We start from the raw sequence: 56280 nt of genomic DNA on the forward strand, positions 1-56280 counted from the left end.
ACGAAGTGTTTAGGGGGTGGGGGGTCTACGTCTCTGAGCAAAGGGTTCTTGGGCTCTTTCCCTGGGCTGGGGGGTCGGGTGTGGTCGCTTCTGATCCCCCCCCCCCCCCCCCCCCCGACGCTCAAGCCGGGGGTCGGAGCGAGGTGAGACGCAGCCTTCCGCAGAGTGGCAGTCGCCGATGGCAGCTCGGCCGCCGCGCGAATCCGACTTTGCCGGGACCTCGGCGTCCGAGATACCGAGTGACTCAGGCCGTTTCCGGACCGACCACAACCCGAGCCCACCGCCCCGCAGTATAGGTCGTTATACGAATTACCCAGGACTTGTCCGAAACCGGACTGGATCGGCCGCCGGGGTTGCCCCGCCGGCTTCCGGCGTCCCAGAATCGCCGCGGATGACAAGGTTGTCAGCGAGTGGAGGCCGGACCATGGGTGAGCTGAACCGGCGGCGGGCGCTGCTGGGCGCGGGCGGGATCGCCGCCGCACTGGCCTCCGGGCTGCTGCCGGGCGTGGCCGGGGCGGCAGCGAACGGCGCAGCGACCGCTCCCCCGGGCCCGCCCGATCCCGTCGCCGCCACCTACCTGCGGGTCCTCCTCCGCCACACCCGCTGGGCCGAGCAGCAGTTCGACCCGGTCGCCGGGATCTACCCGGCCCGGGACTTCACCTTCGCGGTGGTCCTCGGCAACGCCCTCCTCCTCACCCGCGACGGCTACGACGCCGCCGTGGCCGGGATCGAAAAGGACCAGCTCAAGGAGCACACCCTCGCCACCATCCGGCACTTCGCCGCGTCGAACCTGCTGACCGGCGGCGCCGAGTGGGGGCGGAAGCTGTTCTTCGACACCACTTTCCAGTCGTACTTCCTGCTCGCCGCCCGTCTCTTGTGGACGGAGCTGGACACCACGACCCGAGCGAACGTCGAACGCATCACCACCGAACAAGCCGCCTACACGACCGCCCTCGGCACCCAGGACGACCCCACCTCGGGCGACTGGACGCCGAACGGCCTTAAAGGCGGCTACGTCGGGGACACGAAGCTCGAGGAGATGGGCGTCTACGCCCAGTCGCTCGCCCCCGCCCTCGCCTGGGCGCCGAACGATCCCCGCGCGAAAGCCTGGCGTGACGCCTTCGGCACGTGGAGCCGCAACGAAGGCGGGCTGCCCGCCGCGGACCTGGCCAACCCGCGGCTAATCGACGGCGTTCCGGTCAGCGCCAACACCGCCACCAACCTCTACGACACCTTCCTCGTCGAGAACCACGGCTCGTTCGGCCCGCACTACCAGGAAGAGCTCTGGCGCACGTCCGGCCGCAACTCGATGCACTTCCTCGCCGCCGGCGCCCCGCTGCCCGAAGTGCTCACCGCGCAGCCGAACGGCGAGCTGCTCTGGCGCACCATGCTGCTGATGACCAGCGACGCCGGTGAACCGCTGATGCCGATGGTCGCCGACCGCGAGCACCTCTACGGCCGGGACGTCATCCCGCTGGCCTTCCGCGCCCAGGTGCTCGGCGACCGGTACGCCGCCCGCGCCGAAGCCGACCTCGCCGCGCGGCTCGAGCCGTACCAGGCCTACGCGCCCGTCGACCGGATCACGAAGTTCTCCGGTGAGCCGAAGTACGAGCCGGAGGCCCGCGCCGAAGTCGCCATCAGCTACCTGCTGCACGAGTGGCGCGCGAAGCACGGCGGCCCGGTGACCCCCGCGACCGGCGCCGAGTTCGACAGCCACGCCGCCGGGGTCGCCGACTTCGGCGCCGGGCCGGGCCTGCTCGCCCACCGCTCCCCCGCCGCCTGGGCCGCGACGGTGAGCAAGGCCGGGTTCGTGAAGTTCGCCTGGCAGCCGCACCACGACGACTGGCTCTTCGTGCTCGGCGGCGCGAACCCGATGCTGCTGCCCGCCACGAACGCCGTGGTGAAGGACCGCCGCACCACCACCTACCGGAAGGTGCGCGACGGTTTCGACGCCACGTTCGGCGTCCTGCGCTTCGACTCCGGGTACGCCGCGCTCGCCACCCTCCCGACCGGCGCCGCAGTGTATGCCAGCACCGGCGTCGCCGAGAGCGAAGGTGTCCTCAACGTCTACAACCTCGTCATGCCGGGCGTGCCGGGGCTCGACGGAGACCGCGCCTACACCGCCGCCGAAGGCACGGTGACGGTCAAGGCGCAGGCCGGGCCGACCGGCGCCCGGACCGACGACCTCAGCTTCACCCCGGTCACCGCGCGGCACGTGCGCATGCTCGGTGTCCAGCCGGACCCGCAGTACGGCTACTCGCTCTGGGCGTTCGAGGTCCGCGACGGCGACGGCCCGGACCTCGCGCGTACCGGGACGGCGACCGCGTCCAGCGCGACCGCGGGCAAGGAGGCCAAGTACGCCGTCGACGGCGACCCGGCCACCCGCTGGGCAGTGTCCACATCGGACCGGCCGCGGGCGGACAGCTGGCTCGCGGTCGACCTCGGCGCGCCGCGGCCGATCGACCGCGTGAAGCTGAGCTGGGAGGCCGCCGCCGGGCGGAAGTACCGGATCGAGACCTCGCCCGACGGCGTGACCTGGACGACGGCGGTGAGCTACCCGGTGCCCGCGTTGCGCAGCACGAAGGGCTGGCTGGACGTCGACGGGCGGGCCGGGATCGTCGTCGAGAGCACGAACCCCGTCACGGTCACCGGTGACCGCGTCACGCTCTCGGACGGCCCGGCCGCGCCCCTGCTGGCCGAGCTGTACCCGGACTCCGCGAACCTCGCGAAGCTGGCCGGACGCGCTCGCGCCACCACCTCGGCGCCGGCCGTCCGCGTGACCGTCACCGACGGCTTTCTGGTGCTGGTCAACCTTTCCGGCGTCCCGGTCAGCGGGACGGCGTCGCTGCCGCAGGACCGCGCCGCGCTCGAGCTGTACCGCGGCGAGCAGGTCACCACGGCGACCGGCACCGAGTACACCGTCGGCCTGGCCGCCGCGGAAGGCCGGATCGAACCGGCACGGTTCACCGTCCGGGGCGCGCCGCCGGGACTCAAGGCCGTCGTGCGGGACGCGAGCCGCGTCGACCTGACGGCGCCGCCCGGGTTCCTCCCCGCCTTCGTCACGGTGACCCCGGACGGCGGCCGCCCGCGGCTCGTCGTGCTCCCACCACGCCGGAGCGTGCCCGTCGTGTTCGGGGAACTACGGCCGTATCCGCTGGCCGACGCCGCGCTCGGCCGGACCACCTTCCCCGCCGAACCCCTGCCGCCGGGGATGTCGAGCCCGTCGGCGGCCGTCGACGACAACCCCGCGACCGCGTGGCGACCCGGCCCGGGCGGGCGGATGGTCGTCGATCTCGGGGCGGTGACGGCGGTTTCCGCGGTGGACCTGGCCTGGACACCCGGACGCCGTCCCCGGGCGAGCGTCGAGACCAGCCTCGACGGGGTCACGTACAAGACGGCGCAGACCGGGCCGGCGCGCTATGTCGCCGTCCGCACGGACTGGCGGACCGGCGACGCGAGCCTCACGCGGTTGTCCGTGCGGACTTGATCGATCTCGCACCCCTCGCGCCGGGCCCGGGGGCGAGTACCTTGGCACCACAGGTCACCCCTGCCCGGGAGGTCGGATGCGCGTCACGATCGCCGAGGTCGCCCGCCGCGCGCGGGTGAGCAAGACGACCGTGTCGAGAGTGCTCAACAACAAGGCCGACGTCGACGCGGCGACCGCGATCCGGGTGCGCGAGGTGATCGCGGCGACCGGGTACATCCCCAGCGCCGGCGCGGTCGGGCTGGCCCGGGGCGTGACCCGCACGGTCGGGATGCTGGTGCCGGGGCTGACCTGGCCGTGGATGGGCGAAGTGCTGCAGGGCGTCGCCGACGTCGTGGAGTCGAAGGGCTACGGCCTGCTGCTCTCCACCGCCAACCGCGGCGCCGACTCCCTCGAAGAGTTCTCCCGGCAGGTGTCGGCCAAGGCGTTCGACGGGCTGCTGCTCGTCGAACCGCCGGACGCGGTGCGGCACCTGCGGATCCTCCACGACTCCGGGCTGCCGGTGGTGGTGATCGACGACCGCGGCCGCCGTCCCGCGTTCCCGTCGGTGGGCACGGACAACCGGCAGGGCGGCGCGGCCGCGGCCCGCCACCTCGTCGAGGGCGGCCGCACCCGGCTCGCCACCGTGACCGGCCCGCACGACTTCGGCTGCACGGCCGACCGGCTCAACGGCTTCAACGGCGTCGTCCGCGACGCCGGGCTGACCCTCGACCCGCGGCTGATCATCGAAGGCGACTTCACCAGCGAAAGCGGTGAAGCGGCGATCCTCCAGCTGCTGGACACGGGCCCGGAGTTCGACGGCGTCTTCGCGCACAACGATCTCACCGCGGCGGGTGTGCTGTCCGGGCTGCGCAAGGCCGGGCGGGCCGTGCCCGGTGACGTCGCCGTGGTCGGCTTCGACGACATCCCGCTCGCCGCGCACACCCAGCCGCCGCTGACCACGATCCGCCAGCCGCTGCGCGAAATGGGCGAGACGGCGGCCCGGCAGCTGCTCGAGCAGCTGGCCGGGGCGCCGCCTCCGGACGAGCCCCTGATCGTCCCGACGACCCTGGTCGTGCGGGAGTCGACTCAGGAAACGGTCAGCGCCGCCGACAGGGGGACGTTGCGCGAGGAGTCGCCGACGTAGACGCGGTACTGGCCCGCGTTGGTCGTCCACGATCCCGTCCAGTGCGCGAGGTCCCGCGGGGTGACCGGGAACGACACCTGCTGGCTCTGCCCGGGGTTGAGCTGCACCTTCTTGAACCCCTTCAGTTGTTTCGGTGGCTCACCGTTGCCGGACGGCTGCCCGAGGTAGAGCTGGACGACGTCGGCGCCCGCCCGGCTGCCGGTGTTGGTCACCGTCGCCGTCACGGTCGCCGTGCCGTTGGTGCCCTGCGGCGTGACGACCAGGTTCGAGAACCCGAACGTCGTGTAGGACAGGCCGAACCCGAACGGGAACAGCGGTTCGATGTTCCGCGCGTCGTACCAGCGGTACCCGACGTTGAGGCCTTCGGAATACTCGATCCGGTCGTTGGCGCCCGGGAACTGCTGGACGTTCGCCGTCGGCAGGTCGGCGATCTGCTTCGGGAAGCTGACCGGCAGCTTGCCCGACGGGTTGACGTCGCCGTAGAGCAGCGACGCGATCGCGTTGCCGTTCTCCTGCCCCGGGTACCAGCCCTCGATCACCGCGGCCGCCTTGGCCAGCCACGGCATGGTGACCGCGGACCCGGTGTTGAGGACGACGATCGTGCGCGGGTTCGCCGAGGCGACCGCGTCGATCAGGTCGTTCTGCTGGTTCTGCAGATCGATCGTGTCGAGGTCCTGGGTTTCGGACTCGCCGTAGCTGGCGAACACGACCGCGACGTCGGCCGCCCGGGCCGCCGCCACCGCACCCGGGATGTTCGGCGTCTGCACGTGCTCACCCGCGCCGTCCACATAGGACACCGTGACGCCGGAGCCGGCCCGCGCCTTGATCCCGTTGATCGGGTTCACCGACGCCGGCGACGGGTTGACCTTGGCGCTGCCGCCGCCGATGTTCTGCGGGTCGATCCCGTCGCCGCCGGACAGCGCGATCGACTTCGTCGAAGTGGTCAACGGCAGGACGCCGTTGTTCTTCAGCAGAACCGACCCGGCCGCCGCGACGTCCCGGGCGGTCGTCACGTTCGCCGCGTTGGTCACGACCGATTGCGGAGTGCCCCGCCGGGCCCGGTCGAACACGCCGAACTTGAACATCTGGGTGAGCACCCGCCGGACCATGTCGTCGACCCGGGCCTGCGTGACCTCGCCGCGCGAGACGGCGTCGATCAGGCCCTGGTCGAAGAACGCGCCGCCGGGCATTTCCATGTCCATGCCGCCGTTGGCCAGCTGCCGCGCACCGCCGGTCGCCGAGCCCCAGTCGGAGCCGACGAACCCGCCCCAGTTGGCGTCCTGCTTGAACGCGGTCGTGAGCACCCCGCTGCTCTGGCACGCCGGGACACCGTTGATCTGGTTGTAGGCGCACATCATCGACGCGACCTGGCCCTGGCTCGCGACCTGCTGGAACGCCGGCAGGTACAGCTCGTGCAGGGTCCGGTCGTCGATGATGACGTTGTCCGACGGCGTCCCGCGCGAAGCCCCGGCCTCGACGTTGTAGGCCGCCGCGTGCTTGGCCTGCGCCATCACGCCCTGGCTCTGGATGCCCTGGATCGTCGCGGTCCCGGCCGCCCCGGCGAGGTACGGGTCCTCGGCGTAGGTCTCGAAGTTGCGGCCCCACCGCGGGTCCCGGACCAGGTTGATCGTCGGGCCGAGGGCGATGTCGACACCCTTCCCGGCGAACTCCGCGCCCATCGCGCTGCCGTACCGGTTCATCAGGCCGGTGTCCCAGGTCGCGGCGGCCGTCACCGGCGCCGGGAACTGGGTGACGCCGTCGAGGCCGTCGCCGACCCCGGCCGGGCCGTCCTGCAGCCCGAGCGCCGGGATGCACAGCTCCGGCACCGCGTCGGTGTTGCCGATGTACGGCCCGGTCGCGCCGTTGCCGTGCAGCACCTTCACCTTCTGCTGGGCGGTCATGACCGCCATGAGCTGGTTGACGCGGTCGGCGACCGGCGCCGTCGAGCCGACCCACGGGCAGCCACCGGGGTTGGTCGGCGTGGTCGTCGGCGGTGCGCTGTCGCTCGTGTGCACCGCGAACTCCCACAGCGAGTCGCCCCACTGCGTGGCTCGTGCGGTCGCGTTCATCCGGACATAACGAGCAGTGCCGGACACGGCCGGGTGCTCGGTGCCACCCGCGCCGGTCACCGTCGCCGCGGTCGTCCACGACGAGCCGTTGGTCGACAGCTGGATCGTGTACGCGCTCGCGTACGCCGCCTCCCACGTCAGGTCGACCCCGCAGACCGGGCGTGAGCTGCCGAGGTCGACCTGGATCCACTGCGGGTCGGCGGCCAGGCTCGACCAGCGGGTGCCGCCGTCACCGTCGAACGCCGCCGAAGCCGGGAACGCGTCGGACTGCACGCTGGACGCCGTCGCCGGTTGCCGCAGTGCCGCGTTCGCACTGCCGCAGGCCTGGGCCGAGCCGTCGCCGAACACCTGGAACTCCCACAGCGAGACACCCCACTGGGTCGCGCGCTGGGTCGTCGTCAGGCGGACGTACCGGCCGGAGCCGGACACCGGCAGCGTCTGCGTGCCGCCGGTGCCCGTCGTCGTCGAGTACACAGTGGACCACTGGTTGCCGTCGGCGGACGCCTGGATGGTGAACGCCTTCGCGTAGGCGGCCTCCCACTGGAGCACGACCTGGTTGAGCGTGTGTGACGCGCCGAGGTCGACCTGCAGGGTCTGCGGGTCCGCGGCCAGGCTCGACCAGCGGGTGCCCGGGTCGCCGTCGACCGCGGCCGAAGCCGGGAAGGCGGCGTTCTCCGTGGAGGACGCGGTCACCGCGTGCCCCTGCGAGAGCAGGGACGGCGCGGCTTGTGCGGTGAACAGGGGCGCGGTCAGCAGTCCGGCGGCCACCACCGCGCCCGTGACGAGCGCGAGCCGCCGCCTCACTGGTAGACCCGCACGTAGTCGATCACCATGTCCTGCGGGAGCACGGTCCCGGCTCCCGGCGGACCCGGGAAGTCCCCGCCGATCGCGTTGTTGAGGATCAGGAAGAACGGGTGGTCGTAGACCCACGGCCCGCGCGTGCTCTCGACGGTGGCGCGGTTGATGGTCTCGAACGCGTTGCCGTCGACGTAGAAGGTCATGTGGTTGGCGTCCCAGTCGAGACCGAACTTGTGGAAGCCCGCGGCGACGTCCTGGCCGAGGTCCAGCGGCGCGCCGATGCCGCCGGCGCCGTTGTACGCGGGCGCGTGGATGGTCGAGTAGGCCAGGTTCGGCGACTTCCCGACGTGCTCCATGATGTCGATCTCACCGCAGTTCGGCCACGGCGTGCCGCTGAAGAAGTTGGCGCCCAACAGCCAGAACGCCGGCCAGAGCCCCTGCGTGCCGGACACCTTGATGTTCGCCTCGACGTGGCCGTAGGTGAAGCTGAACTTGCCCGCGGTGTTGATCCGGCCCGAGGTGTACTGGCAGGTGCCGCTGCCGCTGATCGGGTCGACCGGGCAGGCACTCCCCGGCGTCGCCTCGCGGCGGAGCTGGATGACGAGGTTGCCGCGGCCGTCCTGCTTCGCGTTGTTGTTGTTCGTGTAGTACTCGAGCTCGTTGTTGACGCCGGGGCCGGTCTCGGCGGTCCACTTGCTCGCGTCCGGGCCCGCGCCCGACGCGCCGTTGAACTCGTCGCTCCAGACCAGCGTGCCCGGGAAGTGCGGGGCCGGCGGCGCGGGCGGCGGGGTGGTCGGGTTGCCGCCGGTGCCGTAGACGTCGAAGCCCCACAGCGAGTAGCCGTAGCCGTTCGAGCGGGCCGTGCCGTACATCCGGACGTACCGGCCGGAACCGTTGACGGTCAGCGTCTCCTTGAAGCCCTTGCCGGTGGTCGTCGAGTAGAGCGACGTCCAGTTCGCGTTGTCGTTCGACACCTGGATCTGGTACGCGACCGCGTACGCCGGGTCCCACTGCAGGACGACCTGGTGCACGGCCGCGGTCGCGCCGAGGTCGACGGTGATCCAGCCGGGGTCGACCCAGCCGGTGGTGGCGCTGGTCGCCCAGCGCGTGGCCGGGTCGTGGTCGAACGCCTTCGCCGGGAGGCAGCCCGGGCAGGCGCCGTCGTCCTGGTAGGACGATGCCGTGCCGGACTTGCCGTAGGACAGCAGCACGTCACCGGGCTGGGTCGTGCCGCCCCCGCCGTAGACCTGGAACTCCCACAGCGAGTAGCCGTACTGCGTGGCGCGCTGGGTGCCGGTGAGCCGGACGTACCGGCCGGTGCCGGTGACGTTCAGCGTCTGGTTGCCGCCGGTCGCGGTGGTGGTCGAGTAGAGGGTGCTCCAGGTGGCGCCGTCGGTGGACGCCTGGAGCGTGAAGGCCTTGGCGTAGGCGGCTTCCCAGTTCAGCACGACCTGGGACAGCTGCTGGCTGGAGCCGAGGTCGACCTGCAGCGTCTGCGGGTCGCCGAACGCGCTGGACCAGCGGGTGCCCGGGTCGCCGTCGACCGCGGCCGACGCGGGGAAGGCGGCGGACTCGGTCGAGGACGCCGTCACGGGGCGGCCTTGGGAGAGCAGGACAGGGGCGGCCTGGGCCGCCGGCGCGGCGAAGAGGGCGGCCAGGGTCAGGACGAGGACGGCGAGAACCGGGGTTCTCGGCATGCGGCGTTGCATGGGCACCTCCACGGCGAACCGGCGCCGGGGCGGCCTTGCCCCGGCGCGGATCGGCTCACGTGGTCCTCGGCGCGGGTGTGGGGCCCGGCCTTCGGAACGCTCTTAGTTCAAGATATAAATAAAGAGCCGTAAAATGTCAACGACGCTGCGCCGGACGGTCACGGACCACGCCCGCCACTGGTCCGGGAGAACGAATCCCCGCCGGAACCTTGACTACGCCGACATGCGCGCTGTTAACTGCGAACCGCTGGTCGGAACCGGTTCCGTGACCGCCATCCGGATCGTTCCGCCACGACACGCATCTCTTTCGGGCTGACCGGTTCGCGCCGTCGCACCCACCTCGGCACCGCTCTTCCGGCTCACGGCGTCGGGCGAGTGACGAGGCGTGAACCCTTCGCACCACCCGACACCGGCGCGAGCTGTGGGGCTCGCCCGGTCCGCCGCCGCCCGGCCCCCCCGGCCGCGCGGCCCCTTCCGGCGTCCGTTCCGAGCAGCAGGCAGGCAGATGAGATCAACGACGTTCTCCCCGGCACACCGCCTACTCGTCCTCACCACCACCCTCGTCACCGCACTCACCACGGCGGTGGTCGTCGGCTCCGCGCCGGCCCAGGCCGCCGCGTGCGGGAGCACCAACCTCGCGCAGGGCCGCACCGCGACCGCGTCCTCGACCGAGAACGGCGGGACACCCGCGTCCGCCGCGGTCGACGGCAACACCGGCACCCGCTGGTCCAGCGCGTTCAGCGACCCGCAGTGGCTCCAGGTCGACCTCGGCTCCGCGCAGCAGCTCTGCGACGTGGCGCTCACCTGGGAAGCCGCGTACGCGAAAGCGTTCTCCGTGCAGCTGTCCTCGGACGCGAACACCTGGACGACCGCGTACTCGACCACCACCGGCGCCGGCGGCACGCAGACCGTCGCCCTCTCCGGCACCGCCCGGTACCTCCGGGTCAACGGCACCCAGCGGGCCACCGGCTACGGCTACTCGCTGTGGGAAGTCGCGGTGCACGGCACCGGCGGCGGGACGACCATCCCGCCGACCGACCCGCGCAACCCGGATCTCGGGCCGAACGTGTCGGTGTTCGACCCGTCGACCCCGGCGACGACCATCCAGAACCGGCTGACGCAGATCGCGAACCAGCAGCACACGAACCAGTTCGGCAACGAACGATACGCCGTGCTGTTCAAGCCCGGGAACTACAACGCCGACGTCAACCTCGGCTTCTACGAGCAGGTGGCGGGCCTCGGTCTCTCCCCCGACGACGTCAACCTCAACGGCCACGTCCGCGTCGAGGCGGACTGGCTGCAGCAGGGTGACAACCCGGCCAACAAGGGCAACGCGACGCAGAACTTCTGGCGCTCCGCGGAAAACCTCTCGGTGACCCTGCCGGCCGGCCAGGTCGAACGCTGGGCCGTCGCGCAGGCCGCGCCCTACCGCCGGATGCACCTCAAGGGCAGCCAGATCCAGCTGTGGAACGGCGGGGACGGCTGGGCCAGCGGTGGCCTGATCGCCGACAGCAAGATCGACGGCGTCGCCGTTTCCGGTTCGCAGCAACAGTTCCTGACCCGCAACAGCGAGCTCGGCGGCTGGCAGGGCGGCGTGTGGAACATGGTGTTCGTCGGCTCGACCGGCACGCCGCCGGCGTCGTTCCCGAACCCGCCGGAGACCGTCGTCGGCCAGACGCCGGTGATCCGCGAGAAGCCGTTCCTCTACGTCGACGGCTCGGGCAGCTACAACGTGTTCGTCCCGGCGCTGCGGCAGAACTCGTCCGGCACGAGCTGGGGCCACGGCGCCCCGGCGGGCCAGTCGATCTCGCTGAGCGAGTTCTACGTCGCGCACCCGTCGGACTCGGCGGCGACGATCAACGCAGCTCTGGCGGCGGGCAAGAACCTGCTCGTCACGCCCGGTGTGTACCACCTCGACCAGGCGCTGAACGTCACGCGCCCGGACACCGTGGTGCTCGGCCTCGGCCTGGCGACGCTGCAGCCGACCAACGGGAACGCGGCCATCACGACGTCCGATGTGGACGGAGTGAAGATCGCCGGGCTGTTGATCGACGCGGGCGCGGTGAACTCGCCGGTGCTCGTGCAGGTCGGCCAGCCGGGCTCGGCCGCGAACCACGCGGCCGACCCGACGTCGCTGCACGACGTGTTCTTCCGGATCGGCGGCGCGGCCGTCGGGAAGGCCACGCAGACGCTGGTGGTCAACTCGAACAACGTCATCGGCGACCACATGTGGCTCTGGCGCGGCGACCACTCGAACGGCGTCGGCTGGAACGTCAACACCGCGGCGAACGGCCTGGTCGTCAACGGCGCGAACGTGACGATGTACGGCCTGTTCGTCGAGCACTACCAGCAGTACGAGGTGCTCTGGAACGGCAACGGCGGCCGGACGTACTTCTTCCAGAACGAGATGCCGTACGACCCGCCGGACCAGGGGTCCTGGTCCAGCGGCGGCGGCCGGCAGGGCTGGGCGGCCTACAAGGTGGCCGACTCGGTCACCAGCCACGAAGGGTGGGGCCTGGGCAGCTACTGCTTCTTCAATACCAACCCGTCCATTGTGGCCAGTCACTCCTTCGAGGTGCCGAACAACAGCGGGGTGCGGTTCCACAACCTCGTTTCGGTGTCACTCGGCGGCGTCGGCACGATCGCGCACGTCATCAACGACACGGGTGACGCCGCGAACACCGGGCACCAGGTGAGCCCGCTGGTCAGCTACCCGTAACACCGCGGCGACGTACGCGTCCGGGCGGACCAGCCAGGCTTCGCCCGGACGCGCACCGAGCACCCCGCCCACCGGGATCTCGACCGACCGGCTTCCCTCGGCGGTCACCCCGGGGGTCGTGAGCAGCAGGAACCCCTGCCGGGCCAGGTCGCGCACCCGTCCACCCGGGACGGTCACGTCCGGCAGCAGCACCCCCGGCCCCGGCGGCGGCAACGCCCCGCGCGGCGGCCGTCCGGCGAACGGCCGAGACGGGTCCGATGTGGTCAGGGGGGAATCGGTGTACCAGAACGGTTCGGCGAGCCGTCCCGAGTCGACCTCGGCGTGCACACCCCCGGCCAGCGCCCGGTCACGACGTTCGCGCTGCGCTTCGTCCTGGGGCACCAGGAAGTCCATCGTCGCCGTGGTCACCTCGGCGTTCTCCACCGCGGCCGCGTGCCGCTCGGTGTGGTAGCTCTCCAGCAGCTCCTCCCCCGCCAGCCCGCGCAGCACCCAGGCCAGCTTCCACGCCGCGTTCTCCGCGTCGGCCACCCCCGAGTTGAGCCCCCGGGCCCCGAACGGCGCGACCAGGTGGGCGCAGTCCCCCGCCAGCAGGACCCGCCCGGCGCGCATCCGCTCGACCAGGCGTGTGTGGAACCGGTACACCGAACGCCAGACGACGTCGTACGGCCGGTCGCCGAGGATCGCCCGAATCCGCTTGTCCAGGGCGCCGCCGGTTTCCTCGGCGGCGAGGTCGTAGTCCGCCGGGACCTGCCAGTCGATGCGGAACTGCGAGCCGGGGCACGGGTGGATCAGCACCTGGCGGCCGGGGTTCCACGGCGGGTCGAAGTAGAACCGGCGCTCCGCCGCCCAGCCCGGCAGGTCGGCGCGGATGTCGCAGATCAGGAACAGGTCCTTAAACGACACTCCTTCGAGGTGCAGCCCGAGGGCCTTCCGCACGACGTCACCGCGGGCGCCGGTGGCGGCGATCGCGTAGTCGGCCTCGATCCGGCGCGGCCCGTCCTTCGTGGCGCACTCGACCACGACGTTCCCCGGCTGGGTCAGCCCGGTGACGCGGTGGCCGCGGCGGACGTCGATCAGCGGCTGGGCGGCGATCAGCTCGTCGAGGACCTCCTCGACCCGGGCCTGCGAGAGGTTGACGAACGGCGGCAGGGCCGAGCCGCCGTCCGGCAGCTGCAGCGAGAACAGCTCCCGGTCGCGGTGGAAGGTCCGCGCGGTCGTCCAGGTGAGGCCCTCCTCGGCGAGGCAGCCCGCGCCGAGCGACGCCCAGACGTCCAAAGTGTCCCGTTGCTGGCAGATGGCCTTGGACCCCACGGGGTCGCGCACCTCGTGCTCGTCGACGAGCACCACCGGCACGCCCCAGCGCGCGAGCAGCAGCGCGGCCGTCTGGCCGACCGGGCCGCTGCCGAGGACGGCGACCGTCATCCTTGGAGCTGGTCCCAGACTTCGCGGTCGCGCTCGGCGGTCCAGATCACCGGACGCTCCACTCCGGACAGCTCGTCCCACAGCCGGGAGACGTCGAAGGGCAGGCAGTGCTCGAAGATCGGCCACTGCCCGTACTGGTCCACCAGCGCCGCGTGGGTGCGCTCGAAGGCGTCCTTGAGCGTGCCGCCGGCGTCGCGGACCGCGCCGACCTCGCGGATCATCGTGGTCAGGAAGTGCCGGGTCTGCGTGATCGCGGCGTCGACGGCTTCCTTGCCGCGGCTCACACCCCCGCGGCCGCCGATGAGCACCTCGGCGCCGAACGCCGCAACGGTGTCCAAAGTGGACGACGACCACTCCCGGTGGAACGCGTCGCCGGTGTACAGCGCGGCTTCGGCCTCGACGAGGTCACCGGCGTAGAGGATCTTCTGCCGGGGCAGCCAGGCCACGAGGTCGCCTTCGGTGTGGCCGCGTCCGCAGTACTGCAGCACGAGGTCGCCGCGGTCCCCGCCGAGGTCGATGGTGAGCCGGTCGGAGAAGGTCAGCGTCGGCCAGGTCAGGCCCGGCACCGACTCGGCGGCCTTCGCCAGCCGCGGCATCCGGCCGAACTCGCTCGCCCAGTCCTCCTTGCCGCGCTCGGCGACCAGGGCGCGGGTGTTCTCGTGGGCGACGATCACCTCGGCGTCGAACGCCGAAGCGCCGAGCACGCGCACCGCGTGGTAGTGGCTCAACACCAGGTAGCGCACGGGTTTGTCGGTGTGCTCACGCAGTTTCGCCAGCCACTCGCGCGCGGCGACCGGCGTCGCGAGTGCCTCGAAGCAGACGAGGAAGTCCTCACCCTCGATCGCGCCGATGTTCGGATCACCTTCCGCGGTCAGCGCGTACACGCCGTCGGCGAGCACCTCGAGGGTCTGCGCCTTCTCCGCGAGGTCGGCCGAAGAGGCGAAGGCTTTCTTCGTCATGACGAGCACTCCTTGATCGTCAAAGGTTTGACTATCTGCCCGACAGGCTAGCCCGCCGGACGGCCGCGCGGAACCCCTCGTCCCCTAACCTGAGCCCATGACCGACCGACCGGCCGACCTCGACTACCTCTCGTTCGTCGACTACGCGATCGGGAAGACGCAGGCCGAGCTGCCCACGACCGACCCGGTGGCGATGCGCCTCGGCCTGACGCTGCACCGGCTGACCGGCGCGCTGGTCTACGACTGGGAGTCGACGGTGCACCGCCCGCGCGGCCTGAGCTGGGGCGGGTTCCGGGTGCTGTTCGTGCTCTGGCTGGCGGGCCCGCTCGAGTCCCGCCACGCGGCGCGGCTGGCCGGCATGAGCCGCGCGGCGGTGTCGGCGCTGGTCAAGACCCTGGAGCGGGACGGCATGGTGACCCGCACCCAGGTGCCGACCGACCGCCGGGCGGTCGAGCTGGCGCTGACGGAATCGGGCCACACGGCGGTGACCGACGCATACCAGGCCCACAACGAGCGCGAGCAGGCCTGGGCGGCGTCGCTCACGCCATCGGAGCAGACGGTCCTGATCGGACTGCTGGAGAAACTGACCACGGGCCCGGCGGCCGCGGCGGCCCAGCGCCTGGCTTAGCTGGCCAGCCCGGGCAGGGTGTGCCCGGTCTGCTCGGCCTTCGCCCGGAGGTAACGGACATTGTTCTCGGTGGCGAAAACCCCGGTCGCCACCTGACCACGCACCAGAATCCCGGCGGCCTTGAGCTGCGCGGCCTTGTCGGGGTTGTTGGACAACAGGTCGATTTCCCGCACACCGAGAGCGTCGAGCATCTGCGCGGCAACGGTGTAGTCGCGAGCATCTTCGGGCAACCCGAGCGCGGCGTTCGCGGCGTAGGTGTCGAGCCCGCCGTCCTGGAGCGCGTAGGCGTCGAGCTTGTTGTAGAGCCCGATCCCCCGGCCTTCCTGCCGCAGGTAGAGCAGGTACCCCCCGACCTCGGAGATCTTCTCGACGGCCTCCGCCAGCTGCGGCCCGCAGTCGCAGCGCGCGGACCCGAAGACGTCCCCGGTCAGGCACTCGGAGTGCGGCCGCACGAGCGGCACGTCCCCGGGCGTCCCGAGGACGAAGGCGAGGTGCTCACCATCGTCGGCGAGCCCCCGGAAGGTGACGGCCTCGGCGTCGACCGCGAGGCCGCCGTCGAACCGGAGCGGGATCCGCACCCGCGTCCGCACCTCAGCCACCATGCCCTCACCCCTGGTCTCGCCCACAAGATCGACCCTACCGGAAGTTGAGCGTCGAACTTTCGGGTCGGGTCGCATGTCACTTGGGCCAACACGGGGTGGCCGGTGGATCTTCCCGGGGTCGCGTGGTGATACTGACGGTGCCGGCTCGGACACACAGCGGTTGCGGCGCACCTCGGCGATTTGATCGGGAAGCGGAGTCCGTCCATCCGGGATCGGTCGCCGAGCGCAGGCCGACTGCGCCGTCCACGGATGCCGATCACCTCACCAAAAAAGCGAGTTCCGGCGGCCGCACCTGCACCAAAAATCAGTTCGGCGCGGGTCGTATCCTTCGGCCATGATCCCCGGTGCCACCGCCGCGTCGTTCCTCCTGGTCGTAGTCCTCGGCGCGATGTCCCCCGGACCCGACTTCGTCGTCGTGACCCGGACGTCCCTCACCGGCGGCCGCCGGGCCGGGATCGCCGCCGGGGTCGGGATCGCGCTCGGCGTTTTCGCCTGGGTCGTCGCCATCGCGCTCGGTGTTGCCGCCGTGCTCACCGCTTCGGCCGTCGCCTTCAGCGTCGTGAAGCTGGTCGGGGCCGCCTACCTCGTTTACCTCGGCGTGAAAGCCTGGCTCGCCGTTCGCCGCGGGGAGTACCGGGATCTGCGAAGCGACAAACCGACCACCCCGCTCCACGCCGGCGCCGCCTTCCGGCAGGGGCTCTTCACCAACCTGCTCAACCCCAAGGTCGCCGTCTACTTCCTCGCGCTGCTCCCCCAGTTCCTGCCCGCCGACGGCTCCACCCTGCAGACGCTCGAGCTCGCCGTCATCGCCACCGCCGGCACCGTGCTCTGGTTCGCCACCCTCGCCCTCGTCGTCGGGGCGCTCAAGCGGTTCTTCGCCGACGGGCGCGTCCGGCGGGGGCTCGACGCCGTGCTCGGCAGTGTGCTCGTCGCGCTCGGGGTCAAAGTCGCCGCCGAAACGGCGTGAGGGCCCGCCGGAGCGGGCCCTCACTCACCGTCAGCCCAGCTTTTCCGCCGCCAGGCGGGTGCCTTCGACGCGCGCCTTGATCTTCGCGAACGCGATGTCGCGCGAGGTCGACGTGTCGTCGGCGAACGGGGAGAACCCGCAGTCGTCGCAGGTGCCCAGGCGCTCGGCCGGGAGGAACTTCGCCGCCGTGAGGACGCGGTCGCGGACCTCCTCCGGGGTCTCCGCCCGCGGGTCGATCGGGTCGATGACGCCGACGAAGACCCGCTGCTCCGCCTTCAGGTTGTCCGCGATGACCCGCAGCGCGCGCTCCGGCTCGGCCTCGCTGGCCAGCTGGACGAAGAAGCGCCCGGCCTTGAGGTCGAACAGCGTCGGGAGCAGGTCCGCGTAGTCGACGTCGAGGCTGTGCACGGAGTCCTGGTCGCCACCCGGGCAGGTGTGGACGCCGATCTTCGCGCGCTCCTCCGCCGTGAAGCGGTCGAGCACCGCGTTGTTGAGGTCGACGAACTGCCGCAGCAGCCCGCCCGACGGGTCCAGCTTCAGCGAGAGCCGGCCCTCGGTGAAGTCGATCTGCACACTGTCCGCGCCGGCGTCGAGGCTGCGCCGGATGTCCGCCTCGGCCTCGTTCACGAGGTCGGCGACGAACTGCTCCTGGGTGTAGCCGTCGATGCCGTCGGCCGGGTAGATCAACGAGACCGCCGACGCGGCGATCACGGCCTGCTTGACCGGCTTGCCGGTGAGCGCTTTCGCGCGGGTCAGGTACTCGTCCGCGTGGGTGGCGTAGCGGAACGGGCCCGCGGTCAGCCGCGGCAGCTGCCGGGTGTGGCCGTCGGCGAACGGGATCACGACACCGTCGGGCGCCAGCGCGGTCAGGCCGGCCAGCGGGTACGTCGCGAAGCTCGGCTTGCCCTGCTCGCCGTCGGTCAGCACCGGCGAGCCGGTTTCCTCGAGCCGGGTGATCGTGTCGGCCAGCGCGCGGCTTTCGAGGTCCGCGAGCGCGGCGGCGTCGATCCGCCCGGCGGCGAACTCGCCGAGGCCCGCGACGAGGTAGTCGGGACGCGGGATGCTGCCGATCGGCTCGGTGGGCAGGGTCATCAAGTCCTCCAGCTGGTCGAAGGTCCTGACCGGTCACCCCGCGCGCGAAGCAGGAGCCGGCCACCCGTCCCCAACGGCCGCCCCCACGGGACGTCCCCTCCGTCGTCCGGGCCTCGACCGGCCACGTTCAGGGGGCAACGTAACGTGTCCGGTACCGGTTACGGAGCGCAGATCACCCGTACGGCGCAGTAAAAAGCACAGATTGAGAAGGCATTCGGCGGTTCGTCCGCGCGACGATTGGGTATTCGCTCTGGCGATACGGCGCGTTCGGCGCCGAAGGAGTACCCCGATGCTCAGTCACCACGAACGCACCGAGCTCGAGAAGATCGAGCGCAGTCTCGAATTCAGCGACCCCGACCTGGCCACCGCCCTGCGCGAGGGCAAACGGCGCCGGAAGCCGCGCGCCCTCCGCACCGCCCTGCTGATCGCCCTCGACGTCACCGCCGTGGCGCTCCTCGTGGTCGGGCTGATCCTGCCCGACCCCGGGGTCACGCTCTGCGGGATCCTCGCCCTCACCGGCGCCGTCTGGACCCACGTGGCGCGCCACCGCGTCTGAGGCGAGACTGGGCCCGTGAAGTGGGTCCTGCACGTCGACCTCGACCAGTTCATCGCCGCGGTCGAGATCGCCCGCCGCCCCGAGCTGCGCGGGAAGCCCGTGGTCGTCGGGGGCGCCGGGGACCCGACCGAACGCGCCGTCGTCGCGACGGCGTCGTACGAGGCGCGCGCGTTCGGGATCCAGTCCGGCATGCCGCTGCGGATCGCGGCGAAACGCTGTCCCGACGCCGTTTTCCTGCCAAGCGACCCGCCCGCCTACCTCGAGGTGTCGGAGCGCGTGATGGCGGCGCTGCGGGAGTTCCCGGTCGTCGTCGAGGTGCTGGGCTGGGACGAGGCCTTCGTCGGCGCCGAGACCGACGACCCGGAGGCGTTCGCGGCCGCGCTCAAGGAGGCGGTAGCCGCCGAGACCGGCCTGTCCTGTGCGGTCGGCATCGGGGACAACAAGCTGCGGGCCAAGCTCGCCACCGGGTTCGGCAAGCCGGGCGGGATCTTCCGGCTGACGCGGGAGAACTGGTGGGACGTGATGGCCGAGCGCCCGACCGACGCGCTGTGGGGCATCGGCGGCAAGACGGCGAAGAAGCTCGCCGAGCTCGGCATCACGACGGTGCTCGACCTGGCCGGCGCCGAGGCTGCGGCGCTGGCCGCGCGGTTCGGCCCGAAGACCGGCCCGTGGCTGCGGTTGCTCGGCGGCGGCATCAGCGACGCCGAGGTCAGCGCGACACCGTACGTGGCCCGCTCCCGCAGCCGCGAGACGACCTTCCAGCGCGACCTGACCGACCCGGCCGAGATGGCGGCGGAGGTGTCGGCGCTGGCGAAGCGCGTCACGCAGGACGTCCTCGAGGAGGGCCGCCCGGCGGCGCGGGTGGCGGTGAAGGTCCGGTTCGCGCCGTTCATGACGCACACGCACAGCATCACCTTGCCCGAGCCGACGTCGGACGCCACCGAGATCGACCGGGCGGCGCGCGAGGTGCTGGGGATGTTCGAGCTGACGCGGGCGGTGCGGCTGTTGGGTGTCCGGGCCGAGTTCCCGCGCGAAGACTAGAGCTCGTCCGGGAGCGGCAGCGGCCGGTCCGGGTCCAGCTCCACCCCGCCCGCCCGCAGCGTGTGATCGAGCATCGCCCAGATCGTGCCGGTCAGCTGGTCGGTCAGCTGGGCCAGGCTGAGCGCGCCCGGGTGGTCGAGCCAGCGGGTCGTCGCCGACTCGACGTAGCCGACCAGGCCGAACGCGATCGTGTCCGCCGGCGCCGGATCCAGGCCGAACGCCGCCAGGTAGCCGGTGAACAGGCGGCTCAGGTGCCGCGCGATCGTGCCGCGGACGTCGGTCGCGGTCACCGGCGCGCCGGGCAGCGTGCGGGCCAGGTAGCGGTGCAGGTGGGCGTGCTCGGTCAGCCAGCGCAGGTGCGTCGAGATCACCGTGGAGATCATCCCGTTGGGCGACCCTTCCGGGTGCCAGAGCGGCCGGAGCTCGGCGGTGACCAGCTCGGCCGCGCGTTCGGCGATCGCGCGCTGGAGGTCGGCCGCGCCGTCGAAATGCCGGTACAGGCGGGTGCGGGCGACACCGGCGCGCTCGGCGATCTGCTCGGTCGAGACGTCCGGGCCGTGCTCGGCGATGGCCGCGAGCGCGGCGTCGACGAACTCCGCGCGCCGCCGTTCCTGCTGCCCGGCCCAGCGCGCCGCCCGTCCGTCGACCTTGGTCACGGCGGAAGCCTACTCACGGCGCGCCGGGCGGTGTACGCTGCCGAAGTAGCTAGTACATCGCGTACCCCCTACTTTCGGAGGCCGCCATGGGCGTCGAGGCCCAGGACCGGGACGTCACCGCGGCCCGCCTGCTGAAGAGCTCCGCGAAGAACTCCTACGACCCGTACGTCGACATCGACTGGGCCGCGCCGCTCGCCGAGGGCAAGGCGTACATGCCGCTCGAGCGCGTCTCCCTCTACGGCACCGACCTCTGGGCGAAGCTGACGCCCGAGCAGCGGATCGAGCTGTCCAAGCACGAGATCGCCAGCATCATGAGCGTCGGCCTGTGGTTCGAGATCGTGCTGATGCAGCTGCTCGCCCGGTACGTCTTCGACCTCGACGCGCGCACCGAGCACGCGCAGTACGCCATGACCGAGATCGGCGACGAGACCCGGCACTCGGTCATGTTCGCGCGCACCGCCGAGCGGCTCGGCGTCCCGCGCTACGGCGTCCCGCAGGTCGTGCACCGCGCCGCGAAAGTGTTCGGCGCGACCGCCGCCGGGCCGTCGATGTTCGCCAGCGTGCTGGTCGCCGAGGAGACCACCGACCGGCTGCAGCGCTCGATGATGGACGACGACGGGATCCAGCCGCTGATCCGCTCGGTCAACCGCATCCACGTCGTCGAAGAGGCCCGGCACGTCCGGTTCGCCAAGGAAGAAGTGCTGCGGGAGACGCCGAAACTGTCGAAGGCGGCCCTGCAACGCCATCGGCTGCGGACCGCGCTCGTCGCCTACGGCGTCATCGACAGCATGGTCGACCCGCGGATCTACCGGAGCGTCGGGATCCCCGCGCGCGAGGGCCGGGCCGCGGCGCTGGCGAACCCGCACTTCCACGAGACACGGCGCTGGATGGCCGCGAAGATCGTGCCGTTCCTGCGCGAGACGGGGCTGATCGGCGGCCGCTCCGAAGGCATCTGGCGGCGCGCGCACCTCGTTTGAGAGCCAACCGGAAAAATCCCGTCCCGCCGGCGGCCCGGGTCCGCCACGATTGCCGGGTGACCGAAGAAACCCCGCTCGGACCGGCGGTTCCCCGGCGCCGCCCGCTGCTCGCCCGCCCGGTCGCCACCGGCCTGATCGGGGTGCTCGTCGGCGCGTTCCTGGTCGGGGTGCCCTGGCTGGTGCTCGGCCTCTTCGGGGACGAACCGAGCGGCCGGGAGCTGACCGCGCCCGCCGCCCTCGGCGGGCTGACCCGCGCCCAGGACGCGATCGCGAAGGTCGACAAGGTCCGGGGCCAGGCCCAGATCGACCGCGTCGGCAAGACCGACCGCGAAACGGGCAACCGCGTGTCGGCGGCCTACGGCGGGGCGGGCGCCGTGGTGCAGCAGTACCAGGACGACCGGCTGCTGCGGTCGTTCCAGCTGATCGCCGTGCGCGCGTCCTCGCCGGAGCTGTTCGCCCCGTTCGAGGACGTCCAGGCCCTCGGGGTGGCCAAGCCGAGCACCGAGCTGGTGCGGATCGGCGACGTCGGGTGCCTGGTGCACAACGACCCGGCCGCGCCCGGCTCCACCCCGGACCCCGACCGCTCGTTCGTGCTGAGCTGCCAGCGCACCGGCCCCGGCCTGACCGTCACCGTGCGGAGCCTGGCCACCGAAGGCAACCACGACCCGCGGGAGCTGGCCGGGATCGTCGAGCAGGCATGGCAAGAGCTCAGCGCATGACCACCGTCCGGCTCGCCCGCGCCGACGACGAGGCCGTGCTCGCGAAGCTCGACGAGCGCACCTGGACGACGGCGGTGTCCCCCGCTCCCCCGCCGCCGCCCGGCACCCCGTTCTTCGGGGACGGCACCCGGCCGGAGAACGTCCTCGTCGCCGAGCACGACGGCACCGTCGCTGGGTACGTCCGGCTCGACGCGGGCTTCCCCATCGCCGCGCACCGGCACGTGCTGGTGGTCGGCGGGCTCGCCGTCGACCCGGACCGGCGCCGGCTCGGCATCGCGCGCCGGCTCGTCGACGCCGCCGTGGCCGAAGCGCGCCGCCGGGGCGCCCGGAAGCTGACGCTGCGCGTGCTCGGACACAACACCGCCGCGCGCCGGCTCTACGAGCGCTGCGGGTTCACCGTCGAAGGGGTGTTGCGCGCGGAATTCCACGTCGACGGCGAGGACGTCGACGACGTTCTCATGGCGTGCGTGCTCGCTTGACAGCTTCCCGGCGGTTTTGCCATCCTGGTCGCGGGCCGAGAGGCGCTGCGACGGAATCCTTTCCGCCACGCTCGGCCCGGACCACGACCCAAGGGCGCCTCCTTCACGGGAGGTGCTCTTTTTTGTTGCGCGGACTCAGACCCTCGGCCCTCGGCGGCCACGCCTAGCTCCAGCCCCGCACCCGTTACGGCACCAGCGTGCCGCGATCAGTGCTGCCCTTTTCCGTTTTTCCATCCCGAAACGCCGATTCCGGAGTGACCGAAGAATGAGCGAGAAACTGCAGAACCGCAACGGCCTCGACTTCGCCGTCGCCGACCTCGCGCTGGCCGACGCCGGCCGCACGCAGCTGCGGCTGGCCGAGCACGAGATGCCCGGCCTGATGGCGATCCGCCGCGAGTACGCCGCGACGCAGCCGCTGAAGGGCGCCCGCGTCGCCGGGTCGCTGCACATGACCGTCCAGACCGCCGTGCTCATCGAGACCCTGGTCGCCCTCGGCGCCGAGGTGCGCTGGGTGTCGTGCAACATCTTCTCCACCCAGGACGAGGCCGCCGCCGCGGTCGTCGTCGGCCCCGAGGGCACCGTCGACGCCCCGTCCGGCACGCCGGTGTTCGCGTGGAAGGGCGAAACGCTCGAGGAGTACTGGTGGTGCACCGACCAGCTCTTCGCGTTCTCCGGCGGTCAGGCGCCGAACATGATCCTCGACGACGGCGGCGACGCCACCCTGCTCGTCCACAAGGGAGTCGAGTTCGAGGCGGCCGGCGCGGTGCCGCAACCGTCCGAAGAGGACCCGGAGGAGTACCGGATCGTCCTGGAGACCCTGCGTGCCAGCCTGGCCGCCGACGGTGACCGCTTCACCCGGATGGCCAAGGAGATCCGCGGGGTCACCGAGGAGACGACCAACGGCGTCAAGCGGCTCTACAAGCTCGCCAAGGACGGCGAGCTGCTCTTCCCGGCGATGAACGTCAACGACTCGGTGACGAAGTCCAAGTTCGACAACAAGTACGGGATCCGGCACTCCCTGGTGGACGGGATCAACCGGGCCACCGACGTGATGATCGGCGGCAAGCGCGTCCTCGTCTGCGGGTACGGCGACGTCGGCAAGGGCGCGGTCGAGGCGCTGCGCGGCCAGGGCGCCCGCGTCGCGGTCACCGAGATCGACCCGATCTGCGCGCTGCAGGCGGCGATGGACGGCCTCGACGTCGTCGAGCTCGAAGACGTCGTCGCCACGTCCGACATCTTCATCACGACGACCGGGAACTTCGGCATCATCTCCGCGGACCAGATGAGCCGCATGAAGCACAACGCGATCGTCGCGAACGTCGGGCACTTCGACAACGAGATCGACATGGCGGGGCTCGCGAAGCTGCCCGGTGTCGTGAAGAACGAGATCAAGCCGCAGGTGCACGAGTGGACGTTCCCCGACGGCCACGCGATCATCGTGCTCTCCGAGGGCCGCCTGATGAACCTCGGCAACGCGACCGGCCACCCGTCGTTCGTGATGTCGAACTCCTTCACCAACCAGGCCATCGCGCAGATCGAGCTGTTCGCCAAGCCCGGCGAGTACGCCACCGACGTCCACCGGCTGCCCAAGCACCTCGACGAAAAGGTCGCCCGCCTGCACCTCGACGCTCTTGGTGTGAAACTCACCAAGCTGTCGAAGGCCCAGGCGGAGTACATCGGCGTGGACGTCGAAGGCCCGTACAAGCTCGACCACTACCGGTACTGAGCGGAAGTTGCTCCATTTGCCGCAGTTTGGCACCCCGCGAAACTGGCCATCCTCCGAACGAGAGCGCATCCGCCCGGACGGCACGGAGCCGGGCCGGGTCTCGTGCGAAGGAGAGTGTCAAGTGATCGTCCTCGGTGTGATTCTGCTGGTCATCGGGTTCATCGTCGGTATCCCGGTGCTGTACACCATCGGCATCGTGCTCGCGGTGGCCGGCGTTGCGCTGGCCATTCTCGGCGGCACCGGCCGCAAGATCGGCGGCCGCGCGCACTGGTACTGATCCCGTGACCCCCGGCCCGGTCCGGTCAGCGCTTCCGCTGACCGGGCCGGGCCTTTCGGTTTTTTACGGCGCGCCCGGAAAGCCGCCGCGGAAAATAAAGGGTCCTCCGGCTCCGAGGGGGAGGGAGAGCCGAAGGACCTCGTTAGTGTTAGCACATCGCCAAGCCCGTGTACACAGCTGCATACACGATCGGGTTACGTTCCTGACGCCTTTCTGACACCGAGAAGGCCTCCCCGGCGGACGGCAAAGCCCGGCGGGAAGGCCTTCACGGATCCTGGCGGGAGGCTCAGGAAACCTGGCGCAGCAAGGATTCTTCCGGCGCGGCCGCGCACGCGCAGCCGCCGCCGACGGTGTGGCAGTCGACGATCAGCCCGTGCCGGACGCGGTCGGGGTCCCCGCAGGCCGGATCCGCGCATTCGGCGAATCCGCCTTCCGGGTGGACCACCAGCGTCCCGTGGCAGTGGTCGATCCCCGCGTCACAAGAGGCGCACTCCATGACCGGCCCGCCTTTCCGCGATCGGTGTGCTCGCACCTCTTGGTACCACCGGGAAGCGGACGGGTCCGGTACTGGGACGGCGTGTCGGCACAACCACCCGACCGGGATCGCGGCAGCGGCTCAGGCGGACTTCGGCGCGCGCTTGCGGGCCGCCGGCTTCTTCTTGGCCGGCTTCTCGTCCTCATCGGACTCGCCGGACTCGTCCCCGGCGGTGTCCGATGTGGCCTTGGTGGCCGGTTTGGCCGCGGCCTTCGCCGGCTCGCGGGACTTCTTCGCCGCGTCCACACTGGCCTGCAGCGCGGCCATCAGGTCGACGACGTCGGCCTTGGCGGTGACCGCCGCGGGCTTGGTCGTCTCCTCCCCCGCGACCTTGGCCTCGATCATCTCCTCGAGGGCCTCGCGGTAGTGGTCGCGGTACTTGTCCGACTCGAACACCGGCTCGGCCAGGGAGTCGATCAGCGAGCCCGCCATCGACAGCTCCTGCGGCCGGATCTGCGGCGGGTCGTCCCGCAGGAACGGGAAGTCCGGTTCGCGGACCTCGTCCGGCCACAGCATCGTGGTCATCACCAGCACGTCGGAGTGCACCCGCAGCACCGCCATGCTCTCCCGCTGCCGGACGGCGACCTTCGCGACGGCCACCTGGCCGGCCTTGTGCAGGGCGTCGCGCAGCACGATGTACGGCTTCACCGCGTTCTTCTGCGGCTCCAGGTAGTACGTGCGGTCGTACTGGATCGGGTCGATCGACTCCAGCGGCACGAACTCCAGGACGTCGATCGTGCGCTGCGAGGACAGCGGCAGCTCGGCCATCTCGGCGTCGGTGATCACCACCATCTCGCCGTCGGGCAGCTCGTAGCCCTTGGCGATCTCGGCGTACGGCACTTCCTGGCCGTCGATCGTGCAGAACCGCTTGTACTGGATGCGCCCGCCGTCGGCCTCGTGCACCTGCCGGAGCGAGACGTTCTTGTTCTCGGTGGCCGCGTACATCTGGATCGGGATGGACACCAGCCCGAACGACACCGAGCCCTTCCACATCGCCCGCATGCCCCGCACCTCCGAGATCGCCTTCACGCTACGTAGTTACCGTAGCCCGAATCGTCCCCCGGCGACAGTGCACCGCACCGGCGATCTAGACCTCTGCCAGGTACTTCTCCCAAAGTGCCGGATCCAGGAACCAGTGTTGGAAGTCCGTGGGATCCGTGAAACCGTTGGCGAACCGCTTCGCGACCGCGGGGTTCTGACCGGCGACGCCGAGGATCTGGAGCACGTGCGGGGGCGGCGGCAGGAGCAACGCGTTCGTCCATTCGGTGACGTGCCGGGCGTACTCCCAGTAGCGCTCGAACGTCGCGTCCATCCACTCCGCGTCGAACGGCCGGTCGCCGCGCTCCACGATCGCGTCCAGGTAGGTCGCCGCGCAGTGGCTCGCGTTGTTCGAGCCCTGGCCGGTGATCGGGTCGTTCGCCACGACGACGTCGGCCATGCCCAGCACGATCGCCCCGCCGGGCAGGGTGCCGACCGGCCGGCGCACCACCGGCGTGTAGCCGCCCGCGAGCGTCGCCTTCGGGTCGGTCAGCTCGGCGTCGCGGCAGCGCTCGTACTCCCACGGCACGAACTGCCGCATCAGGTCGAGGATGCGCACGAAGTGCTCGGCCGGGGCCGGGCGGTCGTCGAAGCAGTCGAGCGGGCCGCCGGGCACCCCTTCGAAGAAGAGGATGTCGCAGTTCCCGCTGAGCGTGTGCGCGGGGATCATGAACAGCTCGCCGACCCCGGGCACGATGTTGAACCGCACCGCCTGCTTGTCCGGGTGCTCCGGCCGCGGGCGCACGCCGTGGGCGTAGGCGAGCGAGAGCGCGCGCATCGGCTTCGTGTACGGCGACCGCTCGGGCACGCGGTCGAACAGCTGGACCAGCTCGCCCTTGCCGGCCGAGATGATCACCAGGTCGTACAGCCGGGCCAGCGCGTCCAGCTCGGAGGTCATCACGCCGTGGATGACGAGCTTGCCGCCGCGGTCTTCGAACAGCTCCAGCCAGCCCGCCATCTTCACCCGCTGGTCGACCGACTGCGCGATCTCGTCCAGCTCGGCGAACCAGTCGAGCGCGCGGCCGCCGTCGGGCGCGGCCACCGAGACGCCGAGGCCCTCGACGTCGACGGTCTCGGACTCCCACAGGTTGATCCCGAGGTCCCGCTCGTGCTGCAGCGCGTCGTGGAACATGCACTGCGTCGACATCACGCGCCCGTGCCGGATCTCCTCCGGCGTCCGCGCGGACATCACGGTGACGTCGAAGTCCTTCGCCAGCAGCCCGAGGGCCAGCTGCAGCCCGGACTGCCCGGCGCCGACGATCAGAACCCTGCGCATGAAGCTCGTTCTCCTCTGTTCAGGCGTGCGGGGCGCTGCCGGCGAGCTCGCGCGGGCCCGACAGCACGGCGAGCGACAGCGTGTGGCTGACCAGCTCGGTCAGGGTGGCGATCGTCGACGCGCGGTCGCGCGCGTCGCAGGTCACCAGCGGGACGGCCGGGTCGAGGGCGAGCGCGTCGCGCACCTCGTCGAGGTCGTGCACCGGCTTGCCCTCGAACTGGTTGACCGCGACGACGAACGGCAGCTCGGAGTCGTTCTCGAAGTAGTTGATCGCCGCGAACGACTCGTCGATCCGGCTGGTGTCGACCAGCACCACGGCGCCGAGCGCGCCGCGGCTCAGGTCGTCCCAGAGGAACCAGAACCGCGCCTGCCCCGGCGTGCCGAACAGGTACAGCAGCAGGTCCGGGCGCAGCGTGATCCGGCCGAAGTCCATCGCGACGGTCGTGGTCGACTTGCCGCCGGGCGGGATGTCGTCGACCCCTTCCCCGGCTTCGGTCATCCACGCCTCGTTACTCATCGGCGGCACTTCCGACACCGCGCCGACGAACGTGGTCTTGCCGACACCGAAGCCCCCGGCGACGACGATCTTCGCGGAGATCGTCAGCAGATCGCCCTCAGGCGGGGAGCCGCTTGAGCCCATCAAGGATCCTCTCGAGCACGTTGGTGTCGTGGTGGTAGGCGTGCGCGGTGGGGTGGACGAACACCGCGCCCTGCGAGGCGAGGTCGCCGATGAGCACCCGCACCACACCCAGCGGCAGGTCCAGCCCGACCGACAGCTCGGCGATCGAGCACCGGGTCCGGGCACGTTCGTAGAGCGAGCGCGACTCGGGCATGAGCGTGTCGCTCAGCGCCGGGTCGTACCGCGGGACCGACACCAGCGTCTCCACCAGCAGCTGGTGCCGGGTGCTGGTGCGGCCGCCGGTGAGCGCGTACGCCCGGATCCGGCGGCTGCGCCGCGGCAAGGCGGTGTCCTTCTCGGACACGGGAACCACATCCTTGTCGGGCACGCGGATCACACCTTCGGCCGGCGCGCGGTGAGCACCTGGCGCAGCTCGGCGCGCACCTCGGGGGTGAGCGCGTGACCGGCGTTGGTGATGAACTGGGTCATCTCGTAGGCGACCACCTTCATGTCCGCCTCACCCGAGGTGAGCACCGCGAGCCCGGCGCCGGACCCGATGCCCATGAAGAGGAAGTAGCCGTGGGTGAGCCGGATGATGATCTGCTCGCACGCGCCCTTGCCGAACAGCGCGGCGCTGTTGCCGGCCAGCGACAGCAGGCCGCTGGCGATGGCCGCGAGCTGCTCGGCCTCGGCTTCGGCGACCGAGTCGGACGCGGTGAGCGGGAAGCCGTCCACGCTCATGATCAGCGCGTGGCTGACGCCGTGGACCTTGCGGACGAAGTCGTCGAGCAGCCAGGCGAAGTTCGCCGGGGCCGAGGGGTGGGGGGCGCTCACGAGGCGGTTCCTCCGGGCGTCTCGTCCTGCCGGGTGCGGTTGTTCTCGGCGAGCGCCGCCTGCTCGCCGTCGGCGAACGCGCCGAGGTCGGCGAGCAGCTGCTCGTGGCCCGAGGCGGCCGGCGCCGCGGGCGGGGGCGGCTCGGGCGCGGCGCCGCGGATGCTGCCCGGCACCCGGCGCGGCAGGCCGTTGGCGGTCATACCGCCGGAAACCTGCTCGACCGGCCGGGGGCGCGGGGTGGGCTTGCGCGGCGCCGGGGCCGGCTCCTCCCGGGGGAAGGCGCCCGGACGCCGGCGCGGCAGCGTGCCGACGGCGACCGGCTCGCCGTTCGCCCCGGGTTCGGCCGGTTCGGCGGTGACGGTGCGGGTGCCCGACCACGCGTGCTCGGCGAGCTCGGTGACGATGCCGGTCGGCAGCAGCACGGTCGCCACCGTGCCGTGCGGGCTGCGCCGGTCGAGCCGCACGGTGACCCCGTGGCGGCCGGCGAGCCGGGCGACCACGGCGAGGCCCATGTGCCGCGCGGCGGCGTCGTCGAGGTCGCCCCCGGCGGCCAGCCGTGCGTTGAGGCCTTCGACGCGGTCGGCGGGGATGCCGATGCCCTCGTCCTCGATCCGGACGAGCACGCTGCCCTGTTCGGTCAGGTGCGCGCTGACGTTCACCGGCGAGCTCGGCGACGACTGGTTGGCGGCGTTGTCGAACAGCTCCGCCAGCACCCGGCCGAGGTCCTCCGCGGCGAAGCCGACGATGCCGAGGTTGACGACCCGGCCGATGGTGATCCGCGCGTAGTGGTCGATCGAGGACATCGCCTCGCGCATCAGGTCGAGCACCGAGGTGGCGCGCGCGGCGTCGTCGGCGGTGTCCTGCCCGGCCAGCACACGCAGGTTCTCGGCGTTGCGGCGCAGCCGGGTGGCGAGGTGGTCGAGCTGGTAGAGCTCGGCGAGGCGGTGGTGGTCCTCCTCCCCCTGTTCGAGCTCCTCCAGCCGGGCCAGGAGCTGGTCGAGCAGGTTGAGGTCACGCAGGGCGACGCTGGCGCAGATCTCGGCCAGCACGGCCTCGTCGGCCGGCGCCGCGACCGCCTCGACGGGCGGCAGCGCGGTGATCGCCGGGCCCGCCACGGGCGTGTACCCCGGGTGCTTCGGCGGCGCGGTGAGGTACTGCGCCGCGGCGACCCGCGAGCGGTCCAGCAGGACGCGTGATCGATCCAGGAGTTCCCGGGCCCGGCTGGCCATGTGGTCCCACTTCTTCCTTGCTCAGGTGCGGAAACGGTGCACTGCGCCGACCCCCGGGCGGCGATGCCGGACATGGAAGCAGAAAGCTTCGACAGATGTCCACAGCCGGTTCCCGCGCGAACGCGGGCCGTGAGCACGAATTCGGAGCGTCGCTGCTGGTGAGCGCAGCGGACTAGGCCAATCGGACCAATTTTGCAAGTTGCGGGTCACAACGGAGCGCACACGGCGGCCGATATCGCAGCTGACGGGGGTTCGCACGGCGGAATCCCGGCCGTGTCCGATTCGTCCCAAACTTGCGTGCCACGCAACTTTTTGCGTGGCACGCAAGTTTTTCGCTACACTGCGTGCATGTCGCCGGAAGGACCCCCGAAGCTCACGCTGCGGGAGCGCAAGAAACGCGAAGCCCGCCGCGCGCTGGCGCAGGCCGCGTTGCGGCTCGCGCTGGATCGCGGGCTGGAGAACGTGCGGGTCGAGGACATCGCCACCGAGGTCGGCGTCTCGCCCCGCACATTCAACAACTACTTCTCCAGCAAGGAGCAGGCGGTCTGCTCGATGGTCGTCGACCGCCACGAGGGGATGCGCGAAGCCCTGCTCGCCCGGCCCGAGGGCGAGCCGCTCTGGGAGTCCGTCAAGCAGGCCGTGATCGAGCAATATTCGCGTGAGGGCGAGCCGGATCGCGCGTATGTTGCGCGTATCCGGGAGCTGATGGGCCAGCTGATGCTGCGCGGCGAGTTCCTGAACGCCCACGCGGCGGTCGAACGCGTCCTCGCCGAGACCATCGCGAAGCGGGCGGGCGGGGCGGACCACCTGCTGTGCCGGCTGATGGCCTCCTCGGTGGAAAGCGCCGTCCGCGTCGCCTTCGTCAACTGGTTCATGACCGAGGGCGAGCCGTTCCTGCCCACCCTGGAACGGCTGCTCGACGAGCTGGCCACGGGGATGCCCACCCTGACCGGCGGCACCGCACCGAATCCCGGACCGAACACCACCACCGCACTGGGGGAACCGTTGTGCTAGTGAAGCTCCTGCGCAGTCACCTGCGCCCGTACAAAACGACGTTGTGGGTGATCGTCGTCCTGCAGCTCGTGCAGACGATCGCCATGCTCTACCTACCGACGCTGAACGCCGACATCGTCGACAACGGGCTGATCAAGGGCGACATGGACTACATCCTGCGCGTCGGCGCGATGATGCTGGCCATCACGCTCGCCCAGATCGCCGGCTCGATCGGCGCGGTGTACTTCGGCGCGCGCACGGCGATGGCGATCGGCCGCGACATCCGCGCCGGCGTCTTCCACCGGGTGCAGGACTTCTCCGCGCGCGAGGTCGGCCAGTTCGGCACGCCGTCGCTGATCACCCGCACCACCAACGACGTCCAGCAGATCCAGATGCTGGTGCTGATGACGCTGACGCTCATGGTGTCGGCGCCGATCATGTGCGTCGGCGGCATCATCCTGGCGCTGAACCTCGACGTGCCGCTCTCCTCGCTGCTGCTGGTGATCGTGCCGGTGCTGGCGGTGGCCGTCGGCACGATCATCACCAAGATGCGCCCGGCCTTCCGGCTGATGCAGGAGCGGATCGACAAGATCAACCAGATCCTGCGCGAGCAGATCATGGGCATCCGCGTGATCCGAGCGTTCGTCCGCGACTCCCGCGAGCGCGAGCGCTTCGACGTCGCCAACGACGCGCTGCTCACCGTGTCGCTGCGGGTCGGGCGGCTGATGGCGCTGATGTTCCCGATCGTGATGCTGGTGATGAACGCCTCCAGCGTCGCGGTGCTGTGGTTCGGCGGGCAGCGCATCGACTCCGGCAGCATGCAGATCGGCGCCATGACGGCGTTCCTGTCCTACCTGCTGCAGATCCTGATGTCGGTCATGATGGCCACGTTCATGTTCATGATGGTGCCGCGCGCGGAGGTCAGCGCCGAGCGGATCACCGAGGTGCTGGACACCGAGTCCAGCGTCCGCCCGCCGGTGACGCCGATCCGGCCCGGCACGGTGCACGGGCACCTCGAGCTCTCCGGCGTCGAGTTCCGCTACCCCGGCGCGGAAAAGCCGGTGCTGTGCGACATCTCGCTGATCGGGCGGCCGGGTGAGACCACCGCGGTCATCGGCTCGACCGGCACCGGCAAGACCACGCTGCTCAACCTGATCCCGCGGCTGATGGACGCCACGCAGGGCACGGTGAAGGTGGACGGCGTCGACGTCCGCGACCTCGACCCGGCGGTGCTCGCGCGCGCGGTCGGGCTGGTGCCGCAGAAGCCGTACCTGTTCGCCGGCACGGTGGCGAGCAACCTGCGGTACGGCAACCCGGACGCCACCGACGAAGAACTGTGGCACGCGCTGGAAGTGGCGCAGGGCAAGGACTTCGTCCAGGCGATGGCCGAGGGCCTGGAGTCGCCGATCGCCCAGGGCGGCACGAACGTCTCGGGCGGGCAGCGGCAGCGGCTCGCGATCGCCCGGATGCTGGTGCACAAGCCGGAGATCTACCTCTTCGACGACTCGTTCTCCGCGCTCGACTACGCGACCGACGCGGCCCTGCGCCGCGCGCTGGTGCCGGAAACCGCCGACGCCACGGTGGTCATCGTCGCGCAGCGGGTCAGCACGATCCGCAACGCCGACCGGATCATCGTCCTCGACGAGGGCCGCGTCGTCGGCACCGGCACCCACCACGAGCTCTTCGACGGCAACGAAACCTACCGGGAGATCGTGCTGTCCCAGCTGACCGAACAGGAGGCGGCGTGAGCACCACGGACGAAACCGCCGTCACCGACGCCGGGGAACGCCCCACCGCGGAACGGCAGAAGAACACCGGCGCCGCGACCTCGGGGCCGGGGCGCTGGATGGCCGGCGGCGCGCCGCCGGAGAAGGCGCTCGACTTCAAGGGCTCGCTCAAGCGGCTGCTGAAGATGCTTGCGCCGCAACGGATCCAGCTGATCGGCGTGCTCGTGCTCGGCGCGGCCAGCGTCGCGCTGACGGTGATCGGGCCGAAGATTCTCGGCCAGGCCACCGACGCGATCCTCGCCGGCGTGCTCGGCAAGCAGGTGCCGCCGGGCGTCACGAAGGAACAGATCGTCGCGGGGCTGCGGGCCCGGGGCGACAGCACACTCGCCGACATCTACGGCCGGGTCGACCTCGTGCCCGGCGTCGGCATCAACTTCGACAAGGTCGGCCAGATCCTGCTGACCGTGCTCGCCCTGTTCGTCATCGCGTCGTTCTTCGGGCTGATCCAGGCCCGGCTGACCACGACGCTGGTGCAGAACGCGGTGTACCGGCTGCGCCAGGACGTCGAGGACAAGTTCGCGCGGCTGCCGCTGAAGTACTTCGACCGCCAGCCGCGCGGCGAGGTGCTTTCCCGGGTCACCAACGACATCGACAACCTGGCGATGTCGCTGCAGCAGACGCTGTCGCAGATCGTCTCGTCGCTGCTGACGGTGATCGGCGTGCTGATCATGATGTTCCTGATCTCGCCGCTGCTGGCGCTGATCGCGTTGCTCACGGTGCCGCTGTCGGCGGTCGTGGCGGCGAAGATCGGCAAGCGGGCGCAGCCGAACTTCATCAAGCAGTGGTCGACGACCGGCAAGCTCAACGCGCACGTCGAGGAGATGTACACCGGCCACTCGCTGGTCAAGGTGTTCGGCCGCCGCGAGGAGGCCGCCGCGCTCTTCGACAAGCAGAACGAAACGCTCTACGAGGCGAGCTTCCGGGCGCAGTTCATCTCCGGGATGATCCAGCCGGCGATGATGTTCATCGGCAACCTGAGCTACGTGCTGGTGGCCGTGATCGGCGCGCTGCGCGTCGCTTCGGGCAGCCTGACGCTCGGCGAGGTGCAGGCGTTCATCCAGTACTCGCGCCAGTTCAGCCAGCCGGTGACGCAGATCGCCAGCATGGCGAACCTGCTGCAGTCCGGGGTCGCCTCGGCCGAGCGGGTGTTCGCGCTGCTCGACGCCGACGAGCAGGGCCCGGAGCCCACCGACCCGGAGCGGCCGTCCGTCGTGCGCGGGCGCGTGGAGTTCCAGGACGTCTCGTTCCGGTACCTGGCGGACAAGCCGCTGATCGAAGACCTGTCGCTGACCGTGGAACCGGGCCAGACGGTCGCGATCGTCGGCCCGACCGGGGCCGGGAAGACGACGCTGGTCAACCTGCTCATGCGGTTCTACGAGCTCGACCGCGGGCGGATCACGCTCGACGGCGTCGACATCGCGAAGATGAACCGCGAGGAGCTGCGCGACCAGACCGGCATGGTGCTGCAGGACGCGTGGCTGTTCGGCGGCACGATCGCGGAGAACATCGCCTACGGCGCGGACGACCCGAGCCGGGACGAGATCATCGAAGCGGCGAAGGCCACCCACGTCGACCGCTTCGTGCGGACGCTGCCGGACGGCTACGAGACCGTGCTCGACGACGAGGGCGGCACGGTCAGCGCGGGTGAGAAGCAGCTGATCACGGTGGCGCGGGCGTTCCTCGCGAAGCCGGTCATCCTCATCCTCGACGAGGCGACCAGCTCGGTCGACACCCGCACCGAGGTGCTCATCCAGCGGGCGATGAACTCGTTGCGCAGCGGGCGGACCAGCTTCGTCATCGCCCACCGGCTGTCGACGATCCGCGACGCCGACGTCATCCTGGTGATGGAGCACGGGCAGATCGTCGAGCAGGGCGACCACGAAACGCTGCTGCACAGCGGCGGCGCGTACGCCCGGCTGTACGCCGCTCAGTTCGCCGAAGCGATGGCCGAGACGGACTGATCTTCGCGTCGCAGAAGGCCCCTCGCCCCACGGGCGGGGGGCCTTCGTCGCCCGGTAGGCTGGCGGCTCCGAGCGGAAAGGGGTGCCGGGCCGGCGATGGCGGACAAACTCACCGAGTACCGCGGCAAGCGTGGCAAGGACCGCACCCCCGAACCCTGGCCGGAGGGCCCGCCCGTCCCCGGGGACGACGACCTCTTCGTCATCCAGGAACACCACGCCACCCGGCTGCACTGGGACTTCCGGCTGGAACGCGACGGCGTGCTCGTGTCGTGGGCGGTGCCGAAGGGCCTGCCGCTGACGCCGGGCGTGAACCGGCTCGCCGTGCACACCGAAGACCATCCGATGGAGTACCTCACGTTCTCCGGCGAGATCCCCGCCGGCGAGTACGGCGGCGGCACGATGACCATCTGGGACACCGGGACGTACGAAACGCTGCACTGGAACGACCACAAGGTCGAGGTCGTCTTCCACGGCGAGCGCACGCGCGGCAAGTACGTCTTCGCCAACCGCCACGAGGAGGACAACCGGGACTGGACGCTGCGGCGCCTCGACCCGGCCGAGCCGGGGCACGAGGACGCGCCGGAGTTCCTCGAGCCGATGACCGCGGCCCCGGGCGACCTGCCCGCCGACGACGACGCCTGGGCGTACGAGTTCGCGTGGGGCGGCCTGCGCACGATGATGCAGGTCTCCGGCGGCCGCGTCACCCTCCACGACGACACCGGCGCCGACGTCACGAGCCGCTACCCCGACCTGCACAAGCTCGGCGAGGAGTTCGGGTCGACGGAAGTGCTGCTGGATGGCGAAGTCGTGGTGGTCAAGGACGGCAAGCCCTACCCCGACGGCCTCGAAGAACGCCGTCGCGCCGACGGCGCCGCCGCGAAACGGCTCAAGACCAGCTGCCCGGTCTTCTACTTCGCCTCCGACGTCCTGCACTTCGACGGCAAGGCGACGCTCGAGCTGCCCTACACCGAGCGCCGGGAGCTGCTGGACGGCCTGGTCGTGACCGACCGCCACTGGCAGGTGCCGCGCTACTTCGCGGGCGGCGGTGAAGCCGTCTCCGGCGCGAGCCGCCAGCACGGCCTGCCCGGCATCGTCGCCAAACGCGCGGACGCGCCGTACCGGCCGGGCGAAGACGGCTGGCTGCTGGTCAAGAACTAGCGAGCGCCACACCCGCGACGGCGACCACCGCGCCGGCCACGATGTTGCCGGTCAGGGCGGCCGTCGACGGCGGGGTCTCCCCCACCTGCCGCAACAGCCACGGCGAGAGCGCCGCCCACACGCCGAGGACCGGGACGACCCAGCCGATCAGCGACAGCCGCCGCGTGGCGGTCCGGGCGATGGCGAGCGCGACGAGGACCAGGCCCACCAAGGTGTTGCTCAGCGCGAGCACACCCGCGCCGCCGAAGCCGGTGACCCACGGGGCGAGCACGAGGTAGAGACCGGCCAGGAGCACGAACCCCGCCGCGGCGCCGATCACCGCGGTGCGGGGCCGGCCGGCCCGGGTGGTGTGTGAAGTCATCTCCTCACCTCCACCCGGAGAGGTACCCGTTCGTCGCGGTGCGTAACCGGGGCCTGCCCGCAGCCCTCGAGACGGGCAGGTCCCGGCCGGGAAAACTCAGCAGCCGCAGGTGTAGTACGTGATGTCCCAGTGGTTGCCCTCGTCGCAGTAGAGGTTGCCGGACCCGGCCTTCCACTGCGGGTAGCCGTCGCCGCGCAGGCCGATGTAGGCGAAGGAGTTCTTGATGTAGTTGTCGATGCAGCTGTTGTGCGCGATGTCCACCTTGTAGCCGTTGTAGTGGCTGTAGGTGCCCGACGCGTGCCCGACCTCGGTGCCGCCGGTGATGTTGACCGCGCAGCCGCTCGCCCGCTTCAGCGTGATCACGCCGGTGACCGTGGTCTGGTTGATCTGCTCGTAGGACGTGCAGGTCGAGTTCGACCGCGTGGTGCAGCCCCCGCTGGAGGAGTGCGTGACCCCGGCGGCGGACAGCTGCGACGCGGCCTGCGCCTGCGAGAGCTTGGTGACCTCGACACTCGCGGACGCGGTCCCGATGGTGGCGAACACCACCGTCGCGGCCGAAGCGGTCAGCCCCACGGCCACCCGCGCCAGCATCCGTTGTCCCGGCATGGCTTGCCTCCTGATGTCTGCGACGATCGACGAGCGGCAGCCAAATCCGCGGTCCCATAACTTCGCCAAACACCGTGGCCGGGAGCAGGGGTGCGGGCCGGGTCAGGTCCTGATCTTCGTCAAGACTTCACGGGTTCGCTCCCGCGCCGGGGATTCACCGGTGACGGCGGTGAGCTCCCCCAGCGCCCGCAGCTCCCACAGCGGGAACCCGAGCCCGCGGAACAGCTCGGCCGAGGTCCGCAGGTTCCGCGCGGCTTCGGCCCCGGCGCCGTCGTCGGCCTGGGCCCGGCCGAGGCTGAGCAGGGCGTACCCCGCTCCCCGGCGGTCCCGCAGCTCCCGGAACACGCCCATCGCGACCCGCACGTGCCACCGGGCGCCCGCCGGGTCGCCTGCGCGGCGGCGGGCCTCGGCGAGGCTGCGGTGGGTGTAGGCGGCCGCGTGCCGGTGGCCGATCTGCTCGAACAGCGCCAGCGACCGCGTCAGGCAGCGCTCCCCGTCCGCCACCTCCCCGGCCTCGGTGTGCAGGTCGCCGAGGCTGCGCAGGACGTGCGCCTCCCAATGCCGCTCCTGCGTGCGGACGGCGCCGCCGAGCGCGCCGGTGAGCAGGTCGGCCGCCTGGTCGCAGCCGCCGTGCCGGCGCAGGACGTCGGCGTACCGCTTGGCGGCCTGGTCGAGCCGGCGGCCGTCGTCGCATTCCCGGGCGAGCAACATGCTCACCTCGAAGCTCTCGACCGCGCGGCGCACGTCCCCGACGTCCTCGGCCAGCGAACCCAGCTGAGCCGCCGCGGCCGCCTGCCCGCGCCGGTCGCCGCAGTCCCGCAGCAGGCCGAGGGCCTCCCGCAGCTCGGCCTCGGCGGCACGCGGGTCGCCGCCGTCGAGGTGGACGTCGGCGAGCGCGGCCAGCACCACGCCGGTGCCGCGCGGGTCGTCGAGCTGCCGGAAGCGCGTCTCGGCCATGACGAAGTAGTTCCGCGCCTGGCGGCCGCGGCCGTGCTGCCAGTGCACCGAGCCGAGGTGGTACAGCTTTTCCGCCTCCGCCCGCGGGTCCTGCCGCCGCCGGGCCGCGACGAGGCCGAGCACCGACACGGCGCGGGCGTCGTGGCCGAGCCACGGGGTGCCGGCCAGGGCGGTGCAGGCGTCGGCGAGCCGTTCGGTGAGCTCGTGGCGGCCGTGGGCGCCGGCCAGCCGCACGGCGGCAGCGATGAGGGCGGTCTCTTCCGCCGCCCAGCCCAGCGGGTCGGCCGCGATCCGGCGCAGCACTCCGGGATCCGGCCGTGCCGCGGGCTTCCCGGCCGGACGTTCGGGGTGCTCCGGCGCCCGCCGTCCCCGCGCGTGCTCGGCGAGTGCCAGCGTGACCTCGCACGCGCGCAGCAGCGCCGTCCGGTCGCCCTCCGGCGCCGGCCCTTCCGTCACGACTAGCCGGACGAACGGCGGCACCACCCACCGCGCCTCCACCGGGTCCAGCAGGTGCGCCTCGGCCAGTGCGTCGAGCCGGTGGCGGGCCTCGGCCGGCCGGCGGTCCAGCAGCGCCGCGGCCCACCAGTCCGGGATCGTGCCGTCGAAAACCGCGAGCAGCCGCAGCAGGACGACGTCGTGCGCGGGGCGTTCCCGCACCGCCGACGTCACCGCGGCGCGGACGCCGAGATCACCGGTGGTCAGCTCGTCGAGCCGGCGGCGTTCGTCGGCGAGCCGCGCGGCGAGCTCGCCGACACTCTGGTTCGGCCGCGCGGCCAGCTTCACCCCGGCGATCCGGACGGCGAGCGCGAGCCCGGCGCAGTGACCGAGAAGCCGTTGTGCCGCTTCGGGTTCCGCGCGCAGCCGGGACTCCCCCACGATCGCCGCCAGCAGCGCCCAGGCGTCCTCTGTGGACAGATCCGGCACCGCAACCGCGTGGGCGCCGCACAGACCGGGCAGCTCCCGGCGCGACGTGACGAGCGTGGCGCAGCCCGGTCCGGCCGGCAGCAGCGCCCGCACCTGGGCCTCGGACCCGGCGTCCTCCAGCAGCACCAGCAGCCGCCGGTCGGCGGTGTAGCTGCGCCAGAGCCCCGTCAGGCCTTCGCGGTCGGCCAGTTCCGCGGGGGTGGCGCCGAGCAGGCGCAGGAACCCGGTCAGCACGGCCGCCGGATCGGCCGACGCGCTCAGCGACGCGGTCAGCTGCCCGTCGGGGAAGCGGCGGCGGGCCCGCCAGGCGGCCTGGACGGCCAGTGCGGACTTCCCGGCCCCGGCGGCGCCGTGCAGCACGACCGGCGCCGGGCCACGCAGGGCCCGTCCGACGTCGGCCAGCTCGGCCGCGCGGCCGGTGAAGTCGGGTACCGCGGGCGGCAGCTGGGCGGGCGGGCCCGGCGTGGTCCACTCGGTGCCGGCGATCCGGCGGTACACCGCGACGAGGTCGGCGCCCGGCCACACGCCGGCCTCTTCCCACAGCGCCCGGCGCGTCCGGCGAAGCACCTCCAGCGCCGAGTCGCGGCGGCCGACGGTGCCGAGGGCGGACGCCAGCCGCGCGGCGAACCGTTCGTCCGCGGGCCGTGCGGCGACCACCGGGTCGAGCCGCTCGACCACGGCCCGGCCGTCGCCGTCGGCGAGCTCCAGCTCGACCAGCTGCAGCAGCGCCGCCGAGCGCCGGTCCTCCAGCCACAGCTTGTGCGCCTCCAGCAGCGGCCCGCCGACGACGTCGGCGAACGCGTCCCCGCGCCAGCACGCCAGGGCCCGTTCGAGCGCGCGGCGGCGCTGCGCCCGGTCGTCGGCGCCCGAGGCCAGCAGCGTCAGGAAGTCGTCCGCGTCCAGCTCACCGGGCTCGACCGTCAGCGCGTAGCCCCGCGGCCCGGACCGCAGGCGCTGCCCGGCCTCGGCCGCGCCGAGACCGGGCGAGAGCGTCTTGCGCAGCTTCGACACGGTGACCTGCACGATCGCCGCGGCGCTCGACGGCGCGCCGTCCGGCCACAGCTCGTCGACCAGCGTGTCGCGGCCGACGAACTGGCCGGCGCGCGCGAGCAGGACGGCGAGCAGCCGCCGCGGCTGGGCCGCCGACGGCAGTTCGGCGGTGGCCGTCATCGGACCGAGGACCTGGAACCGCACGGCTACACCCCACCCGCGAGATCACCTGATCGAGCGAGCTGAATCTAACCGCCGGGTGCGCGGTCCGTCCCCCGATCACCCGGATGGCCGACGCCGTTGGGCTCACGCGTGAGCGATCAGCTTCGCCAGCAGCTCCGGGTGGTCGGCCAGGCCCGCGCGCAGCGTGTGCTCGCGCAGCGGCTTGAGATCGCCGTACGGCCGGTTGGCCCAGTCCAGGGCGCCCTGCGGCGGCTCCGGGTCGTACTCGATGACGAACTGGACGGTGGTCGCGACCTCCCGGCCGGCCAGCCGTTCCACCAGGCGCAGCGCCAGGTCGATGCCCGCGGAGACGCCCGCCGCGGTGATCACGCGGCCGTCTTCGACCCAGCGCCGCGCGACCGGCGTCGCGCCGAGCCCGGCGAGGACCTCGCGGAACATCCAGTGCGTGGTCGCCTCCTTCCCGTCGAGGAGCCCGGCCGCGCCGAGGACCAGCGAGCCGGTGCAGACCGACGTCACCAGCTCGGCGCCCGCGGCCGCGGTGCGCAGCCAGGCGAGGAGAGCCTCGTCGGCCATCGCGCGCAGGGTCGGCACGGTGCCGCCGGGCACCAGGACCGCGAACGGCGACGGCACCTCGTCGAACGTGTGGCTCGGGGCGATCCGCAGCGGTGTGTCGGTGTCGACGGCGTCCTTCGTGGCCCCCACCACGACGGTCCGGTAAGCGGGGTCGATCTGGGCCAGCGCGCTGAGCACCTGCAGCGGGCCCACCAGGTCGAGCGGCGTCAGCCCCGGGTACACGACGAAGGCGATGGTCTTCTGCTCATCGGTCATGCCCCGACCTTGGCGGCTCGCGTGACCCGGCGGAACGCGGATGTCCGAAAACCTGCGAACCGCGTCCGAGCGCCGGTCCGGCTGCTAGCGTGCGATCATGGCAGGTTCACCCAGACGGGTCACGATCGTCGGCTTCCCCGACGTCGAGCTGCTGGACATCGCCTGCCCGGCGGACGTGCTCGACGCCGCCAACCGCCACGGCGCGCGCCCGCCGTACGAGATCCGGCTCGCCAACCTCGACGGCCAGGGCATCCGCAGCGGCTCCGGGCTGGTCCTGCAGCCGCACCTGCGGCTCGACCAGGTGGCGGGCGACCTCGACACGCTCGTCGTCGCGGGCGGCTGGGGCAGCACGTCGGCGGCGGCCGACGAGCGTGTGCTCGCCCACGTCCGGCGGCTCGCGCGGACCAGCCGGCGGGTGGCGTCGGTCTGCACCGGCGCCGAGGTGCTGGCCGCGGCGGGCCTGCTCAACGGCCGCCGCGCGACGACCCACTGGCGCTGGGCGGCGAAGCTGGCGGAGGACTACCCGGAGGTGACGGTGGACCCGGTGCCGCTGTACGTCCGGCACGGCAACGTCTACACGGCGGCCGGCGTGACCAGCGGCCTCGACCTGACGCTGGCGCTGGTGGAGGCCGACCACGGGCCGACGCTGGCGCGCGAGGTGGCCCGTTCGCTGGTGACCTACCTGCAGCGGCCGGGGAACCAGGCCCAGGTCAGCCTGTTCCTGGCCGGCCCGCCGCCGGAGCACCGCGAGGTCCGCGACCTCACGGCGTACATCGCCGAGCACCTCGACCACGACCTCGGCACGCCGGCGCTCGCCACTCGCGCCGGGATCAGCGCCCGCCAGCTCACCCGCCTGTTCGACGCCCACCTCGGCACCACCCCCGGCCGGTACGTCCGCACGATCCGCACCGAGCACGCGGCCCGCCTGCTGTCCGGCACCGACCTGCCCCTGGCCACGATCGCCCGCCGCTGCGGCTTCGGCTCGACCGAAACCCTCCGGCAGGCCTTCCTCGACCACTTCGACACCCCGCCGTCGGCCTACCGCCGCGTCCACGTCCGGCAGGCCTACGGCTGACCCTCGTGTCGTCCACCCGGGTACGCGTGTCGTCCGGCTGGGTACGCGTGTCGTCCATCGGCGTACCGGACGACACGCGTACCTGAACGGACGACACGCGTACACCGGCGGACGACACGGCGCATCCGGACGAACCGGGCCGTCGGCGGCCCCTTGCGTGAGGCGCGCGGTCCCGCTGTCAGGATGTGCGGGTGGACCGCCCCGACCTCGACGACGACGAAACCGGCCCGATTCGCCGGGTCACCGACGAGGTGTCCCCTTCCGCGGCCCGCGGGACGTCCGGAACGCCGGGTACGCCCCGGAAACCGGTCCGCCGGACGCCGCCGGAAGGCACCCGCCGCGCGGCTGATGCCCCGCGCCGGGCCGACACCGGGCCGCAGCGGGTTCCCACCGGCGCAAAACGAGCCGAGAACGGCGCCCGGCGGCTTCCCGAAGACGGCCGCGCCGACACCGGTCCCCAGCGCGCCGCACGGCGTGGAGACACCGGGCCGCAGCGAGCCGCCGGAGCCCGGCCCCGCACCGCGAAGCAACCCGAGCCCACCGCCACGGAAACCGGGCACGGCCACGGTCACGGACACGGCCCCGCCGCCCCGGCGTCCCGCCGCGTCCGGCTGTTGCTGATCTGGCTGCTGGCGCCCCTCGCGCTCGCCACGGTCGTCGGCATGGTCGTGCTCTACCCCTGGGGCAAGGCCGATCCGACGAGCGTCGTCCCGCAGGGCACGCCCGTCGCCGCGAACATCACCGCCACCAACACCGGTCCGTGCCTCGCCCAGGGCCAGGTCCAGGTCGGCGACCAGACGGACCCGAACGCCAAGCCCTGCCTGACCGTCGACCTCACGATGACCGACGGCCCGGCGAACGGGAAGCAGCTGAAGCTGACCGTCCCGATCGAGCCCAGCACCCCGCGCTTCACCGCCGGGGACGCCGTGGTGCTCGCCTACAACGGCGGGAACGCGGCCGACCCGGCGAGCTTCCAGCTGGTCGACTTCCAGCGCGGCACCCCGCTGCTGGTGCTGGCCGCGCTCTTCGCGGTCGCCGTGCTGGTGCTCGGCCGCTGGCAGGGCCTGGCCGCGCTGGCCGCGCTGGGCCTGTCCTTCGTCGTGATCGCCCTCTTCATCCTCCCGGCCATCCTCGCCGGGGAAAACCCGCTGGTCGTGGCCATCGCCGGCGCCGGCGCGATCATGTTCATCGCCCTCTACCTGACGCACGGGCTGTCGGCGAGAACGTCGGCGGCCGTGCTCGGCACGCTCGTCAGCCTCGCGCTCATCGGGGTGCTGTCGGCGATCTTCTCGGCCGCCGCGTCGCTGACCGGGCTCGACGACAGCACGTCGACGCTGATCGGCTCCCTCGGCCACGGCATCGACGCGCGCGGCCTGCTCCTCGCCGGCGTGGTCATCGGCGCGCTCGGTGTGCTCGACGACGTCACGGTCACCCAGACCAGTGCCGTCTGGGAGCTCCGGCGCGCCAACCCGGACCTGAGCTGGCAGGAGCTGTACCGCTCGGGGCTGCGGATCGGCCGTGACCACGTCGGCTCGGCGGTCAACACGCTCGTCATGGCCTACGCCGGGGCCGCGCTGCCGGTGCTGCTGTACTCGTCGATCTCCGGGGTCGGGCTGGGCGCGCTGCTCGGCAGCGAGGAGATCGCGCAGGAGATCATCCGGACGCTCGCGGGCAGCGTCGGCATCGTGGCGGCCGTCCCGGTGACGACCGTCCTGTCCGCGCTGATCGCCTCACGAGAGCCGGCGACGTACCTCAACAGCACCACGAAGGCCGTTCCGTCCCACCCGTAACACGAGCGCACCCCGACCGCGCCGGACCAGCGAGAACGCGGTAGGAAGGCGGCAGCCGACCCGGGGAGACGCCATGTTCGTGCTGATCGGCCCGCGCCAGCTGGTGCGCGGGACGCTGCGGCTGGTCACCGCCACCGTCCAGGCCGTCGAATCCCTGCCGCGGATCGCGGCCGCCCTCGAAGACATCCGCGCCACCGTGCAGCACGTCGAACGCCTCGCCGGCTACATCGCCCAGGAGCTCCCAGAGCTCGCCTACCAGCTCGAACAGCTCCGCAAGGAGAACGACGAGCTCAGTCGAGAGTCGCCACGAACCGGCTGACGGCCTCCATCGTGAAGCGCTGCACGTACTTGCCGGACGGCGCCACCGACGCCAGCCGGTAGAGCGGCCGGTCGGCCACGCCGGTGCCGCGCGCCTCCGCCTTGAGCTCGGCGACCAGCAGCTCCCCGAACACGAGGCCGTTCGCCTCGGTGTTGTTCATCAGCGCGTTCGCCAGCTTCCGCAGCTGCAGGATGCCCAGCTCGCGCCCGCCGGTCCCGGAGAACACCGCGAGGTCCACCTTCGCCACCTTGCCCCGCTGCCCGGCGTTGACGAGCAGGCTGACCGTGCGCGAGCCCCGGACGTCCCCGACGACGAGGTCGAGGCGGGTCGCCGCGACCAGGTCGACCCGGCGCAGGCCCCAGGTGCGCACCAGCAGCGTCGAGCCCTCCAGCCAGACGCGGCGCCGGATGCTGACCGCCATCACGTACAGCAGCGGCAGGGCGATCACCAGCGCGACGACCAGCCCGGTCACCGTGCCGCCGATCAGCCCGGCGATCCCGCCGAACGCGGCGGCGACGATCACCGCGCCGATCAGCCCCGAGATCCCGCGGCGACGGCGGCCGCGCGGGTCCTCCTCGAACAGCGCCAGCCGCTCGGACGTCTCTTCGGCCATGCTCACGCCCCCGTCCCGGCCAGGAACGGGTTGCCCGCGCGCTCCCGGCCGATCGTCGTCGCCGGGCCGTGGCCCGGCAGCACCACCGTGTCGTCCGGGAAGCTCGCCAGCAGGTCCCGCACCGCCTCCGGGTCGGCGCCGCGGCCGACCGACCCCGCGAACAGCGTGTCGCCGGTCAGCGCGAGCCGGCCGCCTTCGGCCGTCGCCAGGCTCAGCACGACCGAGCCGGGCGTGTGCCCGGGGACGTGCCGGACGTCGACGTCGAGCCCGGCGAAGCCGCCCGTCTCGAGCGGGACGCTCTCGCCGTCGTAGAGCTCGGCGTCGAGGAGGTGCAGGTGCAGCGGGACGCCGTGGTCGGCCGACAGCGCGGCGGCCGAGGCGACGTGGTCGGGGTGCCCGTGGGTGGCCACGAGCGCCGCCGGGACCAGCCGGTGTTCGGCGAGCGCGGCGGCCAGCGGAGCCGCGACGTCCTGCCCGGGATCCACGACCACACAAGGCCCGCCGGCGGCCTCCGCCAGCAGGTAGCAGTTGGCCTGCAGCGGGCCGCTGCCGAACCCGACGACGAGCACCGAACGCCTCCCGGACTTCCGCGCCGGATGGCGCCGATCACGATCGGGTTGAGACTAGCGGGCCCTGTACATGGTCCTCACAGGCTGTGCCCATACACTGCCGCTACCTCAGACGTGTGACACGAGCGGAAACCTGGAGGGTACGGGGTGGCGACCAACCAGCAGCGCCGCGAAGCTGCGAAGCGCAAACTCGAGCGGCAGCTCGAGCGCCGATTGGAGCAGCAGAAGCGACGCAGGAGGATCGGCGCTGGTGTGGTCGGTGTGGCCGTCCTCGTCGTCGCGGGTGTCGTGGTGTGGATCGTGAGCGCGAACGGCGGCGAGAACACCGACACCGCCGCGTCGTCCTCGGCCGCCCCGCCGCCGACCGAAGTTCAGATCCCGACGCAGCGCACCGCGCTGCCGAAGCGGTCCGCGGCGCTGCCGAACCCGACGACGTGCGACTTCAAGGCCGACACGACCGGCAAGGCGCCGAAGAAGGTGAACCTGCCCGACGGCAAGAACGTCGCGTCGACCGGCACGGTGAACGTGACGCTGAAGAGCACGGCGGGCGACATCCCTCTGACGCTCGACCGGGCGCTCGCGCCGTGCGCGGTGCAGAGCTTCGTCAGCCTCGCGAAGCAGAACTTCTACAACGACACCATGTGCCACCGGCTCGGCACCGAGGGCCTGCAGATGCTGCAGTGCGGTGACCCGTCGGCCACCGGCGACCCGACCCAGGACGGGCAGGGCGGCCCCGGCTACACGATGCCGGACGAGGCGTTCCCGGAGATCAAGTACGGCCGCGGCATCCTCGCGATGGCGAAGACGCAGGCCCCGAACTCCGGCGGCAGCCAGTTCTTCATGGTCTACGGCAGCGCCGAAGGCCTCCCGGCGGACTACTCGGTGTTCGGCAGCATCAGCGACGAGGGCCTGAAGGTGCTCGACGCGGTGGCCAAGGCCGGCATCGCGAACCCGAACCCGCAGGACGGGACCGGGGCGCCGACCAAGCAGGTGAAGTTCACGGGCGTCACCGTCCAGTAGTGGCGGTCCGCTCCGAGCTGAACGGGGTCCCGCTCGGCCCGGACGCTGCCGTCGCGGCGATGACCTCCTACGGTCACTTCACCGCGATGCAGGTCCGGGACGGGCGGGTCCGCGGGCTCGCCCACCACCTCGACCGGCTCACCACGAGCACCCGCCTGCTGTTCGGCGCGGAGCTCGACGTCGAGCGGGTGCGCTCCTACGTCCGCCAGGCGATCGCGGACGAGCCGGCGCTTTCGGTCCGGGTCCTGGTGCTCACGCGGTCGTTCGACGAGCCGATGACCCCGGAGATCCTGGTCCGCACCCTGCCGCCGCACCCGGTCGACCCGGCGCCGCTGCGCCTGCGGACCGTGCGGTACCAGCGGGATCTGCCACAGGTGAAGCACCTCGGCACGTTCGGCCTGATCCACCACTCGCGGCAGGCCGAGCTCGCCGGGTACGACGACGCGCTGTTCGTCGACCCCGAAGGCCGGATCAGCGAAGCTTCGGTGTGGAACGCGGCGTTCCTGGCCGGCGACACGGTCGTCTGGCCGGACGCCGAAGTCCTGCCTGGCATCACGATGCTTGTGCAGCGGGAAGCCCTGCGCCGCCTCGGCGTCCCGCAGGAGACCCGTGAGGTCCGGCCCGCCGACCTGCCCGGGTTCGACGCGATGGTCCTGACGAACTCCGAGACCCCGGGACGCGCGGTCGCTTCGGTGGACGACTTCGTGCTGCCGCCCGCGGACCGCGCCGTGAAGCTGCTCGCGGAGGCCTACGAAACGGTGGCCTGGGACCGGATCTGACCCGTCCCGCACTCCGTGATCTGAACCGCGCCCGCGCCCGCCCCGTGTTAGAGGGGTTACACCGGGACCCGCCGGGGTCACCGGGGAGAGGGTGCCGACGATGGTCGAAAACCGGGTTCCCGGGGTGCGCCGCGCGCTCGGGCGGGCCGCGCAGGCCGGCTGTGCCGGGGTGCTCGTCGCCGTGTTCGCCGGCGGCCCCGCCCTCGCGCAGACCACGCCGGCCGCGCCACCGCCGTCGGTCAAGTACTACGTCGTCCCGCACGCCGACAACCCCGACGACATCACGCTGTTCAAGATCGCCGAACGCGCGCTCGGCGACGGGCGGCGGTTCCCCGAGATCTTCCAGCTCAACCAGGGCCGTCCGCGGCCCGACGGGACGCCGTTCACCGACGCCACGGCGATCGAACCCGGCCAGGTGCTCCAGCTGCCCGAGGACGCCAAGGACCCCGCCGTGCAGTTCGGTCCCCTGCCGCCGATGCCGCCCGTCGCCGCCCCGGTGGCGCCGCCGCCCGCGGAAACGTCCGACGGCCTCGGGATCGGGCTGGCGTCGGCCGTCAGCGGCACCGGCGGCCTGCTGACCGGCCTGATCGCCGGGCTCTGGTGGCGGCGCCGCCCGCGGCTCGTCCCACCGCCGCCGTTCGAGCCGGTCGAGCACCACGAAGACGACGACGGGTCCGGCTCGGTCAGCGGCACGCTCCCCATGCCGGTCGTGGTCCCCCAGCCGCGTCCCGACTTCGTGGTGCGCGAGGAGCCGGTCACCGCCGAGCACGCGATCATCGTGCTCGACACGGCCGAAACCCAGGTGGTCGCCGCGGTCCGGCCGGGCTCGCAGTTCCGGTTCCGGCTCGACCGGGAGCCGGGTTTCGCGGACGCTTCGACCGTGCTGGTCGTCGACAACGAAAGCGACAGATCGTGACCGCGCGGCGTGCGTGCGGCGTCACCCTGCGCTGAACGGATCAACCGGGGCCGGAACACTGGCCATCGGGCGGCCGGTTTCGCGATAGTCGTCTGATGACCTCGGATCCGTACGGCACTCTGCGGAAGACGCTGTGGATCGGCGGCGCCCCGTGGACCGGGAAGTCCACCGTGGCCCGGCTGCTGGCCGAGCGGCACGGGCTGACGATCTACCACCACGACCAGCGGACCCGGCCCGCAGACGCGCAGCCGTCCGACGTCCCGGCCGCCGACCAGCTGACCGCGATGGTGACCGAGTTCCGGCGCCGCTTCGGCTGGGCGCTCGACGAGCTGGGCGCGCTGACGTCGCCGCGGCCGATCGTCGCCGAGGGCCGCGGGCTGCGGCCGGAGCTGGTCGCGCCACTGGTGGACTCGCCCCGCCGGATGGTGGTGCTCGTGCCGACCGAGCTGTTCCGCCAGCACCAGCTGCGGCACCGGCCGGAGGAGCCCGAGATCCCGGCCCAGCGGACCCGGCTGACCCGCGACCGGATGCTCGCCGCCCAGGTCGTCCGGTCGGCGCGGGAGCTCGGCATCCGCGTCCTCGAGATCGACGGCCGCCTCGACCCCGCCGGCGTGACCGACGTCGTCGCCGAGCACTTCCGCGAATACCTGGATGCCTGAGGACCGGTACCGAGTCCGATGTGGACGGACGGTCAGCGGTGGGTGAACCGCGGCGGGCGCCGCTCGAGGAAGGCCGCGACGCCCTCCGCGTAGTCCTCGCCGTGCAGGGCCTCGGACCGGATCTCCTCGACCTCCGCGTCCGGCGTCTCCTGGCCGGCGACGATCTTCTCGATGATCCGGTTCATCCCGCGGATCGACGCCTGCGAACGCGAGCACAACGTCGAGACGAACTCCGACGTCGAGGATTCCAGCGAGGCAGCCGGGAAGACGTCGTTGAGCAGGCCGATCTCGCGCGCCCGGGCGGCGGTGATCAGCTCGCCGGAGAGCAGGAAGTACTTGGCGTGCGCCGGCCCGACGAGCGAGACCAGCTGGCGCGTCGAGTCGAAGTGGTAGACGATGCCGAGCTTCGCCGGGGTGATGCCGAAGCGCGCGCCCTCGGCGGCGAACCGGAAGTCGCACGCGACCGAGACCTGGCAGCCGCCGCCGATGCAGTTGCCCTGGATCATCGCGACCGACGGCTTCCGCATCGCGGTCAACGCGGCGACCGCGCCCTCGACCGCCTTGTCGTAACGCGCCGCGCCGTCCGCCGTCGTGCGCAGCTCGCCGAACTCGCTGATGTCCGCGCCGGCCGAGAAGTGCTTGCCCGCGCCCGCGATCACCAGCACCTTGAGCGCCGGGTCGGCCTCCACCTCGGCCACGACGTCCGGGATCGCCGACCACATGCCGTAGGTGATCGCGTTCATCTTCTCGGGCCGGTTCAGCGTGAGCCGGGCGACTTCACCGTCGCGCGTCAGGTCGAATCCGTCGGTCATGTCCGGCACCCTAGCTTCTCGCCCTGAGCGAAAACCGCACTGTGTGACCCGGTCGTGTGGCTAGCTTGGGACCATGGCGACGATCGATGTGAACGGGACGGCGTTCGGCTACGACGAAGCGGGTGAGGGGCCCGCGGTCGTCCTGCTGCACGCCGCGATCGGCGACCGCCGGATGTGGGAGGCCCAGTTCACCACGCTCGCCGCCACCCACCGGGTGATCCGCTACGACCGCCGCGGCTTCGGCGAGACGGCCGGGGTCGGCGAACACGCCCACTACGAAGACCTGCTGGCGCTGCTCGATGCCCGGGGGATCGAGCAGGCGACGCTGGTCGGGGCGTCGATGGGCGGGGCGTGCTCGCTGGACGCCGCGCTCGCCGCACCGGAGCGGATCACCCGGCTCGTGCTGCTCGGCTCCGGCCTCACCGGGCACACCTGGCCGGACCACATGCAGGCCGACATCACCCGGCTGACGGCCGAGGCCGTCCCGGCCGACCGCCTGGCCCGGTACGCCGCGCGCGAGGGTGAGGTCGACCCGGCCGACGTGCGGGCCATGGCGGAAGCCAACATCCGCTACCTGGTGGCCGGCCCGGAGCGGGACGTGTCCGTACTGCCCGCCGAAATGCTCGTCCTGGTAAGGGAAATGTGCGAGCAGGTGTACCGGCACGACTGGACCGCTCCACAGTGGACGGAGCGAATCCCCGACACTCGTCACCGGCTGGGCGAGATCACCACACCCGCCACGGTGGTGATCGGGACGGCGGACGCGCGCGGGCTGGTGGAGCTGTCGGAGCACCTGGCGGAGTCGCTGCCGAACGCCGAGCTCGTCGAGCTGCCCGACACCGGCCACCTGCCGTCGATGGAACGCCCGGACGAGGTCAACACCCTGCTGCGCAAGGTGCTCAGCTGAAGATCCTCTGCACCTGGTCGGAGATCTTCGCGACCAGCTCGGAGAACTGCGCCAGCCCGCCCAGCAGGCCCTTGACCTTGTCCCAGCGGCTGCGCACCACGGCCGGCTCGGCGTTGTCGCCCGCGCGCAGGTCGGCCGAGAGGTCGGTCAGCGTGTCCTCCAGCACCTCCTGCTTCGCGAGGTCCTTGCCACGCACCTCGGCGCTCAGCCGCTCGACCAGCTCCAGCAGGGACGAGACGGTGGCCTCGGCGGCGCCGCCCTCGATGCCGGTCTGGGTGATCCGGCCCGAGTTGTCCCCGCCGATGCTCACCTTGTTCGTGATCCGGTGTCCCATCAGGCCTCCGTCCTGGCCAGGCGGCCGGGCGCCCGGGGCGGGCGCGGGCCGCGCTGCCCGGTCTGGGTGATCGGGGCGCGGTTGTCGCCGCCGATGGTGATGTCGTTGTTGATCACGACCGCCGCCTGCTCGTCGAACTTCGCCGTCGAGAACCCGGCGTCGCCCAACAGCTTGCCGATGGTCGGCAGGAGCCGGCTTTCGATGATCTTCTCGTACCGTTCGATGTCGACGAGCTGGAAGTAGTCGGTGAACAGGTTCACCGACGCGAGCTCGCGCAGGGTGCTCGAGGCGCCGTAGCGGTCCGGGTCGAGAACACCGGGTTCACGCTTCGGCTGCCGGATCCACGACGCGAGGTTCGCGATCCGGCCCGGCAGGCTGGCCGGCATCTCCAGCCAGGCCAGCAGTCCCTGCCCGAGCGGGCGCAGCGAGTCCGGCCGCATCTTGTCGACCACGCGGTAGTCCGCGCGGATCGGCGGCAGCATGAACGGCGTCCACTCGACGTACAGCGTCGTGTCGTCCACGGCGGCGTGCAGGAACGTCGTGAGCACCAGGTCCCGGTCCCAGGTCTCCACCTGGAAGCACAGGTAGTAGCGCGCCCATTCCCGGGGCTCCATCCGGATCCGGTCGACACCGGCCTCGGTCAGCCGGGTGTGCGGCGGGTGCCCGACGTCCGGCAGGCAGGCCGCGGCGTCCGGTTCCCCGAGGTGGTCGATGAGCTCGGCGGCCGGGGTGAACACCGCCTCGGTCACCGTCAGCGCGCCCAGCCGCCGGTCCGGCGACAGCGAAGCCGACTCGCGCAGGTGCGCGATCGCCTCGCGGATCCCGCCGTACAACGTTTCGGTGGTGAGCTCCGGCCGCGTTTCCGGGTCGGTTTCGTCGTCTTCCAGGCGTTCCAGCGGAATCGCCATCGACCACGCGGCGCGGCGGAACCCGGCGCCCACGAACGGGTTGTACCCGCGGTAGACCACCAGCGGCGCGCCCGGGGTCCCGGCGAACTCGTCACCGCGCTGGTACCGCTCGAGCTGCCCGCGGAAGTCTTCGGTGAACAGCCCCGTGAGGGTGCCGCCCGCCGACGGCGCGGCGTTGCGCTTGAAGCGCGTCGTCAGCAGGTTCCACAGGGACCAGCGCTCGATCGTGACGACCACCAGCACCACCAGGGCCAGCACGACACCGATGACGGTCCGGGCGGTGTCGCTGCCCGCCGAGGCGTCGTAGTAGTCGTCGTAGGAGTAGTCCGAGACGTACCGGCCGCCGCCGAAGATCTCGTCCGAGTAGACGAACACCAGGATCCCGGCGACCACGACGATCCCGAGCAGGGCCACCGTTTTCGGGTTCACCGACCGCTGCGACGCGAACGCCGTCTTCCCCGGCTGCGCGACCACGAGCACCACCGACAGCACGATCCAGCCGTAGAGCAGCGGGTTGTCCCACGACAGCCCGATGACAACGGCCATGAGCGCCACCAGAAGGCCGTCGTAGTTCTTCCGGCGGGCGCGCGCCCGCACCGCTTCGGTGAGCACGCGGCCGGCGTCGAGCCCCGGCGACGGCGGCACCGGCCGGGTGGGCTCGACGAGGAACTCGGTGATCGCCCGTTTGCTGTAACCGGGGTCGAGGTAGGACGCCGTGCAGAGGTAGCGCGTGGTGTCGTCGGCCGAGCCAGGGGACATGCTCGCTCCCTCGCGATTTCCGGAACGGGGACCTGCAATTTGCAGAAAGTAGCATGCGCAACCGGGACAGGTGACGGCATTTCGGGCAATGCCGCCGGGACGGCTACGACAGCAGCTTCGCGGTGAGCTCGTCGCGACGTCCGAAGTGGACCGACCGGCCCGGGTGCCGGACATTTCCACTGGTCGTCCTGGTCTACCCGGGCTCGACCACCTGCTCGCTCCATGCCCGGATCGCCTCGGCCTGCTCAGGCGTGAGCCCGTCGAGGACGAGCCTCCGGACATTGGCGCCGTGGGCCCGGGTGGCCGCCTCCGCCGCCCGACGCCCCTCGGCGGTCAGCTCGACGCCTGTCCGGCGACCGGTGGCGCCGGCCTCGGTCCTGGTCACCAGGCCCCGGCTCTCCATCCGCGTCAGCAGGTGCGCGACCCGGCTCTTCTCCCAGTCGAGCGCGTCGGCCAGTTCCCCGACGCGCATCGGCCCGACCAGCGTCCGCAGCACGCTGAACTCGGCCTTCGAGATGCCGCAGTCGCGCTGCAGCCCGCGGTCGAGCTCCTCGACGAGCAGCCGGTGCGCGCGCATCCAGGTGTTCCAGAACGCCCAGTCCTCGGTGCTCATCTCCGCCATGGCGACAGCTTACGTTAGAGTTGATGCATCAACTCTTGGGGAAGGACACCGATGAAGACACTTGTCCAGGGCGCCATGGTGGTCAGCGTGGATCCCACCGTGGGGACGCTCCCCCGCGGTGACGTGCTCATCGAGGACGGCCGGATCGCCGCGGTCGGCTCGGGCCTCGACGCGGCCGGGGCCGAGGTCGTCGAGGCCGCAGGCAAGATCGTGCTGCCCGGTTTTGTGGACACGCACCGGCACACCTGGCAGACGGCGTTCCGCGGCCTCGGCGCCGACTGGACGTTCGACCAGTACCGCGTCGCGATGCACGGCACGCTCAAGCCCCACTACCGGCCCGAAGACGTCCACCTGGGCAACCTCCTCGGGCGCCTCGATGCGCTGTCGAGCGGCGTCACGACCATGCTCGACTGGTTCCACTGCGCCGACCGCCCGGAGAACGCCGACGCCGCGATCGCGGCCCTGCGCGAGGCGCCCGGGCACTCGATCTTCTGCTACGGCGCCGCGGGGCCGGACATCGAGCCGGAGATCCGGCGAGTGCGGGAAGTGCTGCCCGGCGAAGACATGGCGCTCGGCCTGCGCGGCCCGGTCATGTCCACAATGGACGAAATAGCCGTGGACGTCGCGCTGGCCCGGGAGCTCGGGCTCCCGGTGAGCATGCACGTCCACGGCACCGGCGGCTGGGGGCACGGCGACCGGCCGATCGCCGCGATGGCCGAGCGCGGGCTGCTCGACGACCGCACGACCGTCGTGCACGGCAACGGCCTCTCCGACGACCAGCTGGTGATGCTCGCCGACGCGGGCGGCTCGGTGTCGATCAGCCCGGACGTCGAGCTGAAAATGGGCTTCGAGCCGCTGATCACCGGCCGGGCACTGGCCGCCGGGCTCCGCCCGTCACTCTCGATCGACGACTGCCCGTCCGCCGGTGGCGACATGTTCGGCGCCCTGCGCACCGCGATGGCCGCCGAGCGCGGCCGCGTCACGAGCCGGGACTTTCTCGCGTTCGCCACGATCGACGGGGCGCGGGCTCTCGGCCGCGCGGCCCGGACCGGCAGCATCACCGTCGGCAAGGACGCCGACCTCGTCCTGCTCGACGCCGAGGACCTCTCGGTCTTCCCGGTGGGCGACGCGTGCGGCACGATCGTCGCCGCGGGCCACCCGGGCCTCGTGGACAGCGTCTTCGTCGCCGGGAAGGCGGTCAAGCGCGACGGGAAGCTGCTCGGCGTCGACCTGCCGGCCTTGCGCGACCGGCTGCTGGAATCGCGCGACCGGATTGCCGCGGCCGCCGGGATCGCGGTCGACGGATCGTGGTCGCCCTAGGAAGCCGAGGTCACGCGGTAGACGTCGTAGACGCCTTCCACGCCGCGGACCACCTTGAGGACGTGGCCGAGGTGCTTCGGGTCGCCCATCTCGAACGAGAAGCGGCTGACCGCGACCCGGTCGCGGGACGTGGTCACCGACGCCGAGAGGATGTTGACCTTCTCGTCGGCCAGCACCTTCGTCACGTCCGAGAGGAGGCGGTGCCGGTCGAGCGCCTCGACCTGGATGGCCACCAGGAAAACCGACGACGCCGAGGGCGCCCACTCGACCTCGACCAGCCGCTCGGGCTGGGACTGCAGGTCGCCGGCGTTGGTGCAGTCGGTGCGGTGCACCGAAACGCCGCCGCCGCGGGTGACGAACCCGAGGATCTCGTCGCCCGGCACCGGGGTGCAGCAGCGGGCGAGCTTGGCCCAGACGTCACTGGCGCCCTTGACCACCACACCGACGTCGTTGGAGCCGCGGCGGCGGGTGACCGTGGACGGCGTCGCGCGCTCGGCGAGCTCCTCCTCCGCCGCGTCGACCCCGCCGATGAGCGCCACCAGCCGCTGCACGACGTGCTTCGCGCTGGTGTGGCCCTCCCCGACCGCCGCGTACAGCGACGAGATGTCGGCGTGGCGCAGCTCGGTGGCGACCGCGCCCATCGACTCCGCGGAGACCAGCCGCTGGATCGGCAGGCCGACCTTGCGGATCTCCTTGGTGATCGCTTCCTTGCCGCCTTCGATCGCCTCGTCGCGGCGTTCCTTGGCGAACCACTGCCGGATCTTGGCGCGCGCCTTCGGCGAGCCGGCGAACTGCAGCCAGTCCCGCGACGGCCCGGCGTTCTCCGCCTTCGACGTGAAGATCTCGACGGACTCGCCGTTCTCCAGCTTCCGCTCGAGCGCGACCAGGCGGCCGTTGACCCGGGCGCCGATGCACCGGTGCCCGACCTCGGTGTGCACGGCGTAGGCGAAGTCGACCGGCGTGGAGTCCACGGGCAGCGTGATGACGTCGCCCTTGGGCGTGAAGACGAAGATCTCGCGCGAGGCCAGCTCGTAGCGCAGCGACTCGAGGAAGTCGCCCGGGTCCGCCGCTTCCCGCTGCCAGTCGAGGAGCTGGCGCATCCACGCCATCTCGTCGACGTCCATGGCGTTGCCGTTGTGCGTGCCCTTGGTTTCCTTGTACCGCCAGTGCGCGGCGATGCCGTACTCGGCGGTGCGGTGCATCTCGTAGGTGCGGATCTGCACCTCGAGGGGCTTGCCGTCCGGGCCGATCACCGTGGTGTGCAACGACTGGTAGACGCCGAACCGCGGCTGCGCGATGTAGTCCTTGAACCGGCCGGGCACCGGCTGCCACAGCGCGTGGACGACACCCATCGCGGCGTAGCAGTCGCGGACGTCCTCGACCAGGATCCGGACGCCGACCAGGTCGTGGATGTCGTCCAGGTCGCGGCCGCGGACGATCATCTTCTGGTGGATCGAGTAGTAGTGCTTCGGCCGGCCCTCGACCTTCGCGGTGATCCGCGACGAGACGAGGTTGCTGGTCAGGTCGGTGATGACCGAGCGCAGGTAGATGTCGCGGGAAGGCGCGCGGTCGGCGACCAGGCGCACGATCTCGTCGTACTTCTTGGGCTGCAGGATGGCGAACGCGAGGTCCTCCAGCTCCCACTTCACTGTGGCCATGCCGAGCCGGTGCGCGAGCGGGGCGAGGACTTCGAGCGTCTCGCGGGCCTTCCGGGCCTGCTTCTCCGGCGGAAGGAAACGCATGGTGCGCATGTTGTGCAGCCGGTCGGCGAGCTTGATGACCAGGACGCGGGGGTCCTTGGCCATCGCGATGACCATCTTGCGGATGGTCTCGGCCTCGGCCGACGTGCCGAGCTTGACCTTGTCCAGCTTCGTGACGCCATCGACCAGCTCGGCGACCTTCTCACCGAAGTCGGCCTTCAGGCTCTCGACGGCGTAGCCGGTGTCCTCGACGGTGTCGTGCAGCAATGCCGCGACGAGTGTCGTGGTGTCCATGCCCAGCTCGGCGAGGATGGTCGCGACGGCGAGCGGGTGGGTGATGTAGGGGTCGCCGGACTTGCGCCGCTGGTTCCGGTGCAGCTCCTCGGCGACGTCGTAGGCGCGCTGCAGGAGGCCCAGGTCGGCGTTCGGGTGCAGCTCGCGGTGGATGACGGCGAGGGGCTCGAGGACCTGCTTGACCGGGGCGGCGCGCTGAGCGGTGATGCGCCGGGCCAGGCGGGCGCGCACCCGCCGGGTGGCGGACGGGTTCGGGGCCGCGCCGTTCGGCTTCGGCGGCGCGGGCTGTGCCGCCGCCTGCCCGTTCTGCGGGGCGCCCTCCTGCGCGGGCACCGCGGCGTCGAGCTCCTGGCTCACCCGCACCTCCTGCTGCTCGTGCGGCCTTCGAACCACCAGGGTAGCCGTTGCGTCTCGTGGCCCTGTCGGGTGCGCCCGTTCAGGGGGATGCCGCCCCGCTGACCAGCAGGTTCGCCGTGACGAAACCCGTAACTCGCGTGATCGGACCCGTCACTCGCGTGATCAGGGCCGGAACTCGCGAGTTACGGCCCCAATCACGCGAGATCCGGCCTCAATCACGCGAGTCACGAGTTTCAGCAGAC

At 71.7% G+C, this 56280-nt stretch carries 51 protein-coding genes and 1 riboswitch (1 of these 52 cut by a window edge); of the genes, 25 read left to right on the forward strand and 26 right to left on the reverse strand.

Going from position 1 to position 56280, the window contains the following annotated elements:
• Positions 1 to 424: 424 nt before the first annotated feature.
• Both ACZ63J_RS08560 and ACZ63J_RS08565 read left to right on the forward strand, forming a co-directional pair.
• On the forward strand, positions 425 to 3487 hold the full coding sequence (locus ACZ63J_RS08560) for a discoidin domain-containing protein (RefSeq protein ID WP_465398664.1): 3063 nt from the start codon (positions 425 to 427) through the stop codon (positions 3485 to 3487).
• Between the two features lie 76 nt (positions 3488 to 3563).
• Positions 3564 to 4610: a LacI family DNA-binding transcriptional regulator gene (locus tag ACZ63J_RS08565; protein ID WP_465336874.1), complete on the forward strand. Its 1047-nt coding sequence runs from the start codon at positions 3564 to 3566 to the stop codon at positions 4608 to 4610.
• Here ACZ63J_RS08565 and ACZ63J_RS08570 read toward each other — a convergent pair.
• Together ACZ63J_RS08570 and ACZ63J_RS08575 are read right to left on the reverse strand one after the other, a co-directional pair.
• Positions 4553 to 7483, reverse strand: coding sequence for a glycoside hydrolase family 3 C-terminal domain-containing protein (locus ACZ63J_RS08570; protein ID WP_465398665.1), 2931 nt, complete (start codon positions 7481 to 7483; stop codon positions 4553 to 4555). The genes ACZ63J_RS08565 and ACZ63J_RS08570 overlap by 58 nt on opposite strands.
• On the reverse strand, positions 7480 to 9186 hold the full coding sequence (locus tag ACZ63J_RS08575; protein ID WP_465439373.1) for a discoidin domain-containing protein: 1707 nt from the start codon (positions 9184 to 9186) through the stop codon (positions 7480 to 7482). The genes ACZ63J_RS08570 and ACZ63J_RS08575 overlap by 4 nt, the downstream gene beginning before the upstream one ends.
• Positions 9187 to 9691: 505 nt before the next feature.
• Here ACZ63J_RS08575 and ACZ63J_RS08580 point away from each other — a divergent pair.
• On the forward strand, positions 9692 to 11905 hold the full coding sequence (locus ACZ63J_RS08580) for a discoidin domain-containing protein (protein WP_465398667.1): 2214 nt from the start codon (positions 9692 to 9694) through the stop codon (positions 11903 to 11905).
• Here ACZ63J_RS08580 and ACZ63J_RS08585 read toward each other — a convergent pair.
• Both ACZ63J_RS08585 and ACZ63J_RS08590 read right to left on the reverse strand, forming a co-directional pair.
• A complete protein-coding gene (locus ACZ63J_RS08585; RefSeq protein ID WP_465398668.1) occupies positions 11807 to 13327 on the reverse strand; it encodes an FAD-dependent monooxygenase in 1521 nt (506 codons plus the stop codon). The two genes, ACZ63J_RS08580 and ACZ63J_RS08585, sit on opposite strands and share 99 nt — an antisense overlap.
• Complete coding sequence (locus ACZ63J_RS08590; protein WP_465398669.1) at positions 13324 to 14286, reverse strand: MBL fold metallo-hydrolase; 963 nt, start codon at positions 14284 to 14286, stop codon at positions 13324 to 13326. Before ACZ63J_RS08590 ends, ACZ63J_RS08585 begins: the two co-directional genes overlap by 4 nt.
• A gap of 97 nt (positions 14287 to 14383) precedes the next feature.
• On the opposite strand from ACZ63J_RS08590, the gene ACZ63J_RS08595 reads away from it, so the two are divergent.
• Positions 14384 to 14914 (forward strand): MarR family winged helix-turn-helix transcriptional regulator, encoded by a 531-nt coding sequence (locus ACZ63J_RS08595; protein ID WP_465398670.1) that lies wholly within the window; start codon positions 14384 to 14386, stop codon positions 14912 to 14914.
• Here the strand turns inward: ACZ63J_RS08595 and ACZ63J_RS08600 are convergent.
• Positions 14911 to 15516 carry a GTP cyclohydrolase II gene (locus tag ACZ63J_RS08600; protein WP_465312456.1) on the reverse strand — a complete coding sequence of 202 codons (606 nt, stop codon included), beginning with the start codon at positions 15514 to 15516 and terminating at the stop codon, positions 14911 to 14913. The two genes, ACZ63J_RS08595 and ACZ63J_RS08600, sit on opposite strands and share 4 nt — an antisense overlap.
• 334 nt (positions 15517 to 15850) lie before the next feature.
• Here ACZ63J_RS08600 and ACZ63J_RS08605 point away from each other — a divergent pair, with 334 nt between their 5' ends.
• Positions 15851 to 16483 (forward strand): LysE family translocator, encoded by a 633-nt coding sequence (locus ACZ63J_RS08605; RefSeq protein ID WP_465398671.1) that lies wholly within the window; start codon positions 15851 to 15853, stop codon positions 16481 to 16483.
• A 30-nt stretch (positions 16484 to 16513) separates the two neighbouring features.
• Here the strand turns inward: ACZ63J_RS08605 and ACZ63J_RS08610 are convergent, their stop codons facing one another.
• Positions 16514 to 17575, reverse strand: coding sequence for a cobalamin-independent methionine synthase II family protein (locus tag ACZ63J_RS08610; protein WP_465398672.1), 1062 nt, complete (start codon positions 17573 to 17575; stop codon positions 16514 to 16516).
• A gap of 289 nt (positions 17576 to 17864) precedes the next feature.
• On the opposite strand from ACZ63J_RS08610, the gene ACZ63J_RS08615 reads away from it, so the two are divergent.
• The gene (locus ACZ63J_RS08615) at positions 17865 to 18131 is read left to right on the forward strand and encodes a DUF3040 domain-containing protein (RefSeq protein ID WP_465398673.1); all 267 of its coding nucleotides are present in this window, start codon (positions 17865 to 17867) and stop codon (positions 18129 to 18131) included.
• A gap of 15 nt (positions 18132 to 18146) precedes the next feature.
• Complete coding sequence (locus ACZ63J_RS08620) at positions 18147 to 19172, forward strand: DNA polymerase IV (protein ID WP_465398674.1); 1026 nt, start codon at positions 18147 to 18149, stop codon at positions 19170 to 19172.
• Here ACZ63J_RS08620 and ACZ63J_RS08625 read toward each other — a convergent pair.
• Positions 19169 to 19828: a TetR/AcrR family transcriptional regulator gene (locus ACZ63J_RS08625; protein WP_465336886.1), complete on the reverse strand. Its 660-nt coding sequence runs from the start codon at positions 19826 to 19828 to the stop codon at positions 19169 to 19171. The genes ACZ63J_RS08620 and ACZ63J_RS08625 overlap by 4 nt on opposite strands.
• An 86-nt stretch (positions 19829 to 19914) precedes the next feature.
• Between ACZ63J_RS08625 and ACZ63J_RS08630 the strand changes: the two genes are divergently transcribed.
• The 5 genes from ACZ63J_RS08630 to ACZ63J_RS08650 all read left to right on the forward strand — a co-directional run bounded on the left by ACZ63J_RS08630 (position 19915) and on the right by ACZ63J_RS08650 (position 24006).
• Positions 19915 to 20805: an AurF N-oxygenase family protein gene (locus tag ACZ63J_RS08630; protein ID WP_465398675.1), complete on the forward strand. Its 891-nt coding sequence runs from the start codon at positions 19915 to 19917 to the stop codon at positions 20803 to 20805.
• Between the two features lie 56 nt (positions 20806 to 20861).
• Positions 20862 to 21524, forward strand: a complete 663-nt coding sequence (locus ACZ63J_RS08635) for a hypothetical protein (protein WP_465398676.1) — start codon at positions 20862 to 20864, stop codon at positions 21522 to 21524.
• On the forward strand, positions 21521 to 22003 hold the full coding sequence (locus tag ACZ63J_RS08640) for a GNAT family N-acetyltransferase (protein WP_465398677.1): 483 nt from the start codon (positions 21521 to 21523) through the stop codon (positions 22001 to 22003). Before ACZ63J_RS08635 ends, ACZ63J_RS08640 begins: the two co-directional genes overlap by 4 nt.
• Positions 22004 to 22034: 31 nt before the next feature.
• Positions 22035 to 22110: riboswitch (S-adenosyl-L-homocysteine riboswitch) on the forward strand.
• A 158-nt stretch (positions 22111 to 22268) separates the two neighbouring features.
• Positions 22269 to 23729, forward strand: coding sequence for an adenosylhomocysteinase (gene ahcY, locus ACZ63J_RS08645; protein ID WP_465398678.1), 1461 nt, complete (start codon positions 22269 to 22271; stop codon positions 23727 to 23729).
• Between the two features lie 121 nt (positions 23730 to 23850).
• On the forward strand, positions 23851 to 24006 hold the full coding sequence (locus tag ACZ63J_RS08650) for a hypothetical protein (RefSeq protein WP_247052228.1): 156 nt from the start codon (positions 23851 to 23853) through the stop codon (positions 24004 to 24006).
• Between the two features lie 286 nt (positions 24007 to 24292).
• Here the strand turns inward: ACZ63J_RS08650 and ACZ63J_RS08655 are convergent, their stop codons facing one another.
• The 7 genes from ACZ63J_RS08655 to ACZ63J_RS08685 form a co-directional block, all read right to left on the reverse strand.
• Positions 24293 to 24502, reverse strand: coding sequence for a hypothetical protein (locus ACZ63J_RS08655; protein ID WP_465336892.1), 210 nt, complete (start codon positions 24500 to 24502; stop codon positions 24293 to 24295).
• Positions 24503 to 24622: 120 nt separating this feature from the next.
• Positions 24623 to 25543 (reverse strand): non-homologous end joining protein Ku, encoded by a 921-nt coding sequence (gene ku / locus ACZ63J_RS08660; protein ID WP_465398782.1) that lies wholly within the window; start codon positions 25541 to 25543, stop codon positions 24623 to 24625.
• 85 nt (positions 25544 to 25628) lie between these two features.
• Positions 25629 to 26855, reverse strand: a complete 1227-nt coding sequence (locus tag ACZ63J_RS08665) for a styrene monooxygenase/indole monooxygenase family protein (RefSeq protein WP_465398679.1) — start codon at positions 26853 to 26855, stop codon at positions 25629 to 25631.
• Positions 26856 to 26874: 19 nt separating this feature from the next.
• Positions 26875 to 27495, reverse strand: a complete 621-nt coding sequence (locus tag ACZ63J_RS08670) for a GTP-binding protein (protein WP_465398680.1) — start codon at positions 27493 to 27495, stop codon at positions 26875 to 26877.
• Entirely contained in the window at positions 27470 to 27838 is a 369-nt protein-coding gene (locus ACZ63J_RS08675) for a DUF742 domain-containing protein (RefSeq protein WP_465312611.1), read from the reverse strand. Before ACZ63J_RS08675 ends, ACZ63J_RS08670 begins: the two co-directional genes overlap by 26 nt.
• A 29-nt stretch (positions 27839 to 27867) precedes the next feature.
• Complete coding sequence (locus ACZ63J_RS08680; RefSeq protein WP_465312469.1) at positions 27868 to 28308, reverse strand: roadblock/LC7 domain-containing protein; 441 nt, start codon at positions 28306 to 28308, stop codon at positions 27868 to 27870.
• Positions 28305 to 29537 (reverse strand): sensor histidine kinase, encoded by a 1233-nt coding sequence (locus ACZ63J_RS08685; RefSeq protein ID WP_465398681.1) that lies wholly within the window; start codon positions 29535 to 29537, stop codon positions 28305 to 28307. The genes ACZ63J_RS08680 and ACZ63J_RS08685 overlap by 4 nt, the downstream gene beginning before the upstream one ends.
• 348 nt (positions 29538 to 29885) lie before the next feature.
• Here ACZ63J_RS08685 and ACZ63J_RS08690 point away from each other — a divergent pair, with 348 nt between their 5' ends.
• The 4 genes from ACZ63J_RS08690 (at position 29886) to ACZ63J_RS08705 (ending at position 35436) form a co-directional block, all read left to right on the forward strand.
• Positions 29886 to 30551: a TetR/AcrR family transcriptional regulator gene (locus tag ACZ63J_RS08690; protein ID WP_465398682.1), complete on the forward strand. Its 666-nt coding sequence runs from the start codon at positions 29886 to 29888 to the stop codon at positions 30549 to 30551.
• Positions 30545 to 32278: an ABC transporter ATP-binding protein gene (locus ACZ63J_RS08695; RefSeq protein ID WP_465398683.1), complete on the forward strand. Its 1734-nt coding sequence runs from the start codon at positions 30545 to 30547 to the stop codon at positions 32276 to 32278. The genes ACZ63J_RS08690 and ACZ63J_RS08695 overlap by 7 nt, the downstream gene beginning before the upstream one ends.
• On the forward strand, positions 32275 to 34278 hold the full coding sequence (locus ACZ63J_RS08700) for an ABC transporter ATP-binding protein (protein WP_465398684.1): 2004 nt from the start codon (positions 32275 to 32277) through the stop codon (positions 34276 to 34278). The genes ACZ63J_RS08695 and ACZ63J_RS08700 overlap by 4 nt, the downstream gene beginning before the upstream one ends.
• 96 nt (positions 34279 to 34374) lie before the next feature.
• Positions 34375 to 35436, forward strand: coding sequence for a DNA polymerase ligase N-terminal domain-containing protein (locus ACZ63J_RS08705; RefSeq protein WP_465398685.1), 1062 nt, complete (start codon positions 34375 to 34377; stop codon positions 35434 to 35436).
• Here ACZ63J_RS08705 and ACZ63J_RS08710 read toward each other — a convergent pair.
• The 4 genes from ACZ63J_RS08710 to ACZ63J_RS08725 form a co-directional block, all read right to left on the reverse strand.
• On the reverse strand, positions 35426 to 35797 hold the full coding sequence (locus tag ACZ63J_RS08710) for an SPW repeat protein (RefSeq protein WP_465398686.1): 372 nt from the start codon (positions 35795 to 35797) through the stop codon (positions 35426 to 35428). The two genes, ACZ63J_RS08705 and ACZ63J_RS08710, sit on opposite strands and share 11 nt — an antisense overlap.
• A 96-nt stretch (positions 35798 to 35893) precedes the next feature.
• Positions 35894 to 36403, reverse strand: coding sequence for a hypothetical protein (locus tag ACZ63J_RS08715; protein ID WP_465336900.1), 510 nt, complete (start codon positions 36401 to 36403; stop codon positions 35894 to 35896).
• 102 nt (positions 36404 to 36505) lie between these two features.
• On the reverse strand, positions 36506 to 39478 hold the full coding sequence (locus ACZ63J_RS08720; protein ID WP_465398687.1) for an AfsR/SARP family transcriptional regulator: 2973 nt from the start codon (positions 39476 to 39478) through the stop codon (positions 36506 to 36508).
• A 102-nt stretch (positions 39479 to 39580) separates the two neighbouring features.
• Positions 39581 to 40285 (reverse strand): DJ-1/PfpI family protein, encoded by a 705-nt coding sequence (locus ACZ63J_RS08725; protein WP_465398688.1) that lies wholly within the window; start codon positions 40283 to 40285, stop codon positions 39581 to 39583.
• A 97-nt stretch (positions 40286 to 40382) separates the two neighbouring features.
• Between ACZ63J_RS08725 and ACZ63J_RS08730 the strand changes: the two genes are divergently transcribed.
• The 3 genes from ACZ63J_RS08730 (at position 40383) to ACZ63J_RS08740 (ending at position 43469) form a co-directional block, all read left to right on the forward strand.
• The gene (locus ACZ63J_RS08730) at positions 40383 to 41360 is read left to right on the forward strand and encodes a GlxA family transcriptional regulator (RefSeq protein WP_465398689.1); all 978 of its coding nucleotides are present in this window, start codon (positions 40383 to 40385) and stop codon (positions 41358 to 41360) included.
• A 191-nt stretch (positions 41361 to 41551) separates the two neighbouring features.
• Positions 41552 to 43150 carry a YibE/F family protein gene (locus ACZ63J_RS08735; RefSeq protein WP_465398690.1) on the forward strand — a complete coding sequence of 533 codons (1599 nt, stop codon included), beginning with the start codon at positions 41552 to 41554 and terminating at the stop codon, positions 43148 to 43150.
• A gap of 73 nt (positions 43151 to 43223) precedes the next feature.
• Entirely contained in the window at positions 43224 to 43469 is a 246-nt protein-coding gene (locus ACZ63J_RS08740; RefSeq protein WP_465398691.1) for a hypothetical protein, read from the forward strand.
• Here ACZ63J_RS08740 and ACZ63J_RS08745 read toward each other — a convergent pair.
• Complete coding sequence (locus ACZ63J_RS08745) at positions 43441 to 44082, reverse strand: hypothetical protein (RefSeq protein ID WP_465312612.1); 642 nt, start codon at positions 44080 to 44082, stop codon at positions 43441 to 43443. The two genes, ACZ63J_RS08740 and ACZ63J_RS08745, sit on opposite strands and share 29 nt — an antisense overlap.
• A 2-nt stretch (positions 44083 to 44084) precedes the next feature.
• Positions 44085 to 44651, reverse strand: a complete 567-nt coding sequence (locus ACZ63J_RS08750; RefSeq protein ID WP_465398692.1) for an MBL fold metallo-hydrolase — start codon at positions 44649 to 44651, stop codon at positions 44085 to 44087.
• 147 nt (positions 44652 to 44798) lie between these two features.
• Between ACZ63J_RS08750 and ACZ63J_RS08755 the strand changes: the two genes are divergently transcribed.
• From ACZ63J_RS08755 to ACZ63J_RS08770, 4 genes are all read left to right on the forward strand, one after another.
• On the forward strand, positions 44799 to 45671 hold the full coding sequence (locus ACZ63J_RS08755) for a peptidylprolyl isomerase (protein ID WP_465312483.1): 873 nt from the start codon (positions 44799 to 44801) through the stop codon (positions 45669 to 45671).
• Entirely contained in the window at positions 45671 to 46450 is a 780-nt protein-coding gene (locus ACZ63J_RS08760; RefSeq protein WP_465398693.1) for an aminotransferase class IV family protein, read from the forward strand. Before ACZ63J_RS08755 ends, ACZ63J_RS08760 begins: the two co-directional genes overlap by 1 nt.
• Positions 46451 to 46550: 100 nt before the next feature.
• On the forward strand, positions 46551 to 47366 hold the full coding sequence (locus ACZ63J_RS08765) for a LysM peptidoglycan-binding domain-containing protein (protein WP_465398694.1): 816 nt from the start codon (positions 46551 to 46553) through the stop codon (positions 47364 to 47366).
• Between the two features lie 95 nt (positions 47367 to 47461).
• Positions 47462 to 48025 carry a hypothetical protein gene (locus tag ACZ63J_RS08770; protein ID WP_465398695.1) on the forward strand — a complete coding sequence of 188 codons (564 nt, stop codon included), beginning with the start codon at positions 47462 to 47464 and terminating at the stop codon, positions 48023 to 48025.
• 32 nt (positions 48026 to 48057) lie between these two features.
• Here the strand turns inward: ACZ63J_RS08770 and ACZ63J_RS08775 are convergent, their stop codons facing one another.
• Positions 48058 to 48837: an enoyl-CoA hydratase/isomerase family protein gene (locus ACZ63J_RS08775; protein WP_465336911.1), complete on the reverse strand. Its 780-nt coding sequence runs from the start codon at positions 48835 to 48837 to the stop codon at positions 48058 to 48060.
• A 73-nt stretch (positions 48838 to 48910) separates the two neighbouring features.
• Here ACZ63J_RS08775 and ACZ63J_RS08780 point away from each other — a divergent pair, with 73 nt between their 5' ends.
• A complete protein-coding gene (locus ACZ63J_RS08780) occupies positions 48911 to 49744 on the forward strand; it encodes an alpha/beta fold hydrolase (RefSeq protein ID WP_465398696.1) in 834 nt (277 codons plus the stop codon).
• On the opposite strand, the gene ACZ63J_RS08785 is transcribed toward ACZ63J_RS08780, so the two are convergent.
• From ACZ63J_RS08785 to ACZ63J_RS08795, 3 genes are all read right to left on the reverse strand, one after another.
• Entirely contained in the window at positions 49737 to 50078 is a 342-nt protein-coding gene (locus tag ACZ63J_RS08785; RefSeq protein ID WP_465398697.1) for a hypothetical protein, read from the reverse strand. The genes ACZ63J_RS08780 and ACZ63J_RS08785 overlap by 8 nt on opposite strands.
• Positions 50078 to 51745, reverse strand: a complete 1668-nt coding sequence (locus ACZ63J_RS08790) for a hypothetical protein (RefSeq protein WP_465398698.1) — start codon at positions 51743 to 51745, stop codon at positions 50078 to 50080. Before ACZ63J_RS08790 ends, ACZ63J_RS08785 begins: the two co-directional genes overlap by 1 nt.
• 193 nt (positions 51746 to 51938) lie before the next feature.
• Positions 51939 to 52367, reverse strand: a complete 429-nt coding sequence (locus ACZ63J_RS08795) for a MarR family winged helix-turn-helix transcriptional regulator (protein ID WP_465398699.1) — start codon at positions 52365 to 52367, stop codon at positions 51939 to 51941.
• Between the two features lie 51 nt (positions 52368 to 52418).
• Between ACZ63J_RS08795 and ACZ63J_RS08800 the strand changes: the two genes are divergently transcribed.
• The gene (locus tag ACZ63J_RS08800) at positions 52419 to 53687 is read left to right on the forward strand and encodes an amidohydrolase family protein (protein WP_465398700.1); all 1269 of its coding nucleotides are present in this window, start codon (positions 52419 to 52421) and stop codon (positions 53685 to 53687) included.
• Here the strand turns inward: ACZ63J_RS08800 and ACZ63J_RS08805 are convergent.
• Positions 53684 to 56038 carry a RelA/SpoT family protein gene (locus ACZ63J_RS08805; RefSeq protein ID WP_465312493.1) on the reverse strand — a complete coding sequence of 785 codons (2355 nt, stop codon included), beginning with the start codon at positions 56036 to 56038 and terminating at the stop codon, positions 53684 to 53686. The genes ACZ63J_RS08800 and ACZ63J_RS08805 overlap by 4 nt on opposite strands.
• A gap of 233 nt (positions 56039 to 56271) precedes the next feature.
• Positions 56272 to 56280, reverse strand: partial view of an adenine phosphoribosyltransferase gene (locus tag ACZ63J_RS08810; RefSeq protein WP_465398701.1) — the final stretch only. 510 nt of this gene lie beyond the right edge of the window; the window shows 9 of its 519 coding nt (coding positions 511–519); its start codon lies off the right edge, out of view; its stop codon occupies positions 56272 to 56274.

The organism is Amycolatopsis sp. NPDC104863, from assembly GCF_055582965.1.

Bases quoted from the DNA above. Each gene is read 5' to 3' on its own strand.
- ACZ63J_RS08765 (WP_465398694.1), top strand. From the start codon at position 46,551: ATGGTCGAAAACCGGGTTCCCGGGGTGCGCCGCGCGCTCGGGCGGGCC.
- ACZ63J_RS08690 (WP_465398682.1), top strand. From the start codon at position 29,886: ATGTCGCCGGAAGGACCCCCGAAGCTCACGCTGCGGGAGCGCAAGAAA.
- ACZ63J_RS08665 (WP_465398679.1), bottom strand. From the start codon at position 26,855: ATGCGCAGGGTTCTGATCGTCGGCGCCGGGCAGTCCGGGCTGCAGCTG.
- ACZ63J_RS08710 (WP_465398686.1), bottom strand. From the start codon at position 35,797: ATGACTTCACACACCACCCGGGCCGGCCGGCCCCGCACCGCGGTGATC.
- ACZ63J_RS08780 (WP_465398696.1), top strand. From the start codon at position 48,911: ATGGCGACGATCGATGTGAACGGGACGGCGTTCGGCTACGACGAAGCG.
- ACZ63J_RS08630 (WP_465398675.1), top strand. From the start codon at position 19,915: ATGGGCGTCGAGGCCCAGGACCGGGACGTCACCGCGGCCCGCCTGCTG.
- ACZ63J_RS08800 (WP_465398700.1), top strand. From the start codon at position 52,419: ATGAAGACACTTGTCCAGGGCGCCATGGTGGTCAGCGTGGATCCCACC.
- ACZ63J_RS08605 (WP_465398671.1), top strand. From the start codon at position 15,851: ATGATCCCCGGTGCCACCGCCGCGTCGTTCCTCCTGGTCGTAGTCCTC.
- ACZ63J_RS08640 (WP_465398677.1), top strand. From the start codon at position 21,521: ATGACCACCGTCCGGCTCGCCCGCGCCGACGACGAGGCCGTGCTCGCG.
- ACZ63J_RS08775 (WP_465336911.1), bottom strand. From the start codon at position 48,837: ATGACCGACGGATTCGACCTGACGCGCGACGGTGAAGTCGCCCGGCTC.
- ACZ63J_RS08580 (WP_465398667.1), top strand. From the start codon at position 9,692: ATGAGATCAACGACGTTCTCCCCGGCACACCGCCTACTCGTCCTCACC.
- ACZ63J_RS08685 (WP_465398681.1), bottom strand. From the start codon at position 29,537: ATGGCCAGCCGGGCCCGGGAACTCCTGGATCGATCACGCGTCCTGCTG.
- ACZ63J_RS08610 (WP_465398672.1), bottom strand. From the start codon at position 17,575: ATGACCCTGCCCACCGAGCCGATCGGCAGCATCCCGCGTCCCGACTAC.
- ACZ63J_RS08565 (WP_465336874.1), top strand. From the start codon at position 3,564: ATGCGCGTCACGATCGCCGAGGTCGCCCGCCGCGCGCGGGTGAGCAAG.
- ACZ63J_RS08585 (WP_465398668.1), bottom strand. From the start codon at position 13,327: ATGACGGTCGCCGTCCTCGGCAGCGGCCCGGTCGGCCAGACGGCCGCG.
- ACZ63J_RS08790 (WP_465398698.1), bottom strand. From the start codon at position 51,745: ATGTCCCCTGGCTCGGCCGACGACACCACGCGCTACCTCTGCACGGCG.
- ACZ63J_RS08795 (WP_465398699.1), bottom strand. From the start codon at position 52,367: ATGGCGGAGATGAGCACCGAGGACTGGGCGTTCTGGAACACCTGGATG.
- ACZ63J_RS08600 (WP_465312456.1), bottom strand. From the start codon at position 15,516: ATGGTGGCTGAGGTGCGGACGCGGGTGCGGATCCCGCTCCGGTTCGAC.
- ahcY (WP_465398678.1), top strand. From the start codon at position 22,269: ATGAGCGAGAAACTGCAGAACCGCAACGGCCTCGACTTCGCCGTCGCC.
- ACZ63J_RS08770 (WP_465398695.1), top strand. From the start codon at position 47,462: ATGACCTCGGATCCGTACGGCACTCTGCGGAAGACGCTGTGGATCGGC.
- ACZ63J_RS08560 (WP_465398664.1), top strand. From the start codon at position 425: ATGGGTGAGCTGAACCGGCGGCGGGCGCTGCTGGGCGCGGGCGGGATC.
- ACZ63J_RS08785 (WP_465398697.1), bottom strand. From the start codon at position 50,078: ATGGGACACCGGATCACGAACAAGGTGAGCATCGGCGGGGACAACTCG.
- ku (WP_465398782.1), bottom strand. From the start codon at position 25,543: ATGCGGGCGATGTGGAAGGGCTCGGTGTCGTTCGGGCTGGTGTCCATC.
- ACZ63J_RS08670 (WP_465398680.1), bottom strand. From the start codon at position 27,495: ATGGGCTCAAGCGGCTCCCCGCCTGAGGGCGATCTGCTGACGATCTCC.
- ACZ63J_RS08740 (WP_465398691.1), top strand. From the start codon at position 43,224: ATGTTCGTGCTGATCGGCCCGCGCCAGCTGGTGCGCGGGACGCTGCGG.
- ACZ63J_RS08655 (WP_465336892.1), bottom strand. From the start codon at position 24,502: ATGGAGTGCGCCTCTTGTGACGCGGGGATCGACCACTGCCACGGGACG.
- ACZ63J_RS08595 (WP_465398670.1), top strand. From the start codon at position 14,384: ATGACCGACCGACCGGCCGACCTCGACTACCTCTCGTTCGTCGACTAC.
- ACZ63J_RS08730 (WP_465398689.1), top strand. From the start codon at position 40,383: ATGGCAGGTTCACCCAGACGGGTCACGATCGTCGGCTTCCCCGACGTC.
- ACZ63J_RS08715 (WP_465336900.1), bottom strand. From the start codon at position 36,403: ATGCCGGGACAACGGATGCTGGCGCGGGTGGCCGTGGGGCTGACCGCT.
- ACZ63J_RS08575 (WP_465439373.1), bottom strand. From the start codon at position 9,186: ATGCAACGCCGCATGCCGAGAACCCCGGTTCTCGCCGTCCTCGTCCTG.
- ACZ63J_RS08705 (WP_465398685.1), top strand. From the start codon at position 34,375: ATGGCGGACAAACTCACCGAGTACCGCGGCAAGCGTGGCAAGGACCGC.
- ACZ63J_RS08590 (WP_465398669.1), bottom strand. From the start codon at position 14,286: ATGACGAAGAAAGCCTTCGCCTCTTCGGCCGACCTCGCGGAGAAGGCG.
- ACZ63J_RS08725 (WP_465398688.1), bottom strand. From the start codon at position 40,285: ATGACCGATGAGCAGAAGACCATCGCCTTCGTCGTGTACCCGGGGCTG.
- ACZ63J_RS08615 (WP_465398673.1), top strand. From the start codon at position 17,865: ATGCTCAGTCACCACGAACGCACCGAGCTCGAGAAGATCGAGCGCAGT.
- ACZ63J_RS08745 (WP_465312612.1), bottom strand. From the start codon at position 44,082: ATGGCCGAAGAGACGTCCGAGCGGCTGGCGCTGTTCGAGGAGGACCCG.